The organism is Streptomyces sp. NPDC054887 (assembly GCF_053610585.1).
This window is the reverse complement of the sequence record NZ_JBSGYQ010000055.1, coordinates 1-49,617: the sequence shown is the minus strand read 5'-3', so window position 1 is coordinate 49,617 and position 49,617 is coordinate 1. Positions and strand designations below refer to the sequence as shown.

The 49,617-nt window shown below is 71.7% G+C and carries 23 protein-coding genes; 15 read left to right on the top strand and 8 right to left on the bottom strand.

Translation table 11 applies throughout. From position 1 onward, the window contains the following. Positions 1 to 73 precede the first annotated feature (73 nt). The 6 genes from ACWGH0_RS26385 to ACWGH0_RS26360 all read right to left on the bottom strand — a co-directional run bounded on the left by ACWGH0_RS26385 (position 74) and on the right by ACWGH0_RS26360 (position 5,946). Positions 74 to 1,444, bottom strand: coding sequence for an outer membrane protein assembly factor BamB family protein (locus tag ACWGH0_RS26385; protein ID WP_453406728.1), 1,371 nt, complete (start codon positions 1,442 to 1,444; stop codon positions 74 to 76). After that, positions 1,441 to 1,992 (bottom strand): SigE family RNA polymerase sigma factor, encoded by a 552-nt coding sequence (locus tag ACWGH0_RS26380; protein WP_453406727.1) that lies wholly within the window; start codon positions 1,990 to 1,992, stop codon positions 1,441 to 1,443. Before ACWGH0_RS26380 ends, ACWGH0_RS26385 begins: the two co-directional genes overlap by 4 nt. Positions 1,993 to 2,160: 168 nt before the next feature. Then, complete coding sequence (locus tag ACWGH0_RS26375) at positions 2,161 to 3,234, bottom strand: CU044_5270 family protein (protein WP_453406726.1); 1,074 nt, start codon at positions 3,232 to 3,234, stop codon at positions 2,161 to 2,163. A 35-nt stretch (positions 3,235 to 3,269) separates the two neighbouring features. Then, complete coding sequence (locus ACWGH0_RS26370; protein ID WP_453406725.1) at positions 3,270 to 3,908, bottom strand: RNA polymerase sigma factor; 639 nt, start codon at positions 3,906 to 3,908, stop codon at positions 3,270 to 3,272. Between the two features lie 291 nt (positions 3,909 to 4,199). Continuing rightward, a complete protein-coding gene (locus ACWGH0_RS26365; protein WP_453406724.1) occupies positions 4,200 to 4,832 on the bottom strand; it encodes a TMEM175 family protein in 633 nt (210 codons plus the stop codon). Positions 4,833 to 4,977: 145 nt separating this feature from the next. Then, on the bottom strand, positions 4,978 to 5,946 hold the full coding sequence (locus tag ACWGH0_RS26360) for an oxidoreductase (RefSeq protein WP_453406723.1): 969 nt from the start codon (positions 5,944 to 5,946) through the stop codon (positions 4,978 to 4,980). A gap of 127 nt (positions 5,947 to 6,073) precedes the next feature. Between ACWGH0_RS26360 and ACWGH0_RS26355 the strand changes: the two genes are divergently transcribed. Continuing rightward, positions 6,074 to 6,727, top strand: a complete 654-nt coding sequence (locus ACWGH0_RS26355; RefSeq protein ID WP_453406722.1) for a TetR/AcrR family transcriptional regulator — start codon at positions 6,074 to 6,076, stop codon at positions 6,725 to 6,727. A 46-nt stretch (positions 6,728 to 6,773) separates the two neighbouring features. On the opposite strand, the gene ACWGH0_RS26350 is transcribed toward ACWGH0_RS26355, so the two are convergent. Further along, positions 6,774 to 8,327, bottom strand: a complete 1,554-nt coding sequence (locus ACWGH0_RS26350) for a phosphatidylinositol-specific phospholipase C domain-containing protein (protein ID WP_453406721.1) — start codon at positions 8,325 to 8,327, stop codon at positions 6,774 to 6,776. A gap of 293 nt (positions 8,328 to 8,620) precedes the next feature. Here ACWGH0_RS26350 and ACWGH0_RS26345 point away from each other — a divergent pair, with 293 nt between their 5' ends. The 3 genes from ACWGH0_RS26345 (at position 8,621) to ACWGH0_RS26335 (ending at position 12,012) form a co-directional block, all read left to right on the top strand. Beyond that, on the top strand, positions 8,621 to 9,814 hold the full coding sequence (locus tag ACWGH0_RS26345) for a PP2C family protein-serine/threonine phosphatase (protein ID WP_453406720.1): 1,194 nt from the start codon (positions 8,621 to 8,623) through the stop codon (positions 9,812 to 9,814). A 360-nt stretch (positions 9,815 to 10,174) separates the two neighbouring features. Continuing rightward, positions 10,175 to 10,465, top strand: coding sequence for a hypothetical protein (locus tag ACWGH0_RS26340; RefSeq protein WP_453406719.1), 291 nt, complete (start codon positions 10,175 to 10,177; stop codon positions 10,463 to 10,465). Positions 10,466 to 10,626: 161 nt separating this feature from the next. Continuing rightward, entirely contained in the window at positions 10,627 to 12,012 is a 1,386-nt protein-coding gene (locus tag ACWGH0_RS26335) for a hypothetical protein (protein WP_453406718.1), read from the top strand. Between the two features lie 49 nt (positions 12,013 to 12,061). On the opposite strand, the gene ACWGH0_RS26330 is transcribed toward ACWGH0_RS26335, so the two are convergent. Further along, entirely contained in the window at positions 12,062 to 12,292 is a 231-nt protein-coding gene (locus ACWGH0_RS26330) for a hypothetical protein (protein WP_453406717.1), read from the bottom strand. Between the two features lie 598 nt (positions 12,293 to 12,890). Here ACWGH0_RS26330 and ACWGH0_RS26325 point away from each other — a divergent pair. The 11 genes from ACWGH0_RS26325 (at position 12,891) to ACWGH0_RS26275 (ending at position 49,585) form a co-directional block, all read left to right on the top strand. Then, on the top strand, positions 12,891 to 14,132 hold the full coding sequence (locus ACWGH0_RS26325; protein ID WP_453406716.1) for an NAD(P)/FAD-dependent oxidoreductase: 1,242 nt from the start codon (positions 12,891 to 12,893) through the stop codon (positions 14,130 to 14,132). A gap of 357 nt (positions 14,133 to 14,489) precedes the next feature. Further along, on the top strand, positions 14,490 to 15,719 hold the full coding sequence (locus ACWGH0_RS26320; protein ID WP_453406715.1) for an aromatic ring-hydroxylating oxygenase subunit alpha: 1,230 nt from the start codon (positions 14,490 to 14,492) through the stop codon (positions 15,717 to 15,719). A 2-nt stretch (positions 15,720 to 15,721) separates the two neighbouring features. Further along, positions 15,722 to 25,009 carry an amino acid adenylation domain-containing protein gene (locus ACWGH0_RS26315; protein WP_453406729.1) on the top strand — a complete coding sequence of 3,096 codons (9,288 nt, stop codon included), beginning with the start codon at positions 15,722 to 15,724 and terminating at the stop codon, positions 25,007 to 25,009. Then, a complete protein-coding gene (locus tag ACWGH0_RS26310; protein WP_453406714.1) occupies positions 25,006 to 34,179 on the top strand; it encodes an SDR family NAD(P)-dependent oxidoreductase in 9,174 nt (3,057 codons plus the stop codon). The genes ACWGH0_RS26315 and ACWGH0_RS26310 overlap by 4 nt, the downstream gene beginning before the upstream one ends. A 26-nt stretch (positions 34,180 to 34,205) precedes the next feature. Continuing rightward, positions 34,206 to 40,490: a beta-ketoacyl synthase N-terminal-like domain-containing protein gene (locus tag ACWGH0_RS26305; protein ID WP_453406713.1), complete on the top strand. Its 6,285-nt coding sequence runs from the start codon at positions 34,206 to 34,208 to the stop codon at positions 40,488 to 40,490. Beyond that, positions 40,483 to 41,604: a DNA alkylation repair protein gene (locus ACWGH0_RS26300; RefSeq protein ID WP_453406712.1), complete on the top strand. Its 1,122-nt coding sequence runs from the start codon at positions 40,483 to 40,485 to the stop codon at positions 41,602 to 41,604. Before ACWGH0_RS26305 ends, ACWGH0_RS26300 begins: the two co-directional genes overlap by 8 nt. Next, complete coding sequence (locus tag ACWGH0_RS26295) at positions 41,601 to 45,638, top strand: bifunctional SDR family oxidoreductase/pyridoxal phosphate-dependent aminotransferase family protein (RefSeq protein ID WP_453406711.1); 4,038 nt, start codon at positions 41,601 to 41,603, stop codon at positions 45,636 to 45,638. The genes ACWGH0_RS26300 and ACWGH0_RS26295 overlap by 4 nt, the downstream gene beginning before the upstream one ends. Positions 45,639 to 45,715: 77 nt before the next feature. Further along, complete coding sequence (locus tag ACWGH0_RS26290; RefSeq protein WP_453406710.1) at positions 45,716 to 46,024, top strand: hypothetical protein; 309 nt, start codon at positions 45,716 to 45,718, stop codon at positions 46,022 to 46,024. Further along, the gene (locus tag ACWGH0_RS26285; protein WP_453406709.1) at positions 46,021 to 47,160 is read left to right on the top strand and encodes a class II histone deacetylase; all 1,140 of its coding nucleotides are present in this window, start codon (positions 46,021 to 46,023) and stop codon (positions 47,158 to 47,160) included. Before ACWGH0_RS26290 ends, ACWGH0_RS26285 begins: the two co-directional genes overlap by 4 nt. Then, positions 47,157 to 47,966 (top strand): thioesterase II family protein, encoded by an 810-nt coding sequence (locus ACWGH0_RS26280; RefSeq protein ID WP_453406708.1) that lies wholly within the window; start codon positions 47,157 to 47,159, stop codon positions 47,964 to 47,966. Before ACWGH0_RS26285 ends, ACWGH0_RS26280 begins: the two co-directional genes overlap by 4 nt. Then, positions 47,963 to 49,585 carry an MFS transporter gene (locus tag ACWGH0_RS26275; protein ID WP_453406707.1) on the top strand — a complete coding sequence of 541 codons (1,623 nt, stop codon included), beginning with the start codon at positions 47,963 to 47,965 and terminating at the stop codon, positions 49,583 to 49,585. Before ACWGH0_RS26280 ends, ACWGH0_RS26275 begins: the two co-directional genes overlap by 4 nt. Positions 49,586 to 49,617: the final 32 nt, after the last annotated feature.

Here is a 49,617-nt window from a genome sequence, read left to right as displayed (position 1 = left end):
CGACCGCACTCCGCGGTCGGCGCGGGACCCGAGTTGCTCTGCCGGAGTCCCGCGCCGGCCCCTGTCGCCCGTGCTACGGACGTGTCTTGGGCAGCACGGGCTTGATCCGGAAGAGCTCGCTGCCGACCTGGCCGACGAGGCCGTGGTCGTGGACCATCAGCTCAGGGGCGACCCCCGCCTCCACCTGGCCCTTCGGCACCTGCACCTGGCCGCGCCAGCGCAGCGCACCGCTGTCCAGGTCGAGGCCCACCAGACGCCCCGACGGATCAACGTAGTACGCCACCCGGCTGTCGAGATCCACCGCGGCGGCCGACGGCAGTTCCCGCATCGTGGGATCGCGCGGGTCCTTGCGAAGTCTCAGCCCGAGGTCGCGCGACCACAGACGCTTGCCGTCCTCGGCCGAGAACGCGACGGCGTTCCCGTTCCCGCCGGACGCCAGGATGATGCCGTCGGCGACCACTCCCATCGGCAGGCCGTCGACACGGTGCTGCGCCACCTTGCCGGAGCTGACGTCGACGCGGGTCAGGGTGGCGGGTCCGGGGTCGCTGGAGAACCTTTGTCCACCGGCCAAACCGGCCAGCAGCACCGCGTCCCCGTCCGTTCCGATGTAGGCCGTCGGGCCCTTGACGGTCGCGACCGTCCGCGCCTCACCGGTCACCGGGTCCAACCGGACGACGGTGCTGCGCTGTGGCGCCTTCTCACTGTCCGGCGAGCACATCAGGTACGGGACGCCGCCGATCGCGGCCCGCTCGCAGTCGGCCTTCTTCCACGAGTACGTCCACAGTGTCCGGCCCGTCCTGTCGTCCAGCGCGGCCACGCTCTTGAAGGTCGGAGCGTTGGCGAGTATGCCGCCGTCGAACAGCACGGCAGAGGACCGGCGGCGGCTGTCGTCGGCCAGCTCGTGCTTCCACAGCACCTGTCGGCTCCCGAGGTCGAGGGCGACGAGGTCGGTGCCGGCGCGGGGCGCTCCCGGGGCGTGGTCGGCGTAGGAGTACAGCACTCCGTCGCGGACTCCGGGCAGCGATCCTGCCGGAGACCCGCCGCTGCCCGCGTCCTTGGCCTTGTGCTGCCACACCACCTTTCCGGTACGGGCGTCCACGCCGATGCCGTCGTACTCCGCCCCCTGGCAGTACACGGCGCGAGGACCGGTGGTACAGGCGTCCCAGGTCTTGCCGGGCAGCGTGGTCCGCCACAACAGGTTGCTCTGCTTGCTCACCCGCGAAGCGGGCTGCCGCGTCCCGTCTTCGCCGCCCGTACCGGTGCCGAGGAGCGCACCGAAGGCGATACCGGTGAGGCCGAGAGCCGCACCGGTGACGCGTATGAGGCTCCGCCGCCGGTGGCGGCGCACGATGCGGTCGGCCATGTCCGCAGGAGCGCCGGAGTTGTCTGGTACCCATCCCTGCATGACGTCCCGGATCGCGCGGTCCAGCTGGTCGGCGTTCATGTGTGGGCCCCCTTCGGCACGTTGCTGCTCGGGACGGTGGGTGCGGTTCGGGCCGGGGCACCCAGCTCCGGCGCGAGACCGCGCAACCGGGCCAGCGACCGATGGGTGGTGCTGCGCACCGTCCCCACGGAGCAGCCCAGCGCACTCGCCACCTCGGTCTCGGACAGGTCTTCGAAGTAACGCAGCACCAGCATCGTGCGCTGTCGCGGGGTCAGCCGGGCGAGCGCCTGGCCCACGGTGATGCGCAGGTCGGCGGCGGACGTGCCGTCGGCGATGCCGAGTTCCTTCGGCATCGTGGCGAACGTCGCCTCGCGGTGCGGGCGGCGCAGCCGCCAGCGGCTGATCTGGTGCCGGTACATCACCTTGCGCACGTAACCCTCCGGGTCCTCTATCTGCCGCCAGCGGCCCAGCACCTTCATCAGAGCGATCTGGACCAGATCCTCCGCCTCGTGCCGGTCGCCGCCGGTAAGCAGGTTCGCCAGGCGCAACAGGGCGCTCCACCGAACATCGACAAAGTCCCGGAATCTCTCGTGATCCTGCGGGTCCATAGGCCCTCCCGTTCCTCAACGCTCACAAGGACGCGCGGACCACACGCGATCTATGCCTGCCGGTCAGAACTTCTTCCGCAAGACATGCGCACAGAACACGCAGGTGGCGACGGCTCGGGCGTCGATCGAGCCGTCGCCACCTCACGGGCGCGGGATCAGGCACATCCCCTACACACCGGAAGAGGGTGTTTCCTTGAGCTTGTCCACTGCCTGGCGGAGTGTGACAGCCTCGGTGTAGAGGACCGTGCCGGGCTTGATGAGGCCGGAGTCCCCGCCGTTGGGGCGGACCTGGATGGTGCGCTCACCCAGGTAGGTGTAGTTCTTGGCGTCGAAGATCCATTCCGTGCGGGCGCCGGAGGTCGCGTCCAGGCGGGCGACGGCGATGCCGTGGCGGCCGATCGCGTCGACTGCGTCCTTGACCTGGACGACGCCGGGGATCTTGGCGGCAGCCTCGTACAGGGCGGTGTTCAGTTCGGCGGGCGGCAGGGACTCGTGCAGCAGGTCGCCGATCGTGGTGAAGGCTTGCTGGTCGGGGCTGTTGCCCATGCCCTTGGTCTCCTTGTAGATCTTCGCGAGGAGGGTGTCGGGGTCGGTCGGCAGGGTGGCGAGGTACTCGTAGGTGGGCGCGTTGAGCTTTGCCGGCTCGGACGTGCCCTTCTCGTTGGTCCGGTCGAGCTTCTCACCGCCGGGCGGGGAGACCGCCGGGTCGATCAGCCATCCCTCGGTGCCGTCGGTGGAGTTCCACACCTGGCGGCGGTGAATTCCTTCGCTGGCCAGCGTGGTCTTGTCGCCGACCGTCTTCTCGTAGGTACTGCCGACCTTGCTCTCGATGTACACGTACTGGCCGGCCCGGACCTTCACCTGCGGGTTCTTGGCCGAGGCGACGGAGACCTGCTCCAGGAGTTGCGGGACGCCGGCGCTGGTGCCGGCGCCCACGTCCGCGGTGAGTGCCGGCCCGGCGGCCACTTCCGTGCCGGTCCCGGACCCGATGACGGTGAGGACGCCTGCGGCCGCGACGGCCAGCGCACACGCGGCGACGGGCAGGATGATCAGCGGGCGGCGCAGGAGGGGGCGCCGCACCGGTGCCACCGCCGGGGGCGTGACGGAGGCGCGGGCCGAGGCTTGGGTGACCTGCTCGATGAAGGTCATGAGTTCTTCCCTGTGAAAGGCATGGCGGCCTGCGGGGAAGTCGGCTTCGCCGAGGGCGAGCAGTCGCTCACTCTCGTGCCATTCATCAGGCATGTGACGGGAGTTGCTCCGACGGGACTGACGCATGTTCACCGGATTCCTTTCTGTGCGGGCCGTGCCGCGATGGTGCGGTCCCCTCTTGTCTGGCGATTCACCGGCCGGGGTTCCCGCTTTGTGGTGAGAACTTGTACGTCGGCGAGTTTCCGCAGCTTCTTGCGGGCCCGGGAGAGCCGGGAGCGCACCGTGCCGACCGGAACGCCGAGGACCTGCGCGGCCGAGGCGTAGTCCAGGCCCTGCCACAGGCACAGGCTCAGCACCTCTCGTTCGGTGCGCCGCAGTCCGGCGAGTGCGCTCGCGGTGGCGGCCAGGCGGTGGCGGTCGTCCAGGCGGCCGGCGACTTCCTCGGCGTGATCGGCCACCGCCGCCTCTCCCCCGGCACCGGTGGCATGGGCGGCCGCGGCGGCGGCTGCCCTGTAACGCCGGTTGCCGCGCGACTGGGCGCGCACGAGGTTGGTGGCGATGCCCAGCAACCACGGGCGTACGCTGCCGCCTTCGGCCTCGACGCGCCCGCGGCCCCGCCAGGCTTCCATGAATGTCGCCGAGACGATGTCCTCGGCGGCCGACCAGTCGGCGGTCAGCCGGTAGGCGTGGTTGTAGATGGTTCTCGCGTACTGGTCGAAGAGTTCCGCGAAGGCTTGCGGATCCCCCGCTCGTATACGCGCGCGCATGGTTGTTGTCACGTCAGTCAGCTGTCGATCCTTGGGGCAGGGTTCCCGAGACGTACGTCACACACTTCGCGCAGGCTATGTGCTGCGGGGGTGCGGTGCGCTGGGCGGTGCCGCCGGCCGGCCGGTCCGGTGACGGCGGGACCGAGGCCGCCGCGTCCTGCCAAGCCGCGCAGCCGCTCGTTCAGGTCAGCGGCCCGGTGGTCGACGGCCGAGAGCGACACGCGCCCTCAGCTCGATCGCAGGGCCCTCTCCTCCGCCGCACCGCCCATGCGGGCCCCAGCCGCGACACCGCTAGGTTGCCTCGCGCAGGCGCTTGCCCCGTCGGCCCAGCACCACCTTCACCGGGATCAGCACCGCCCACCAGAGCTGCGCGCCCATCGGGGAGATGAAGGCGAGGGGCACGCCCACGGCGAAGATCATCACCATCGACGCCAGGTCGAGCACGTCGTTGCGCGCCACGGGGTCGGGCAACGACGTACTGCTCAGCCACGGGCGCTTCCACAACGCGACCGTCAGCACGAGTTGTGCGGCGCCGATGGCCGCGGCGGCGCCGGAGTAGACCGCCACCGACTGCCACTGGTCTCCGTACTCGGCCAGGAGGGTGGTGGGAAAGGGCATCAGGGCGATCAGCCCCAGGTTGAGCAGCGCGAGCTTGATGACTGTCCCGTCCACCTCGCGCACGTACCGGAAAAGCTGATGGTGGCCCTGCCAGAACGCCGCGACAACCACGAAGCTGAGGGCGTACGCCCACAGGTTGGGTACCACTTCGCCCAGCGCCTCTTCGTAACCGGCCGGGTCCAGCCCGGCGGGCAGGGTGATGTCCAGCGCCAGCAACGTCATCGCGATGGCGAAGACGCCGTCCGACAGCGCGAGGACCCGGGCCGCGCTCCCCTCGTCGTCCCGCGTTCGCTGGTGGCCGTTCACCACGCCACCATAGGGTTGGCCGTCCGGAAATCTGCCGATATCCACGTGCGTTACGCGAAGATCGACCTGGCCGGCCGTCCGGAGCCATGCCGGTCCCGTCGCGCTGCGGCCCGTGACGGGCGGGGAAGCGGGTCACGTACTCCGCCTAGGACTCTCGGACAGGTGGGGCGACGCCTTCCCCGGACAGCCGGAAGGGAACGCCGGTGAGCCGCTCGGACAGTTCCCACAGTCGGCGGGCCGTGGTGGTGTCACGCATCGCGCGCTCGCGGTTGCGCAGGACCGGCTCGCCGTGGAGTTGCAGCGGCCCGTCGGGTACGACGTACGCGCCGCCCGGCAGGTCGGCGACGGTCGCCGCGTACAGGGAGGTCTTGGCGCCTTCGGGGGTGGGGCGGAAGGCGACGCGGAGCAGCAGCCGCATCAAGGCTCCGTAGAACCGACCGCGGGCGCTGTTGGCGCCGCCGGTGAGAACGTTGGTGCGGGTGAGGCCGGGGGCGACGGCCGTGCTGCGGAGCCTCAGGCCGGCCGCGTCGGCGCGGCGTTGCAGTTCAGCGGCGAAGTAGAGGTTGGCGCGCTTGGACTGCAGGTAGGTGAACATCGCGCCATAGCGGCGCTCGGCGTTGAGGTTGCCCAGGTCGAAGCGGGCGAACCGCTGGCCTTCGCTGCTGACGGTGACCACCCGCGGATCGGGCGAGGCGAGCAGATGGGGCAGCAGCAGTCCGGTCAGGGCGAAGGTGCCCAGGTGGTTGATTCCGAACTGCGACTCGAAGCCGTCGGCGGTTCGGGCGAACGGCACCATCGCCACGCCGGCGTTGTTGACCAGCAGATCGAGCCGGTCGTGGTCCCAGCCGTCGGCGAAGGCGCGTACGGAGGCAAGATCGGCCAGGTCGAGTCGGCGCACTTCGGCGCGGGCGCCGGGTGCGTTGGCGAGCAGCCCGGCCAGGGCGTCCTGCCCCCGTTGGAGGCTGCGGCAGGCCATCACGACGTGCGCGCCCCGCTGAGCCAGCGCCTGTGCTGTGACCTGGCCGATGCCGCTGTTGGCTCCGGTCACCACCGCCAGGCGGCCGGATTGGTCGGGGATGGAGTCGAGGGTCCACGTACGGGAAGCACTGGGCATGGTCTTCCTTCTCCTGGGCGAGGGCGTCCGGCGCGCATCTGGGCAGGCAGCCCCGTCAATGCAACTTCTAGTTGCGTTACGCTGGAGCCTGGCACGCCGCCGCCATCTAACGCAACTAGGAGTTGCAATGGAGCTGGATTCCTCCGAACCCGCCCGCCCGGTCGGGCGCGGCCGCAAGGCACAGGCAGCGGTGCGCGCCGCGACCCTTGCCGAGTTGCTCGACCGGGGATACGCCGAGCTGACCATGGAGGGCGTGGCTCAGCGGGCCGGGGTGCACAAGACGACGCTCTACCGGCGCTGGACGGACCGCGCGAGCCTGGTCGTCGACGCGCTGGCCGAACACTTCGCCACCGACATCCCCACCCCGGACACCGGCGCCGTCGAGACGGACCTGCAAGCGCTCGCCCGGGCGCTCGTGCAGAGCATGACCGGCCCGGTGGGCAGGGCGGTGCAGACCGCGATGTACTCCGACGCCGGCCGGCTGCCGGAGATCGCCGAGGCGCGGCGGCGGGTCTTCGCCGACCGGTTCCGCCGGGCCGAACCCGTGGTCGCCCGAGCGATCGAGCGGGGTGAACTCCCGGCAGACACCGACCCGGTGGAGCTGATCAGAACGTTGGCCGCTCCGATCTACTACCGGTTGCTGGTCAGTGCCGATCCGGTCGAGGAGAGCACCGCCGACCAGGCCGTGCGGATCACGCTCGCCGCCGCTCGCGCCGGAGCCCTGTCACAGGGCTCCGGCGCAGCCCTCAAGGCCGCCGAAGCGGATGCCGGTCAGGCATGAAGGGACTTCGGCATCGAAGTGGGGCGAAGAGGTTCCCTGCCGGTGCCTACTTCGGGCACGTCTCCTGAGTCACTTTGCCGCCCGCTGTGGCGGCGGTGGCCGGGTCCATCGACAGGCACTGGCCCGTCCAGTTGTTGATGAACGTGTACGCCGGCCGGGACCCGGTCGCGGTGGCGAGCTTGGTCGGGATGATGTTCCACATCTGGCTGCCCGAGAACCAGCGCGTCTCGCAGTCCCACCAGAACAGCTGGGTGCCGGAGCCCGGCGGGGTGCCGTTGTTGTAGGGGACGGTCAGGCACTTGCCGTTGCCCGCCTTGATCCAGAAGTGGCCCTTGCCGTCGTACGACGGCTTCTCGGCTCCCCACTGGTGGCTGCTGGGCGGGGTCGACTGGCACTCGCGCTGGGTGACCAGGCCGCCGGTCCTGGAGCTGTCGAACTCGGGCCCCCGCACCATGCAGCGGTTGTGCAGACTGTTGACGTACGTCTTGTTGGCGTTGACCAGCCAGATCATCCGGTTGCCGCCCTTGACGGCGTTGTCGGCGTTGTGGTCGATGATCGCGTTCACCACGCCCCAGCCGGGGAAGTCCAGCATGACGATGCCGACGCGGCCGCTCCGGCCGTTGAGGTGCTTCATCAACTGGTAGTTGACGCCCTGGACCTCGGTGGTGACGCCGCCTTGGACCGACCGGTAGCCGCCGGCGTAGTGGGACGGCAAATATCCCAGGGGGGCAGTGGACGCGGACGAGTACGTCAGGTAGAGGTCACCCGCAGGGCCGGCAGCGGCCCGGGTGACGTTGTCCTTGACGTAGCCCCACTTCTCCGGGACCGTCGACGCCGCCCAGTGGTCCTCCTTGTGGTCGTTGAAGCCCTGAAGCCCGTAGCTGTCGCTCTCGACACTGTCGAAGCTGCCCAGGACCAGCTTGCCGCGCACCTGCCCGAGCGTGGGAACCTTCGCCCGGCTCTTGCCCGAGGCCGCATCGGCGTAGAACAGGCCGGGATACCTGTCCCGGTAGTCGGCGAAGATCTCCCGGACCCGCGCCGGGGTCACCGACTTCGGGTCGTTGGCGCAGTCGGCGACTCCCCCGCCGTCGTACGGGCACTCGGCCCGCAGGCGCATCACGATCGCCTCCTTCGGATGCTTCCGCAGGAAATCCTGCGCCTTGGTCAGCACGTCGTCGAAGTTGGCCTTCTGGTAGTAAGCGCTGTGGTGGACCGTGAAGTACTTGTTCTCCGTGACACGGACTCGGATGTCGATGGCGCGGATTCCCCGGTCGAGCTGCGCCGCCAGGGTGTTCGCGCTGTCGCCGTAGTCCTCCTGCGTCTGCACCATGGCACCACCGTGGATGGCGAGCGTGTCGTGCGTGCCGGGGAGCGACATCGCCGAGAGCGGGGTGTCGCTCGCGATGCCCCACATCCATTCGGCCCGGTCCGCCTGCCCGAGGTTCCGGTAGGCGTCCTCGTTGGTCGACCCGGCCGCCCCGGCGGCGGTGGGCGTGAGCAGTGCCGCGCCCAGTGCGACACAGACGGTCAATAAGCGTGCCAGCGGGCGTGACCGCCGGCGCGATCCGGCGCCCACGGCGTGAGCGGTAGTGCGTGGCATGGGACTCCTGTCCGAGTGGGGGCGGTACGCGCTCCAGCGTGAGCCCCGCCGCTGTCGTTTCGCTGACGTTCCGCTTACGCCCCGGCCGCCGTTGACCGGAGTCCGACCGGGAATGCACGACCGGTACCGCAGCGGGCTGCACGGGTGTCCGGCGCACGCGATGTGCGGAAAGCCGTCGGCAGCGAGCACGATTCCCGTCAGCCATCGACCAGATGGCCCGTGTTGAGCGATATGTCGCAACTGTGATGCCCCGGCTTGCGTGGGCAGGAGAGCCCTAACTCAGGGAGGCTGATGTGAAGCGTGATCGAATCGGACTGGCCGAGGTCCTGGCAGCGGCGGAGGATGCCGCGCCGGTGGGCTCCGTGGATGTCGTGGCCCGCAATCTGCGCGACCGGTTCGGCGCGCAGTACGTGTCGTTCCTGTTCGTCGACATCGTCGGCCGACGCATGCTGCGCGTCAGCGAGAAGACGGCTACGCAGGAGGAGCGGCGCGCCGAACAGGTTTCCCTCGCGGGCAGCAGCGTCTACGACGAGGTCCTGCGTACCCAGAAACTGGTGCAGGAGCGGAAGGATGGTGAGCAGGGGCTGCGGGTGCTCGCGCCCGTCACCAACCGCGGCGACACCATCGGGGTCCTGGAGCTGTTCCTGCACCAGGTCACCGAGGACGTGCTGGAGCAGGTCGAAGAGGCCGCACACGCGCTGGCGTACATCATCGTCACTGACCGCCGGTTTACCGACCTGTACCACTGGGGCAACCGCACCACTTCGGTGAGCCTGGCCGCGGAGATCCAGCGCCAGCTTCTGCCGTCCGCCCCCTCGTGCGAGGCGGCCGAGTTCACCCTCGCAGGCGCCCTCGTCCCGGCCTCCGACATCGCCGGTGACACCTACGACTACACCCTCGACCACGACACGCTGCACCTGTCCGTCACCGACGCGATGGGCCACGACGTCGACGCCTCGCTCATGGCCACACTCCTGGTCAACGCCTCCCGCGGCGCCCGCCGCGCGGGGACCGACCTCGCCGAACAGGCCCGCCAGATGCACCAGGCCCTTCTCGACCACGGCAGACGGACCTTCGCCACCGGCCAGCTGCTGCGTATCGCCCTGGACGGAACCAGCGCCCAGCTCGTCAACGCCGGCCACCCCGGACCGCTCCTGCTGCGCGACGGCTCGGTCGACGAACTGAACCCGGCGGTGAACCTGCCCTTCGGCGTCGTCGGGCAGGGCCCGTACCAGGTGCAGGACCTCGACCTGCGCCCCGGTGACCGCCTCGTGCTCTACACCGACGGCATGCAGGAACGCCAAGCGAGAACAGCCGACCTGCCGGGCCTCCTCCGTAAGACCGCCGACGAGCACCCGCGCGAGGTCGTGCGCACCCTGGTCTCCGCGGTCACCGACGCCTGTGACGGCCATGTGAGGGACGACGCCACCGTCCTGTGCCTCGACTGGCACGGCCCTCAGCCGGCGGACCGCCGCGCCGAAGCCTGAGGCGGCGGTTGACCCCAGGTCGGGCCATCGCGGCACAGGGAGTACCTGGCTGCCCGCCGCCCCGCACGGGTCGGCGGGGACCGTGCCGGAGACCGGACCGTCAACCCGAGCGGATCACCGGTGCATGCCTGAGAGCTTCCTCTGCGGGCGGCCGCCCCGAGGTGACTGACCGTCGAAATCCGGACCGCGACAGGCAGCACAGGAACTGGCGCGGCGGCGACCACACACCGACGGCTCACGTTCAGCGTCTGCCGCTCTTGGTTCGCGCGGACACTTGTCGGGGCCCCGCTACACTTACGCCACAGTCGAATTGAACCCGTTCAAATCCAATGGGGCTACGCAAGCCCTGATGAGGTGGTCATGGCCAGGCCGACCGCAGGGCGTTCAGTCGAGCCGTGCCCCCGCGTCAACGTACCCGTCGGGCTCAGTCTGTTCTCCATTGTCGGAGGGGGCTGTTTGCTGACCTGGATGTTCGCCCCCGTTGCCGCGGCGGCCGGCGTTCTGCTCGGCCTCGCGAACGTGCTGGCTGCTCGGAAGCGCCGAGTCAGCACTAGGAGGGCCTACTGGGGCCTCGGCTGCTCCGTCGCCGCCTGCCTGTTCTGGATCTGGCTGTTGGAGTTCACCGACTGGAACGAGTCCGGTTACAACTGAGGCGACCTGCCTGCGGCGCGCCTCTTCGACGGAGGGCGCCGTTGGCCGGAGGTGCGTCTCCGGCCCCTGATCGCTGCTGCGTTGCGGGACGCCTGCAGCTCAGGGCCCCTGCCGCATCTCGGCCGTCGTAGGATCGGCGGACCATCGAGCAGCAGGGACCTATGACCAGCGACAGCCCGGCCGTCGAACAGGCGGTGCACGCGCTCGCCCGAGGGCTGCCGGTTGCCTCCGTCATCGACCCGGGCGACCCTGCGGCCTGGCTCGCGCTGGATGCAGCGGTGCGCGCATACTCCCGGCACGCGCTCAGCCAGGAGCCGTCCCACGAGCCCCCGAGCCGACGGCGGCTGCGTCGGCTGCTGTCCCCCTTCGACGCCGAACCCAGCGTCGGCCGTCCGTCTGTGTCGTACGGCGCCGAGCGCATCGTCGGTCGCCCCTCGGTCTCGTACGACACCGAGCCCGGCCTCGCCCTGGCCCTGTGCGACGCCGACGGCCACGTGCGCGAGACCGCCCTCGCGCACGTCCCGGAGAGCTCCGCCCTGCTCCCGCTGGTCGTGATCCGGTGCGCGGACTGGGTCACACCCGTCCGCAACCGTGCCCGCGACCACCTGCAGAAGGCTCTTCCCGCCCTGGCACCCGAGGAACTGACCGCCCTCGCACCCGTCATGCTCCGCGTCGACCGCCGCGAGCGTGGCACCTTCGCCACCGGGCTCCTTGCAGCGGCCCTGCGTACGCCGCCGTACGACCACCTTGCAGCCCAGCTGGGCAACGCCGACCGCGACACCCGGCGCTTCGCCCACCGCATCGCCGCGGCCGGGCAGATCCTGACTCCGGCCGAGTTTGCCCGTACCGCTGCGCAGGACCCCGACGTGGTCGTGCAGAGCCGTTGCGCCGAGGCGGCGCTCGCCGGCGTACGACCGGACGCATACGACGAAGTGCTCGATCCGCTGCTGGCCGCGCGCAACCCGCAGGTGCGCGCCGCCGGAGTCACCGCGCTGCGCAAGGCAGGGCAGCCCGCGCGGGCGGAACCGTTCCTGGCCGACCGCTCCCCCGTGGTCCGGGCCTGCGCCCGCTATGTGATGCGGCAGCACGGCATCGATCCGCTGATCGTCTACCGGGTCTGGTGCGCGGAGCAGGGCGCGGCAGACCTGCCGGCCGGTGCACCCATCGGGCTGGCCGAGTGCGGGCACCGCCAGGACGCCGGGCTGTTGTGGCCACTGACCGGGCACCCGAACCCCGCCGTACGATCCCGAGCCGTGGCGGGCCTGCGCACCCTGGGCGTCTTCGACGCCGAGCGCCTGATTCCGCTCCTCGACGACCCGTCACCGGCCGTGACGCGTGAAACCGTAGCCATACTTGCGCCTTCTGCTCGACGGATTCCCGTCGACCACCTCGTCGACCGGCTCGCCCCGGACCGGCTCCGGCACCATCGGCTCGCCTCCGTCAAGCTGCTGGCCGCACAGGGCGGGTTGCAGCAGATCCGGATACTGCGGACCTTGTGCAGGGACGAGGACCCCAAAGTCCGCGAGACGGCCCGACGGATGCACTGAACAAGCGAAGAGTCCGCGGTCTGGTCGCGGCAGAGGCGGGAGACGCCGGTTACGGCAGCGCCGTAGCGGCCTTTGGCACGCGAGGACACAGGCGGGTGGCTGCCCGCGAAATCTGCAACCTGCCGGGATCGGCGAGCGCCTTGAGCCTGGCGGCCATGAACTCGGCCTCCTCGGGGTCGATCAGCCGGCCGGGGGCGCAGGGGCCGCAGCCCTCCTCGCCCGGAGGGTCGATCGGTACGTCCGTCGCGGAGACAGCCGGCCGCTCACCGTACGAGGACACAACGTCTGTCCGCGATCCGTGAGACGCTTCCGGTTGAGGCCTTCACCGTTCGTTCACATCGCTCAACCTCAGCCCTGCGCGCAGCAGTTGCCCGAGCCCGGACGGAGGCCCGGCGGTGGTCCGCGCACCGGACCCCCCGTCACCCACGGCAGTCGCGCCGTTCGTCGTCGGGTGTTCAACCGTCGACCCGCACGGCCTTTATGGCCGCAAAGAGGCAGGCCGCCGCGGTGCGGACCTCACCCTTCCGTCGCCGTCGCGGCTGCGCTGACCTGCATTGACGCGGCCGTTCCCGTGGCCGGCTCGCACAAACATCAATGTGGGCATTACAAGAAACGCGCCCCGCCCCATGGCCAATTCTCGCCCCCACCACGGAATGTGATGTACGTCACGCCTTCGCCTTTCGCTTCGGGGTGAACCGGGCATTCCTGGCGGCAATCGGGCGGAATGAATGATTCTGGTGGCGCGAACCGAACGTCCGGCAATTACCCGGCCATTACTGGTGCTTGACCTTGATTGGTGCGCGTTCATAGCCTTCACACCGTGCTCGCACCGCTGACCACGGTGTATCGGCACTCAAAAACCATGTGACGGGGGGCGTATGTACGACGTCATTGTTGTGGGTGGCCGCTGCGCGGGATCGCCGGTTGCCATGCTGCTGGCCAAACAGGGACACCGCGTTCTCGTGGTGGACCGGGCCTCGTTTCCCAGCGACGCGGTGTCGACCCACTACATCCACCAGGCGGGGCTGCTGCGACTCCAGGAATGGGGCCTGCTCGACGAGATCATCGCCGCCAAGACGCCGGCGCTCCGCAAGATGCACTACTCCTACCGGGGCATCGAGCTCAACGGGTTCGCCGACCCTGTCGACGGTATCGACGCCGTCTACTGCCCGCGCCGCACCGTGCTGGACGAGATACTCGTCAACGCCGCCCGCCGCGCCGGCGCGGAGGTCATCGAAGGGTTCACCGTATCCGACCTGGTCTTCACCGACGGTCGCGTGACGGGCATCCGGGGACGCGAAGGGGACGGCGCGGAGAAGGAGTTCCGCGCCACCGTGGTGATCGGCGCCGACGGCTTCCACTCCACGGTCGCCAAGCGGGTCGGGGCGGAGCTGTACAACGTGCGCCCCGCCGCGGGCTTCATCTACTACTCGTACTACACCGGTCTCGACTGGGGCCTGCACCACAAGACCGGTTTCAACGAGAAGTGGTTCGGCACCTGGCCGACGAACGACGGCGTGAACATGCTGGCCGTCATCTGCACCAGGCGCCAGCTCAAGGAGTTCCGTCAGGACGTAGAGGCCGGCTTCCAGTCCGTGTTCGACGACGTGTCCCCCGAGATGGGTGAGCAGCTGCGCGACCAGGGCAGGCGCGAAGAGGACTTCAAGCCCATGCGCTACCCGGACAACTACTACCGCCGCGCCCACGGGCCCGGCTGGGCGCTGGTCGGTGACGCCGGCTATCACAAGGACCCCTACACCGGGTGGGGCATCACCGATGCCTTCATGCACGGCGAACTCCTGGCCGAGCGCATCCACCAGGGCCTGGCGGGCGAGCGGCCGATGGACGAGGCGCTGGCCGAGTACAACAAGTTGCGCGACGAGGAGAGCGCGGGCGTCTACGACTTCACGACGACGCTCGGCGAACTCACGGAACTCCCCCCGTTCTTCCGGGCGACGATGAGCGCGATGAGCGCGACCCAGGAGTGGACCGACAAGATGCTCGGCCTGATCGGCGGCATCGTGCCCGACTACGAGGTCTACGCGCCGGACGCCCTCGAGCGCCTCTACGACGACGCCGGCGTGCCGCAGGAGCAGCGGATCTACGACCCGGCGGGCTGAGGACGGGCCCTGCTCCGGCCGCACCGACCCGGAGCAGGGCACCCCATTCCGAGCGGTGAGCGTGCCGTCGTCGGCCGCCCGCGCCGGCACGCCGCACCCACGCGTGCGTGCGGCGTGATCCTCCTGAACCGGCGGCCGGCCCGGCCGCCGGCATCTCCTCGGTGCCCGTCCACCCACCGGCCGGACCTGTGCCGCACACCCGGTCCGGTCCGGCACCTCTCACCACATCACCGTTCACTCCGCATGCCGTTTCGGCATTCTCGGGCTCGGTGCGGCCTTTTCGCAGGCCCCGTGCAACGGAATTCCGGTATCGCGGCGTCGCATTCCATGCGCTTCACCCCTGAGGGAGTCCAGCAGATGACGCGTGCGTCGAGCATGTTCGATCTCATCAGTGAGCAGGACGACGAAAGGCCCTATTTCGAGACGGGCGGAATCGGCAGGTCGCACGAGTTCTACACCGGTGAGGAACAGCATCGGCTGGAGATGTCCCGGATTTACGGCCGGCGCTGGCTCCCGGTCGACCATGTTTCCCGGTTGAAGGAAAAGGGCGCCTACAGCACCCTGAACATCGGAACCGGATCCGTTCTGATCATTCACGGGGACGACGGGATCCAGGCGTATCACAACTACTGCCGGCACCGCGGCTACAAGCTCGTGGAGGAGGCCACCGGCAAGCGACAGAGCCTGGTCTGCCTCTATCACTGCTGGGTGTACGACCGCAACGGCAAGCTCAAGAGCCTGAACGGCACTTACCTGGACCACTTCTTCGAGAAGGAGAAGAACGGTCTGCTGCCCGTGCGGACGGAGGTCCGCCACGGAGTCGTCTTCATCGCCTTCTCCGACGACGCCCCGGACCTCGACGAATCGCTGGGTGAGTTCGGCGAGTTCGCACGCGTCTACGAGCTGGCCGAACTGGAGTGCGTAGAGGCCAAGGACTATCCGGTCGCCTCGAACTGGAAGCTCGTCGCGCACAACGTCAATGAGAGCCTCCACTTCCCCACTGCCCACAAGGACCTGCACCGCATCACGGACTTCGACGACGCGGGCACCTACGACCTCAAGGGCGACATCGTCGGGGCGTGGCAGTCGATCCGCGGCGGCTACAACTCCGTGTCCATGACCGGCCGCAGCGCCCGAACGCCGATGGAGCTGGTCCCCGAGGCGGACCGGCAGAAGATCAACTGGATCACCATCCTGCCCAACCTGCTCTTCGGCTTCACCGCCGACTACGTGATGATGCAGTGGGTCTGGCCCGAGAGCCCCGGCACCTGCACCGTGCGGCACTTCTGGCTCTTCCACCCTTCCGAGACCGCCAAGAGCGACTTCTCCCACGAGGCCGTGTTCGCGCTGTGGGACAAGGCGAACTACGAGGACTGGGAGATGTGCGAGCGGACCCACCGCGGTCTGTCCAACCCGCTGTGGGCGCCGGGCCAGCTCTCGCTCGACGAAGAGGTCGTCTCCCAGATCGACGCATGGGTCGCCGCCGAGTGCGCCGACGTGACGGACGATCCGGCCACCTCCGAGGCCGGCGACGACAACGCGGCGGCCGGCGACGTCGCCGCCGAGGCCGGGAAGGCCACGGGGTGAGCATGCAGACCAACTGCTACATCATCGGCGGCACCCGGGTCCTCACACAGTGCGCCGACCAGCTTCTCGACGCGGGCGTACGGGTCGAGGGCGTCTTCAGCGACGACCCCGCCGTGTCGGCGTGGGCGGCCGAGCACGCGGTTCCCGTGCTCGACCCGAACGGCGACTTGGCGGCGGCGCTCTCGGCGAAGCCGTTCGACTACCTGTTCAGCATGGTGAACTTCCGGATCCTGCCCGCCACGGTCCTCGACCTGCCGAAGGTCGCCGCGATCAACTTCCACGACGGGCCGCTCCCCCGCTACTCGGGCAGCCACGTACCCGCTTGGGCGTTGTACGAGGGCGCGTCCCGGCACGCCGCGACCTGGCACCGGATGACGCAGGCCGTCGACGCCGGCAGCGTACTGCTGGAGCGCTGGTTCCCCGTCCGCGACCACTCCACCGCCCTGTCACTGACGTACGAGACGGCCGAGGTGGGCATCGAGCTCTTCGCCGCTCTCGTACCGCACGTGGTGGCGCGCACGCTGCCCGAGCCGGTCGACACGAGCGGCCGCGAGCGGCGGTTCTACCGGCGGTCCGACCGGATGGCGTCCGGCGGCCTCATTCACGCCGGCACCACGGCCGCCGAGGCGGTGCGGATCTCCAAGGCCCTGGACTACGGCTCCTTCCCGAACCCGCTCGGCGTACCGACCCTCGTCACCGAACAAGGGGCGGTCTTCACCCGCCAGATCAGACTGATCCCGCGCGACGAGCCCCGCGCCGAGACCACCGTCCTGTCCGTGACCACCTCGGCGATCACCCTGGCCGCCCCGGACGCCGACCTGGTGCTGAGCGACTGCGCCGCCGTCGACGGGAGCGCCCTGAGCGGTCAGGCCGCCGCGCAGCGGCTCGGCCTCGCGCCGGGAGCGCCGCTGCCGCCCGCCTCGGCGGAACGGCTGGCCGGCATCGCCGCAGCCCAGAAGGCGCTGCGGCCGCACGAACCGTGGTGGCGTAAGCGGCTGGAACAGCTGCGCCCCGCTCCGCTGCCCGCCGACGACTTCTCCGCCGCGGCGGCCCACTACGGCCGTTACGAGCTGGCCTACACACCCGCCTCGCGCGAGGAAGCGGTAGCGGTCGTCCGCGCCTTCCTCGCCGTCGTGGCCGAGCGTACGGGGGAGAACACCTTCGACTTCGCCTGGTCGCCCGCCGCCGCGCGGGTCCTCGCCGAGCAGACGCACGGCATCACCGCCGCGCGTTTCCCCGTGCGGTTCGACGGTGACTCCACCCGGTCCCTGCGGAACAAGCTGGACGAGGCGGCCGCCCACCGCGGCTACGCCGGCGACCTCGAACTCCGCCTCGGCCTGGCCGGGCGTCCGCTGGGCTCCGACGAGCCGAGCTTCACCCGGGTCATGGTGCTGGACCGCGGTGCGGGGGAGGAAGCGTCCGCCGAACCGCACACCGAGATCGCGCTGCTGTGCCTGCACGACGGTCCCCCCACGGTCTTCGTGCGGGAGACCGCCATGGACGAGGACGAGGCGCTGGAGTTCACCGAGCAGGTCGAGGACATGGTTCTCACCGCCCTGCTCCACGGCGAGGAGCCCCCTGGCGACGCGCGGCCCGAGGAGCGGTCCGCCGAGCCGGCGGAGGCGCAGCGGGAGAGCTCCGCCGCCACCCCCGTGGCCGAAACGTTTCTCGACCTGTTCGCCGCCACGGCGGCCGGCCGGCCCCGGGCCACCGCTGTCCGCACCGCCGCCGGCACGCTGGACTACGCCGCCCTGGACGCCTGGGCCGACGCCGTCTCCGCCCGCCTGCACGACCAGGGCGTCGAATCCGGCTCGGTGGTCGGCGTACTCATGGAGCGGGACCTCGCGCTGATCCCCGCCATGCTCGGCATCCTGCGGGCCGGTGCGGCCTTCCTGCCGCTCGACCCGGGATACCCCGTGGAGCGGCTTCAGCAGTACGTCACCGTCTCGCAGTGCGACCTGATCGTCACCGACGCACGCACCCACGCCCTGGGCGCCTCGCTCGGCCCCGCGCTGCGTGTGCCCGAGGCGGACGGCTCGGCGCAGGCGGTGCCGCCGCCGGTCGCCTCCGGGGACCTCGCCTACCTGCTGTTCACCAGCGGGTCGACCGGCGCCCCGAAGGGCGTGGAGGTCGAGCACGGGGCGCTGGCCAACTTCCTCACCGGCATCGGGGAGCGCCTAGCCGTGTCGCCCGACGACACCGTGCTCGCGCACACCACCGTGGCCTTCGACATCTCCCTGCTGGAGTTGTTCCTGCCGCTGACGGTCGGCGCGACGGTGGTCCTGGCCTCTCGCGAGACGGCCGGCGACCCGCTGCGACTGGCGGAGGCGGCCGGTGAGGTGACGGTCGCCCAGGCCACACCGAGCCTGTGGCGCCTGTTGCTGGGCACAGGCTGGACTCCCCACCCGGAGCTCACGGTCCTCTCGGGCGGCGAGGCCCTGCCGCCGGCCACCGCGGAGCGCCTGCACGCGCCGGCCCGCGCGCTCTGGAACCTGTACGGGCCGACCGAGGCGACCATCTGGGCCTCGTGCCACCACGTCACCTCGGTGGGCTCCTTCCTGCCGCTGGGCGAACCCCTGCCCAACATGGAACTGCACGTACTCGACGCGGAGTTGGAGCCGTGCGCGGCCGGAGACACCGGCGATCTGTTCCTCTCCGGCACCGGACTCGCCCGCGGCTACGCCGGCCGCCCCGACCTGACGCAGGACGTCTTCACCGTGCACCCGGCGACCGGCGTACGGCTCTACCGGACCGGTGACGAGGTACGGCTGCACACGGACGGGGCGATCGAGTGGCTGGGCCGCTCGGACGCCCAGGTGAAGGTGCGCGGCAACCGCATCGAGCCCGCGGAGATCGAGCGGGTGCTGGAGGGTTTCGCCGGCGTCACCGCCGCAGTGGTGGTCGCGGCGAAGTTCGAGGGGCGCGGCGAACCGAGGCTGACCGCATACCTGGTGGCCGACGGTGTGCCGGCCAAGTCCCGGCTCGACGCGTTCGTCGCCGGTTCTCTGCCCGGCTACATGGTGCCCGACGCCTATGTGCGTCTCGACGCCCTGCCGCTGACCGACAACGGCAAGGTGGCGCGCGCCCGGCTGCCGCTGCCGACGCGCGACACCATCATCGGCTCCACCGACGGGCCCGCCGCGACACCGGTGGACCAGGTGGCGCAGGTGGAGCAGGTGGCCCCGGCCGTGACCGGCTGGACGGCCGACGCGCTGGCGGAGTCGATCGCCCGGGTCTTCGCGGCCACGCTGGACCACCCGGACTTCGATGTCCGCGCCAACTTCTTCGATCTGGGCGGGGACTCGGTCAACGTCACGTTCGCCGCGGTGCGGCTCAGCCGTGAACTGGGCGCGGACATCACCGCCCCGTCGATCTTCGCTTCCGGCAGCCCGGTGAAACTGGCGCGGCTGCTGGGCGCCGAAGGTGTCGTACGACTGCTCGGCCCGGAGGCCGGGGAGGCCGTGACCGTACCGGCGCCGGCGGAGCCAGCGCCCGCGCCCGCGGAAAGCGCGACCGTGGAGAACGCGGCCTCGGTGCCGGCCCCCGCGGAGCCGGCCGACGACGGCGCCCTGGCCGTCATCGGCATGGCCTGCCGCTTCCCCGGCGCCGCCACACCGGACGAGTTCTGGCTCAACCTCGTGGGCGGCGTCTCCAGCGTCGGGCACGCCCCGGACGGCAGGCGCGGCTGGGCCCACCTGTGGTCCGACGCCGGGGCCGACGAGGCGCGGATGGGCTGGGTGGAGGGTGTCGAGTACTTCGACGCCGCCCGGTTCGGGCTCACCGACCGCGAGGCCCGCCGCATGGACCCCCTGCAACGGATCCTGCTGAGCGTGACCGCGGAGGCCCTGGAGAGCTGCGGCCACGACCACGCCTCTCTCGGAGCCGCCACCGGCGTCTTCGTCGGCACCATCGCGAGCGACTTCCCCGAACTCGTGGCACGGAGCATCGGCTACGGCGACCCGCACGTGGCGACGGGCACCGCCGCCTCCATGGTCGCCAACCGGCTGTCGCACGTGTTCGACTGGGCGGGGCCGAGCTTCGCCGTCGACACGGCGTGCTCGTCCTCCCTCGTGGCCCTGCACCAGGCCGCCATGCACCTGCGGGCGGGCGATGTGGACGCCGCCGTGGTCGGGGCCGCCAACCTGGTGCTCACCCCGGACAAGACGCGCTCCTTCGCCCGCAACGGGATGCTGTCCCCGCAGGGGGTCTGCCGCGCCTTCGACGAAGGGGCCGACGGCTATGTACGGGGTGAGGGCGCCGGCGCCGTCATCCTCAAGCGTCTCGCCGACGCCGAACGCGACGGCGACCCCGTCCTCGCAGTGATCCGCGGCACCGCCGTCAACCACACGGGAGGCAGCGCCGGCTTCCTCACGGCGCCCAGCAGGCCGGCCCAGGAAGCCGTGCTGCGCAAGGCGCTCGCCGGGTCCGGCCGTACCGCGGCCGACATCGGCTACATCGAGGCGCACGGCACGGGAACCCAGCTCGGCGACCTCATCGAACTCGAAGCCCTGCACGCGGTCCTGGGCGACCCGGCCGACCGGCGGCCGGTCGCGGTGGGCTCGGTGAAGACCAACATCGGCCACCTGGAGCCGGCCGCCGGCATCGCCGGGCTGATCAAGACGATCCTGGCGCTCCAGGCGGCACAGATTCCCCCGTCGCTGAACTTCGACACCCCGAACAAGTCCTTCGACTTCGAGGGCTCGCCCCTGTTCGTGGCCGACCGGCCACTGCCGTGGGGCGGCGGCCGGCGCGTCGCGGGCATCAGCAGCTTCGGCTTCGGCGGCGCGAACGCCCACGCGGTGGTGGAGGCCGGCCCCGCCACGGCGCCGGACGCCGACACGTCCGGTCCGCGGCTGCTGGTCCTGTCCGCGAGCTCCGAGGAGGCGCTGCGCACCCTGGCCCACCGGCTCGTACTGATGCTGCGTTCCTCGTACTGCCCGTCCCTCGACGCGCTGAGCGAGGCGAGCCGGCAGCGGCAGGCCGCGGCGCACCGGCTGGCGTGCGTGGCCGACAGTGTGGAGCAGCTCGAAGACAAGCTCCGGCTGTTCCTGGCCGGGGTCCAGGACACCCGCTCCCTCCACGTGGGGGTGGCGTCCGACGCGTCGCGCACCCACGCCGAGCCCGTCGGCGCCGGAGTGAGCCGCGAGACGCTCGACGCGGCGGCCCGCGCGTTCGTCGCCGGCGCGGACCTGCCCGCCGGGCCGCGCCGCCGGGCGGGCGTACGCTTCCCGACCGCGCCGCACGCGGAGACGTACCTGTGGCTGGAGCCCTCCGTGCAGCCGGACGCGGGTGTCCGGGACGACCGGTCCGGTCGTCCGAGGAGCTCGTGGACGGAGCACCCGGAGGCCGCGGAACACGTGGTCCTCGGGAAGCCGACACTGCCCGGAGCCGGGTACCCCGGCAAGATCGCCGAGTTCCTCGACCGGGCCCGGTTCGGCCTGCGGGACCTCACGTTCCGCGCGGCCGTCGAGGCGCCCGCCACGCTCACCGCCGCACGCGACAAGGACACGGTCGCCTTCCGTGACGGCGGCGGGGCCCTGGTCTGCAACGCGGAGGTGACCGGGGCCGAGCAGCCGACGCTCGCCCCTCCCGCCTCCACCGAGGGCTTCACCGCCGTCGGACTCGACACGATGTACGACGCGTTCGAACGCGCCGGGCTCAGCTACGGCGCGGGCTTCCGCACCGTGACCACACTGTCCGTGGCACCCGGGCAGGCATGGGGGGTGCTGCGGGGCGACGGGCGGACCACGGGTGCGCTGGACGCCCGGCTCATCGACGGCGCCTTCCAGATCGCGCTGGCCGCCTGCGGGGCGCAGGGGTTGTACGTGCCGTTCACCATCGAGCGGCTCACCGTCCTCGGCCGGCTCCCCGACACCGCACGGGTGTACGCCCGGCGGGACCGGGACACCGGGCCCGACTCCGGTCTGCTGACCGCGAGTCTGGTCGTCCTCGACGGCGAGGAAACCGTGCTGGAGGCCCGCGGGATCACTTGGAAGCGGCTTTCCCCGGCGCCGCCGTCCGACCCCGCGGGAGGTGACGCACACAGCGGTCACCGCTCCGCGCCCGCGCCGGCCCCCGCGCCGGCCCGGGGGCCGTCGTCCAACGGCCACCGTCCGGTGCCGGCCTTCGGCCGCAAGGCGGCCGGCGGTCTCGAAGCGGCGCTGGCCCGGTGGGTGGCCGCCGCCCTGGAGCTGGACGTCGACGAACTGGAGACGGACAGGCCGCTGCAGGAGCAGGGGCTCGACTCGATGCTCGCGGTCTCGCTGGCCCAGGACATCCGGGCCAGACTTGACGTCGACATCCCGGTGACGCTGGTCTTGGAGGTCGGAACCGTCGACCGGCTGGCCGCCGAACTGCGGGACGAGTACGGGGTCACCGCGGCGCCCGCCGAAGCGGGCACCCCGGCGGCGGACGCTGTTGCGCCGGCTGCCGAGCCCGCGGAGTTCCCGGAGCCGACTCCGGCGGCCCCGGAGGCAATAGCCGCCCCGGAGGCTGTTCCGGTTCAGGAAGCGGCTCCGATCAAGGAGCCGGTGCAGCCCGTTCCTTACAGGGCCCCCTCTCCCGCCCCGGTGCCGGCGGCCGAGCAGCCTGCCGGCCCGGCGTCCGGTGACGCGGACCTGCACGACATCGCCGTCGTCGGCTTCGACGGGGTGTTCCCCAAGGCCCGGAACGTCGAGGAGCTGTGGCGTGTCCTGCTGGCCGGTGAGGACTGCCTGAGCGAGGTACCCGCATCCCGCTGGGACATCGACGCGTACTACGGCACCGACGGCAAGCCCGGCACCGTCAACCTCAGGCGCGCCGGCTTCGTCGAAGGACTCACCGACTTCGACCCCGGGTTCTTCCGGCTCTCGCCCGCCGAGGCGGAATGGATCGACCCCCAGCAGCGCCATCTCGTCCAGTCCGCCTGGCGGGCCCTGGAGGACGCCGGCCTGGCGGGGAAGAGCCAGCCGTCCACCGGCGTGTTCGTGGGCGCCAGCTACCAGCACTACCGTGACATGGTCGTGGGGGACGTCGTGCAGACGGCGGCGGGGCTGGGGAACCACAACGCGATCCTGGCGAACCGGGTGAGCTGGTTCCTGGACCTGCGCGGGCCGAGCATGACGATCGACACGTTGTGCTCGTCGTCCCTGGTCGCCCTGCACACGGCGGTACGCAGCATCCGTGACGGCGAGTGCGAGCAGGCCATCGTCGCCGGCGTGCACATGGCCATGTCGCCGCAGTACTTCCAACTGGGCGCGCGCCTACGGTCGTTCTCACCGACCAACGCCTTGCGGCCCTTCGACGCGGGTGCGGACGGGTTCGTGCCCGGGGAGGGTGTGGTGACGGTGGTCGTCAAGCCGCTGCGTGCCGCGCTGCGCGACGGTGACCGCATCCGTGGCGTGATCAAGGGCAGTGCCGTCAACCACGGCGGCCGCACGAGCGGACTGACCGTTCCGAGCAGCACGGCGCAGCAAGAAGTGATCTCCGCAGCGCTGCGCGACGCCCGGGTGTCGGTCGAGTCGATCGGTCTGGTCGAAGCGCACGGAACGGGCACCAGCCTGGGCGACCCCATCGAGGTCGAAGGACTGACCCGCGCCTGGCGTGCAATGACCGACCGGTCGCAGTTCTGCGCACTGGGCTCCCTGAAGGGCAACGTGGGCCACCTCGAACCAGCGGCCGGACTCGCAGGTCTGGTCAAGGTCCTGCTCGCGATGGAACACCGGATGGTCCCCCCGTCCCTGCACGTCGTACGCCCCAACGACCACATCCGGTTCGAGGACTCACCGTTCTACCTGGCCGCCCGTGTGACGGCCTGGCCCCACGGTGAGGAACCGAGGCGGGCCGCGGTGAGCGCCTTCGGAATGGGCGGTGTCAACGCGCACGTGATTGTCGAGGAGCCACCCGCACCAGTCGTCAGGGATGCGCCGGCCCAGGACTCGCACGTGCTGCGGGTGAGCGCGGCGGACGAACCGACCCTGCGCTCCCTGGCCGCAACCTACGCCGACCGGATCGACGGAATCGGTACGCAAGAACTTGGTGATGTGGCGTTCACCGCCAACGCCGGCCGCGCGGCCCACCGCTACCGTGCAGTGGTCCAGGGCACCGACGGACGCGAAGTAGCCGCCGCTCTGCGGCAGGTGGCCGCAGGCGACCACCCTGTGTCACGCAAGGCTGGTACGACCGCTCCGGTGGTCTTCATGTTCACCGGCCAGGGCTCCCAGTACACGGGCATGGGCCGCGGCCTCTACGCGACCGAGCCCGCGTTTCGCGAAGCGCTCGACGAGAGTGCCCGGTTGCTGACTCCGCATGTCGACGTACCGCTCCTGGACTTGCTGTTCGGTGATGTGTCCGGTCGGCTGGACCGCACACGGTACGCACAAGTCGCCATCGTGAGCGTGCAAGTGGCCCTCGTCCGCTGGCTGGAGACGGTCGGAGTACGTCCGGACGCCGTGGCCGGCCACAGTCTCGGCGAACTCACAGCAGCCTGGGCCGCAGGAGTCCTCACCCTGCACGACCTCCTGCGACTGACCGCGACACGCGGCGCTCTCATGGAAACCCAACCCGGCAGCGGATCGATGGCAGTCGTCCACGCGGACGCCGAAACCGTCTCCTCAACACTCACCCGGTTCACCGGCGTGGAGATCGCCGCCTACAACGCACCCCGGGTAGTGACCGTGACCGGCCCCACCCAAGCAGTGGAACACTTCTGCCGGGACTCCGGACTGCGATGCCGGCCCCTCGTGGTCAGTCACGCGTTCCACTCCGCCGCCATGCAGGGCGCGGTGACACCCTTCACCGAAGCCGTGGCCACCACCCTGCTCTCACCACCCCAGGCAGCGTTCGCCTCCTCCGTCACCGGCACATGGCACACACCCGAAACAGCGACCGACCCCCACTACTGGGGACGGGCCATACGCGAACCCGTGCGCTTCTCCCACGCCGTGACCACACTCGAAGAGGCAGGCGCCGGATCGGTGTGGGAAATCGGACCACACCCTCAACTCACCTCCCTCGCCCGAGCCTCCTGGACAAGCACCCAGCCCGTATGGCTGAGCACCCTGCGACGCGAACGCACCGACCAGACCGAGATCCACGCAGCACTGACCACCTACATCAACCACACATCCGGCGACCTCGACTGGGCCGCCCTGCACCATGGCAAGGGCCAACAGACCACCACCATCCCCACCTACCCCTTCAACCGAAGGGAGCTGACGGCTCCGCACGCTCGTCGCAACAGCATCGCGACGAGTGCCGTCGGCCACCCGCTCTTCGACCGTCACTACGAGCACCAGGGCGAGGGACAGTGACGCACCCAGCCGAGACGTACGAGAAGACGTTCACGGGCCAGGAGCCCTTCATCGCCCAGCACCGCTCCGCGGGTACCGGGCTGCTGCCCGCAGCGGTGCAGCTGGAGATGGCGATGGTGGGGGTCGCCCAGCGGCGGCCCTTCACGCCACTGGAACTCACCGATGTGACGTTCCTGCGGCCACTCGCCATCGCCGACGACGAGGCGGCTCCCGTCCGGCTCGACGTGACCTTCGAGCCGCGGACCCGTTTCGAGCTGAGCACCGTGGTGGCCGGCGACCGCAAACCGCTGTCCACCGGAACCGGCCGGCTGCTCGGGGGCACAGTCCCGGCTCGGCCCGTCGGTGCCGACTGGCAGACGTCCGGCGCACGGGTGATCACCTCGGGGCGGCTGTACGAGAGCTGGGCGCGTGAGGGTCTGCAGTACGGGCCGGATTTCCGTACCGTCCGCGAACTCGCCGTCACGGACGACGGCGTGGCCCGGGCCACGCTGCGGTCCGACTCCGAACCCATTCCCTGGTACGCCCACCCGCTGCTGGTCGACGGAGTGTTCCAGGTCGTCAGCTGTGCCCTCCAGGACCTCACGGGGACGGCCGGCCCGTACCCCATGCTCCCGATCGGTGTCGCCCGGGTGGCGGTCCTCGCCGATCTGTCGGTGCTGTCGGCCGGTGCGACCGTCCTGGTGCGCCGCACCGGCGTCGATGGGGCGTACGCGACCGCCGACGCCCTGCTGCTGGGGCCCTCGGACGAGGTCGTCGCGGAGTTCGAGGCGATCCGGATGCGTCGTACGGCCGCCGTTTCGCGACCCGCCGTCGCACAGGCCGTACCGCGGACACCCATGCTCCCCATCACTCGGATCGACTGGCGGCCCGCACCGGCTGCCGACGAGCGGCGCGAGCCGGCGACGGGGACCTGGGTGGTGCTGCACAACGGCTCCGCCGGCAGTCTGGGCGACCGCGCCGCGCGCCAACTGCGGGCGGAGGGCGCCCGGGTAGTGGAGGTCGGCGTCGGCCCGTCCGGTGCCCAGGCGCACGACCGCGACCGGCGCATGGTGACTCAGCCGGACGACGAGGCGTTCCGCAGGCTCTGGGAGGAGATCGGCGACCCCGTCGCGGGAGTGGTGCACCTGTGGAACGCGGGCGACGCGTTCGGCGGCGTACAGGAGGAGTCGGCGGAGTTGCGCCTCGGTCTGTACGCCTGTCTGGCCGCCCTACGGACGCTCGGTGAGCGTCGGCGCAAGTCCCGCTTCTTCGTGGTGACCCAGGACGGGCAGCCGGTCGCGGACGGCGACCGGCCGGTGCCCGCGCGGGCCGCCCTGTGGGGCTTCGTCCGCACCGCCGCCATCGAGTACCCGGGCCTCCGCCCGCGCCTTGTCGACATCGACCGGGGCGACGACGCCCTTCGCGCCCTCCTGGCCGAGCTCGGCGACAGCGACGGGCCCACCGAGGTCGGCTACCGGCAGGGTGTCCGCTTTCGGCCGGTCCGGGTGCGCGACCGGTCGGCATACGCCTCGGTCCGACCGGGTCACGGGCCCGTCAGACAGGGTGGGCGTTACCTCGTCCTCGGTGGACACGGCGGGCTGGGCCTGGAGGTCGCCGACCGGTTCGCGCGGGAGGGCGCCGGCGTCGTCGCGCTGGTCAGCCGCTCCGGAGGGGCCGGCGCCGACCACGACCGGACGGCGGCGATCGGCGCGCGCGGCTGCGAGATCGTCTCCTACCGTGCGGACGTCACCACCCCGGGCGCGCTGGCCGCCGTGGTCGAGCGCTTCCGCGCGGAGTACGGCGAGCTGCACGGTGTGATTCACGCGGCGGGCACGCTCAAGGACGGGTTGATCCGCAGCGCCACCGCCGAGGACATCGCGGCGGTGATGCGCCCCAAGGTCGAGGGGGTCCGGGAGCTGGCCGCCGCGGTGTCCGGGCAGGACCTGGACTTCGCCGTACTGTTCGCGTCGGTCTCCGGTACGTTCGGCAACCTGGGGCAGGGCGGGTACGCCGCCGCCAACGCCTACCTGGACGCCTTCGCGCAGGCGCAGGGGTCGCCCTGGCTGAGCGTTGCGTGGGGTCTGTGGGGCGAGGTGGGCATGGGTACGGCCGTCGCGGAACAACTGCGGCGGCGCGGCGTCCGTCCGTTGGAGACGACGGAGGGTCTGGACTCACTGATCGCGGTGCTGGGGGCGGAGGACGGTCCCCGCCAGGTGGTCGTGGCCCACCCGGACGCCGGTGACGTGGTCGTCGAGCCCGATGCCGTGGAGGCCGGCGCACCCTCCGCCTCCGGTGCGGGGGACGGCGTGCGGGATGCCGGAGACGGAAGCGGCGAAGGGGTCGACGAGCGTGTCGCCGACGCGCTGGAACAGTTCCTGAGCGAGCGGCTGGGCCTCACCGCCTTCGACCGCGGCACTCCCCTCTCGGACTACGGCATGAGCTCGATCATGAGCGTGGAGCTTTCGGAGGAACTGTCCCGCAGGTGGGGCATCCACCTCCCGGCGACGCTCTTTCTGGAGTACGGCGAGTTCGACGAGGTGGTCCAGGCCCTGACGGACCGTTACGGCGCGGGGGTCGCGGTCCCGTCGCCGCAGACCCCGGTGCGCACGGAGTCCACTGAGCCCCTTGCGTCCACTGAGCCCCTTGCCTCCACTGCACCTTTGGCGTCCACTGAGCCCGTCGCGTCCGGTGCGTCCCCTGCGGATCCTGGGGCCGCCGAGGCCGCCGCGCCGCGCCCGGACGACCCCTCACGCATCCACGCACGACGGAAACCGGCCGCCGCCGGCCGCGACGCGGACATCGCGATCGTCGCCGTGTCCGGTGATCTCCCGGGCGCGGTGGGCGGAGCCGAAGAGCTGTGGTCCCTGCTCCGCTCCGGCGCCCACGCTTTCACCGAGGTGCCCGCCGAACGCTGGGACATCGACGCCCACTTCGAGCCGCGCGGCCCCCGGATGACGGGCACCTACTGCCGCCGCGGCGCCTTCGTCACCGGCACCGACCGCTTCGACCCCGGCTTCTTCGGCATCTCGGTACGCGAGGCGGAGGAGATGGACGTCCAGCAGAAGCTGCTGCTGGAACACGCCTGGGCCGTGCGGGACGACAGCGGTCTCGCCGGCCGCCGCGACATCGGCGTCTTCGTCGGCGCCACGTACACCCACCACCGCGACGCACAGGGCCTGGAAACCGTCGGGCCCCACACCGCCCTCGGCTCCATGAACGCCGTACTGGCCAACCGGATCTCGTACGCGCTCGACCTGACCGGTCCTTCGCAGACCGTGGACACCCTGTGCTCGTCGTCCCTCGTCGCCGTCCAGCAGGCGGTCACCGCCCTGCGCGCGGGCCACTGCGGCGCCGCCGTCGTGGCGGCGTGCCAGGTGGGCCTGACGCCCTGGTACTACCGCAGCCTCAGCCAGCTCGGCGCCCTGTCCGAGACCCTGCCCCGGCCCTTCGACGAGCGGGCGGACGGCTTCCTTCCCGGCGAGGGTGCGCTGGCCCTGATGCTGAGACCGCTCGCGGACGCCGAGCAGGACGGCGACCGGATCTGGGGTGTCGTCCGGGGTACGGCCGTCAACCACGGAGGGCGCGGTAGCGCACTGCCCGTGCCCCGCAGCGAGGCCCAGGCCGCAGTCGTACGGGCGGCTCTGGACGACGCCGGACTCGTACCGGCGGACATCTCCCTGATCGAGACGCACGGTACGGCCACCCGGCTCGGCGACCCGATCGAGATCGCCGCGCTGACCGAGGTGTTCGGCGATGACCGGGACCGGATCGAGCCCTGCCGCATCGGAACCGTGAAGAGCAACATCGGGCACCTGGAGCCGGCGGCCGGACTCGCCGGACTGCTGAAGGTCCTGCTGTGCCTGCGGCACGGGGAGATACCTCCCGTCGCCGGTTTCGAGAGCGCCAGCAGTCACCTGGACCTGTCCGCCGGGCTGTTCGAGATTCCGGTCGAGCCGCAGCCGTGGAAGTCGGACGGGCCGCGGCGGGCCGGAGTCAGCTCCTTCGGCATGGGCGGGACCAACGCGCACATCGTCGTGGAGGAGTACGTCGGCGAGCCGCGCCACGAGGCGGTGGGCGACCGCGCCAGGTGGGCCGTCGAACCGGACGAGCACCTGCTGGTCCTGTCCGCCCACACCCCCGACGCACTGGTCCGGCGCATGGCGGACGTCCGGCCGATGCTGCGGCGGGAAGCCGCGGCGGGGCTGAGCGCCTTGTGCCGTTCCAGCGCCGTCGGACGCGACCACCAGGCGTACAGGGTCGCCGTGGTCGGGCGCACGGCCGACGAGCTGAGCGCCGGCCTGGCCCATGCGCTGCGCCTGGCGGACCGGGCGGCGGGCGCCGTCGTACGCGGCGGGACCGTGCTGGAGGGCCCGTCGACCGGGCTCAGCGCCCCCGCCTTCCGCTTCGTCGGCGGCGGGAACGTCGACTGGACCACGGTGTACCCGGACCCTGCGGTACGTCGCGTCGTCCTGCCGCCCTACCCGTTCGGGGCCCGCCCCGCGGCACCCCTCGCGGCGGCCACGGAGGATGTGGACGAGGTCGTACGCCGACTCTCGCGCGCCCACCGTGTGCTCGGCGAGGAGACCGTGCCCGGTGCCCTGCCCGTGGCCCTCGCGCTGCGGTCGAGCGGCGTACTGCGGCAGGTGACCTTCACCGGACGGGGGACGGGGAGCCACTCCCTGACCAGCGATCTGGACGACCCCGCCCGCGGCGGGCCGGCCGGCTTCCGCCACGGCGGACGGATCATCGCGCGGATCACCACCGCCGATGCCCCGGCCGGCTCACCGGCGCCTGCCGCGCAGGACGTCGGCACGCTGCGGGCCGGCCTCGGCCGGATCCTGGAACCGGCGGGCCTCTACGCCTGGTTCGCGGCGAAGGGCATGGAGCTGTCCGGGCCGCTGCGGTCCATCGCGGAGATCCACTACGGGCCCCGCCGCGTGGTCGCGCGGATCGGCCTGGCGGCGGACGGCCCACTGGACGCCGAGGCGGCGGCTCTCGACGCCGCCCTGCAGACCATGGCCGTACTCACGCTGGCAGACCCCGCCGCCCCGTCGGCCACGTACCTGCCGGTCTCCATCGGCCGGGCCGTGCGCTGGGGCGACCCCGCCCAGACGGCGTTCGTGCTGCTCGACGGCGCCGAGCCGGGGAGCGACGGCACACGACGCGGCCACGCGCTCCTCCTCGCCGCCGACGGCCGGGTACTGGTCCGGCTCGACGACATCGAGTACCGGACGGTGGCCGGGAACGACAGGACCCCGCTCGCGTCCGCCCGTCGGGCGCCGCAGGTCGCGGCGGCGGAGGCGGCGATCGTCGACGTGATGCGCGCCGTCCTCCACGACCCGGGCGTCACCGCGACCACGTCGCTGTCCGCCGTGGGGCTCGACTCCATGCTGGCGACCGCCGTCGCGGCCGACGTGCGGGAGACGTACGGGGTGGAGCTGACACCGACGGACGTCCTGGACGCCGCGGACTGCCGCACTCTGGCCGCGCATGTCGCCGGGCTGGCCGCCGACGGTGTGTTCGCTCCGGCCACAGCCGACGGGACGCCCGCCGACAACCGGAAGCCCGCTCCCGTCCCGATGCCCGGTCACGACGCGCAGCCCGTCGACGACCCGACGCCCGCCGACGACCGGATGCCCGTCGACCACCGGATGCCGGTCGACCACCGGGCCGCAGGCCACGGCGGGTGGGCGGCCGGCCCGGTCAGCGACCCCGGAGCGGCCCGCGACGACACAGCGGCGTCTCAGGACATCGCGGTCATCGGCCTGGCTCTGGCGCTCCCGGGGGCGCCCGACGAGGAGGGACTGTGGTCGCTGCTCACCGGCCCGGGTGCGGCCATCCGCCCGGCTCCGGCGCACCGCTGGGGCCGGTACGCCGACGGGCAGGAGCCCGACGTCGGCGGATTCCTGGACAACGTGGACGAGTTCGACGCCCGGTTCTTCGACTTCTTCCCCAAGCAGGCCGAGGTGCTCGACCCGCAGGCCCGCTGGCTGCTGCGTACGACGTGGGAGGCGCTGGAGTCGGCCGGCCTGCCGCCGCGTGGGCTGTCCGCCTCCACCGGCGTGTTCGTGGGCGCCAGTTACCAGCACTACAAGGACTACAACATCGCACCGGAGCTGGACGCCCCCAGCGGCCTGGGAAACCACAACGCGTTCCTGGCGAACCGGGTGAGCTGGTTCCTGGATCTGCGGGGGCCGAGCATGACGATCGACACGTTGTGTTCGTCGTCCCTGGTCGCCCTGCACACGGCGGTGCGCAGCATCCGTGACGGCGAGTGCGAGCAGGCCGTCGTCGCCGGCGTCCGGGTCGCCGTCTCCCCGCTGCACTACGTCGCGATGAAGAACCTGCGCGCCCTCTCCCCTTCGGGCACCTCTCGCCCGTTCGACGCGGGTGCGGACGGGTTCGTGCCCGGGGAGGGTGTGGTGACGGTGGTCGTCAAACCGCTGCGTGCCGCGCTGCGCGACGGTGACCGCATCCGTGGCGTGATCAAGGGCAGTGCCGTCAACCACGGCGGCCGCACGAGCGGACTGACCGTTCCGAGCAGCACGGCGCAGCAAGAAGTGATCTCCGCAGCGCTGCGCGACGCCCGGGTGTCGGTCGAGTCGATCGGTCTGGTCGAAGCGCACGGAACGGGCACCAGCCTGGGCGACCCCATCGAGGTCGAAGGACTGACCCGCGCCTGGCGTGCAATGACCGACCGGTCGCAGTTCTGCGCACTGGGCTCCCTGAAGGGCAACGTGGGCCACCTCGAACCAGCAGCCGGACTCGCAGGACTGGTCAAGGTCCTGCTCGCGATGGAACACCGGATGGTCCCCCCGTCCCTGCACGTCGTACGCCCCAACGACCACATCCGGTTCGAGGACTCACCGTTCTATCTCGCCGACCGCGCGACGGCGTGGCCCCGGGGTGAGGAGCCCAGGCGGGCCGCGGTCAGCGCCTTCGGGATGGGCGGTGTCAACGCGCACGTGATCGTCGAAGAACCACCCGCACCACCGGTCAGGGATGTGGATGTGCCGGTCCAGGACTCGCACGTGCTGCGGGTGAGCGCGGCGGACGAACCGACCCTGCGCTCCCTGGCCGCAACCTACGCCGACCGGGTCGACAGGGCACGGGACGACTGGGAGACCGCGGACCTCTGCCACACCGCCAACACCGGGCGCTCCGCCTCGGAGTTCCAGACCGCCGTACACGGACGGACAGCAGCGGACCTCGCCGCCGCGCTGCGTTCGGTCGCCGCCGGCAGCATCCCGGTCGCGCGCGTCGACATCGACCTGACCGCCGAAGAGGCGGCGCGCCGCACCGGCTCGACGGCGGCACCGCACCGGATCGCCGCTGTCGCGGAACTGGTCAGGGCCGGTTACGCGCACACCGATTGGGCCTCGCTCTCTCAGGCGGGCGCCCGGGTCACGGACCTGCCCACCTACCCGTTCGCACGGGGGTCGTACTGGCACACCACCGACCCGGCCGTCGCCCCGGCCCCGGAACCGGCACCGGCACCGGCCGGCGGCGAGGCCGTGCGCGTCGCGTGGCGGGTGAGGGACCTCGTGCCCGGCCCCGCGACCGCACCGGGCACGGTGCGCCTGGTCGCCGACGAACCCGCTCTCGTGCCTGCTCTGACGACGGCTCTGCGGGAGCGGGGCGTGACCGTCGTGGAGCCCGGCCGACCGGCGGACGCGGTCGTCGTGGTCGATGCCCCGGGCAGTCAGGGCGGCCAGCCCCTCGACCTCAGCGGCTTCTGGGCCCGGCTGAGCGAGCTGATGAAGACGCTGCCCGAACACGGAACACTTCTCTGGGCGGGGGTGCACGACGCGGCCGTGCACCCCGGGGAGCGCGGCAGTCTGCACCCCGAGCGGGCCGCCATGGCCATGGCCGTACGGGCCGCCGGGGCCGAGAGCCGCAAGCCCACCGCGATCGTCCACCTGGACCCGGCCGAGCCGGCCGAGGTGCTGGCCGCCCGGGTGGCGGCCGAATACGCAGCCCTGCGCCCCGGGAGCGACGCCGGCACAGCGGTCGCCGCGTACCGGCAAGGCGTCAGGTACGAGCCGGAACCGGAGCCGGCCCCGCCCGGCCCGCCGTACTCCCTGCCCACCGACGGGTACTGCCTGGTCACCGGTGGACTGGGCGCGGTGGGGCGGCGCCTGGTCGAGCGGCTGATCGACCGGGGCGCCCGGCGCATCGGCGTCATCGGCCGGTCCGTGGTGGACGCGGAGAACTCCGCCACACTGCGGGGACTGGCGGAGCGTGCCGAAGTCGCCTACCTGACCTGCGACGTGTCGAACCCCGCGGCCCTCGCCGCGGTGGCCGAACAGCTCGGCGCGCGCTGGGGCCGGCTGGTCGGCATCGTGCACGCGTCCGGCGGGGTCAACCCGTTCGGAGCGATGCACCGGCGGCCGTGGCACCAGGCCGAGAAAGTGCTCTCCCCCAAGGTTTCCGGCTCGCTGCACGTCGTACGGCTGGCCAAGGAACAGGGCGCCGACTTCGCGGTCCTGGTGTCCTCGATCGCCGGTACGCAGGCAATGGCCGGCCGGGGCCTGGTCGACTACAGCCTCGCCAACGCCTACCAACTGGCCCTCGCCGAGCGGGAGAACGGCGCCGCGACCACGGTCACGGCACACGCGTGGCCCAACTGGACGGGTACCGGCATGAAGGCGGACGAGTCCTTCTCCGCCGCACACTCCATCAGCGCCGAGGACGCACTGGACGCCTTCTTCGACCACCTGCGGTCGGGCGGCGCGGTGATCTTCCCCGGAAGCGCTCCCGCCACCCCGGCGAAGGCCGCCGCGTCCGAAGGGCCGGCGCTGACGACGGCGCGGGCCGAGGCCTCGGTGGCACCCGCGCCGGTGCCCACCGGGCAGGACGTCGCGATCATGCGCGCGCGGGTACGGGACGCCTTCCTCCAAGTACTGGGAGAGGACCCGGCGGACCGCCCGCTCCAAGGGCTGGGGCTCGACTCGCTGGTGATCGCGGAACTGACCACGGCCCTTGAGCAGAGCAGTGGCCTGACCGTCGATCCGTCACTGCTGATGCTGGCCCGCACGGCCGACGACGTCGCGGCCGGGCTCGCCGCCCATCAGGCACCGGCGTCCGCAGGGCCTCCCGCCCCGGACGACGAGGGGCCCACCGCGGGGCTGAGCGCCTTGCTGCGCCCCCTGCTCGACCGTGACGGACAGCGGAGACGGGTGCAGGCATGACCGGAGAGTCGAACGAAAGGACTGCTGTGAGCGAGCACGACACCCGCATCGCCGTGATCGGCCTCGCGGTACGGCTCCCGGGTGCCGAGGACGTCGTCGACCTGACGGCCCTGCTGGGCCGCGACGGGGTCGAGGTCGGCGAGGTCCCGCCGAGCCGGTGGGCCCGCGGGCTCTACCTGGGCGAGGGTCCCCACCGGGGAACGCATCACCGCGGCGCGTTCCTGGTGGACCCGTTCTCCTTCGACCACGAGGCGTTCGGTATGACCGCCGAGGACGCCGTACTGCTCGACCCCCAGCAGCGGGTGATGCTGGAAGTCGGCGCGCGGGCCCTGGAGGACTCGGGGTACCTGGGCGCGCGTCGCCGGCTCGACGCCGGCGTGTTCGTGGCCGCGCGCATGAACGCGTACGGGTTCGACCGGGCCCGCGGCACCGTCCCCCCGGGCGCCGCCAACGTGCCCGGTGCGGACGGCGCGGTGGGCGGGCCGGGGCCCGCCGCCCTGTGGGGGCGGTCGCAGAACTTCATGGCCGCCTGGCTGTCCGACCGCTTCGATCTGGCGGGTCCGAGCCTGGTGACCGACACCGCCTGCTCGTCCTCGCTGTCGGCGGTCTGGCTCGCCTGCCAGAGTCTGGCGAGCGGGGCCTGCGAACTCGCCCTGGTCGGCGCGGTCGACCTTCTGATCGACCCGCTGACGTTCGTGCTTCTCTCCCGCACCGGGGCCCTCTCCCCGGACGGGCTGTGCCACACCTTCGACAGCAGGGCCAACGGCTATGTGCCCGGGGAGGGGGCCGCCGCGCTGGTGCTGAAGCCCATGCGGGCGGCGATCGCCGACGGCGACCTGGTCCTCGGAGCCATCAGCGGGGTCGCGGTCAACAACGACGGCCGCACCATGGGCGTCACCACACCGAACCTGGAAGCCCAGATCGACCTGCTGGACAGGGCGTACAGGACGGTCGACCCGGCGACCGTCCAGTACGTCGAGGCGCACGGCACGGGCACCGCCATCGGCGACCCGATCGAAGTACGGGCGCTCACCGAGGTGTTCGCCCGTCGTGGCGTCCCGCGCAATTCCGTCGCGCTCGGCTCGATCAAGCGGCGGATCGGTCATCTGCACTCGGCGTCGGGCCTCGCCGGACTTGCGAAGATCATCGTCGCACTGCGCGAGGGCACCGTCCCGGCGGTGGCGGTGGAATCGCCCAACCCGCGCCTGAACCTCGCCGACAGCCCCTTCCACCTGCCGGACACCAGCCTTCCCTGGCCAGAAACGCCGGTACGCCGGGCCGCCGTGAGCAGCTTCGGCTTCGGCGGCACAAACGCCCATGTCGTGGCCGAAGCCGTCACCCCTCCCGCGGTCACCCCGGCCGGGCCGGCGGGGTCCGACGAGCGGACCGGACACGTCCACGTACTCACCCTGTCCGCCGACAGCGCGTACGCCCTGCGGGAACTGGTCGCCCAGTGGATCGAGTTCCTGCCCACGCTGGCGGACGGACCCGTCACCCTCGACGACGCGTGTGCCACCGCCCGGCTCGCACGGCCGCACCGTACCGAGCGGATGGCAGTCGCCGGGGCGGACGCGGGCCAACTGGTCGCCGCCCTGCGGTCGTGGCTTCTGCGGGCCGGTGCGCGGGGCGCGGACGGCGGCCCCGCCGGTGTGCCGGTACGGCCCGGTGCCGGCCCGGTTCCGACGTGGCTGCCCGCCCTCGGCCGCTCCACACCGGCCGTCCAGGAGATCTTCGGTTTGTTCGAAGCGGCGACCGGCGCCCGACTGGCCGAGTTCTCCGGTGAGTTGCTGCGGATCTGCTCCGGGGTCGCCCTCGCGGTGGCGTTGCGCGAAGTCGGTTTGCCCGAGGGCGCGGTGAACCTGCCGACGGGCTGGGAGGCGGTCGGCGACTTCGTGTGGGGACGCCTCTCGCTGGAGCACGCGCTGGCCGACGTTCTCCGACGTGACATCGACCCGCCTCACCCCGCACCGGGGCACGGCAGTGCCGACGGTCACCTCCCTGGTGAGGTCGGCGCGCGGCTGGCCGGCGCCCGCGACGAGCGGGAGGTGGCCGCGGTGCTCGCGGCGCTCGCCGCCGAGCTCTACGAGGCCGGCCAAGACATCGACTGGACGGCATTCCAGCAGGCCACGGGCACCAAGTGGAACAAGTGCCTGCTGCCCTCCGCCCAGCCGCGCGGCCGGGTGCTCAACCTGGCCGAGCCCCTGCGCTCGGCAGAACCCGGGGCGCCCGCGGAGCTGGTGTCGGACCAGGGGGCGGACGGATACACGTTCTCCCGCGTGTTCGGACCGGCCGAGGCACCCATCGCCCAGCACGCCGTCTACCGCACGCTCATGCTGCCCGGCGTCGCCTGGTTCGACTTCCTGCGCGAGGGCGCCACCCTGCGCGGTGAACCCTTCCACGGGGCGCGGGACATCCTGTTCCACCGCCCGCTCATCCCGTCCGGCGCCCGCCGAGTGGTCGGTCGGGTCCAGGCGGACGGGCGCTTCACCGTGGAGGACGCCGAGAGCGGGGAGCTCTTCGTCACCGGACGGCTCACCGCCGAACCCCGGACGGCGCCGCCGGCCCCGGTCCCGCTCGCCGCCCTGCTGGGCGACTGCGCCGGCTCCGCCGTGCACGCCGGGTCGAGCCTCTACCGGTGGCTGCGGCGGATCGGCTACCACCACGGCCGGTACTACCGGAACATCTCCTGGGTGGCGAGCCTGCCGGACGGAGGCACGCTCGCCCGCATCGAGGGCACCCGGCAGCGGGAGATGAACCCGTCCGGCGTCCAGTTGTTCCCCGGGCTCCTGGACAGCGTGACCGTCGCGGCCATCGACCCGGCCAACCCGGTGTTCGGTGCGGCGGACGCGTCCGCGTTCATCCCCCTCTCCGTGGGACGGCTCGACGTCCTCGGGCAGCTGGACGACGCCGCCTACGTGCGAACGGAGATCACCTTCTGGAACGACGAAGCCTGCCGGGTCACACAGACGGTGACCGACACGGCGGGCCAGCCGCTGCTCGTCTTCGCGGACATGTCGTCCAAGCGGGTCCCCGTACAGGCGTTCAGCACGGGAGACACACGTGCCCCGGTCGCGGCAGCCTCGCCGCCGCCGCAGCAGCCGAGTGCTCCCGTTCCTGCGCCGCCTCGCCCCGCGGCGCCCGAGAGCCAGCCGGTGCACGAGGTTCCGGAGCACGAGAGGTACGAGACACCCACGGCGGCGGTCCCAGTGGCCGCGGCGACGTCCCCCGGCTCGCAGGCCGCACGGGTGCTCGCCTGGTTCCTCGCGCTGACGGACACCGCCGACGAGCACGCCGACACGGAGTTCCTGTCCGCCGGATTCGACTCCGTCGGCCTGGTGACGCTGAGCGAGCGCATCTCTCAGGAGCACGGCCTGTCCCTCTACCCGACCGTCTTCTTCGAGTACCCGACACCCCAGCAGTTCGCCGAGTTCCTCGTCGACGAGGCGCCGGAGCTCGTCCAGACCCTGGCCGCCCAGCCCGAGCAGCCGGCCGAGGACGACCGGGCCGGGGACGACAGGGCCGAAAACAACCAGGCAGGCAAGGACCAGGCCGGGGACGACCAGGCTCCCGAGGCCGCCCCGGCCGCGGCCGACGCCCCCACCCCCGGCCCACGGATCACCGCCACCGCGCGCCGGCCCGATGCCGGACCTCCGGCCCAGGCGGCGGCCGCCGACTCCGCGCCCCGCTCGCGCGACATCGCCGTTGTGGGCGCCGCCATCAGGCTTCCCACGGCGAGCGGTCTGACCGCGTTCGCCGAACTCCTCGCGGAGGGCCGGGACACCGTCCGCCCCCTGCCCGAAGGTCGCTGGGCCACAGCTGACGGACCGGTCCCCCACGCCTCTTTCCTGGACCGCGTGGACGAGTTCGATCCGACTCCGTTCCGGATCTCCGCCCGTGAGGCTCCTCTCATCGATCCGCAGGCACGGATCGTGTACGAGACGATCTGGGAGGCACTGGAGGACGGCGGCCGGATCGGCGCACGGGCCGACGGCGGCGGCACCGGTCTGTGGATCGCGTACAGCCACGACCACTACCACGAGGAGCGCGTACGCCTCGGCATACCCGACGGGCGGGGCCTGGGGCTGGAGGCGATGATCGCGAACCGGCTGTCCTACCTGATGGACTGGCACGGCCCGAGTGGACTGGTCAACACCCTCTGCTCGTCGTCGCTGGTCGCCCTGCACTCCGCGGTCCAGCACCTGCGCACCGGTGACATCGACACCGCGGTGATCGGGGCCGTGCACGCCGGCATCAGCCCTGAGTACTTCCGCTCGATGGGCGACCTGATGGCGCTGTCACCCCGGCACCGCAGCCGTGCGTTCGACAGCACCGCTGACGGTTTCGTCCCTGGGGAGGGGGCCGTCGCCGTGGTACTGCGGCGCTACGACGACGCCCAGCGGGACGGTGACCGGATCCGGGGCCTGATCAAGGGAGTGGCCGTCAATCACGGTGGCCGTACCACCCGTTACTCGGCACCCAGCCCACGCGCTCAGCGCGATGTCATCTCCGCGGCGTTGCGCGATGCCGGGGTGCCGGTCGAGTCGATCGGTCTGGTGGAAGCGCACGGGACGGGCACCAGCCTGGGCGACCCCATCGAGGTCGAAGGGCTGACCCGTGCCTGGCGTGCGATGACCGACCGGTCGCAGTTCTGCGCACTGGGCTCCCTGAAGGGCAACGTGGGCCACCTCGAACCAGCAGCCGGACTCGCCGGGCTCGTCAAGGTCCTGCTCGCGATGGAACACCACATGGTCCCCCCGTCCCTGCACGTCGTACGCCCCAACGACCACATCCGGTTCGAGGAATCACCGTTCTATCTGGCCGACCGTGTGACGGCGTGGCCCCGGGGCGAGGAACCGAGGCGGGCCGCGGTGAGCGCCTTCGGAATGGGCGGTGTCAACGCGCACGTAATCGTCGAGGAGCCACCGGCAGCAACTGTCAGGGATGTGCCGGCTCAGGAGTCGCACGTGCTGCGGGTGAGCGCGGCGGACGAACCGACCCTGCGCTCCCTGGCCGCCGCCTACGCCGACCGGGTCGACGCAGTCCCTGGCATAGAGTTGGGTGATGTGGCGTTCACCGCCAACGCCGGCCGCGCAGCTCACCGTTTCCGTGCGGTGGTCCAGGGCACCGACGGACGCGAAGTAGCCGCCGCCTTGCGGCAGGTGGCCGCAGGCGACCACCCGGTGTCACGCAAGGCTGGTACGACCGCTCCGGTGGTATTCATGTTCACCGGCCAGGGCTCCCAATACACGGGCATGGGCCAAGGCCTCTACGCGACCGAGCCCGCGTTCCGGGCCGCACTGGACGAGTGCGCCGCGCTGCTGGTGTCGCATTTGGACGTACCGTTGCACGAGCTGTTGTTCAGTGATGTGGCCGGTCGGCTGGACCGCACACGGTACGCACAAGTCGCCATCGTAAGCGTGCAAGTGGCCCTCGTGCGCTGGCTGGAGACAGTCGGAGTACGTCCGGACGCCGTGGCCGGCCACAGTCTCGGCGAACTCACAGCAGCCTGGACCGCAGGAGTCCTCACCCTGCACGACCTCCTGCGACTGACCGCGACACGCGGCGCTCTCATGGAAACCCAACCCGGCAGCGGATCGATGGCAGTCGTCCACGCGGACGCCGAAACCGTCTCCTCAACACTCACCCGGTTCACCGGCGTGGAGATCGCCGCCTACAACGCACCCCGGGTAGTGACCGTGACCGGCCCCACCCAAGCAGTGGAACACTTCTGCCGGGACTCCGGACTGCGATGCCGACCCCTGGTCGTCAGCCACGCGTTCCACTCCGCCGCCATGCAGGGCGCGGTGACACCCTTCACCGAAGCCGTGGCCACCACCCCGCTCTCACCACCCCAGGCAGCGTTCGCCTCCTCCGTCACCGGCGCATGGCACACACCCGAAACAGCGACCGACCCCCACTACTGGGGACGGGCCATACGTGAACCCGTGCGCTTCTCCCAAGCCGTGACCACACTCGAAGAGGCAGCAGCCGGATCGGTGTGGGAAATCGGACCACACCCCCAACTCACCTCCCTCGCCCGAGCCTCCTGGACAGGCACCCAGCCCGTGTGGCTGAGCACCCTGCGACGCGAACGCACCGACCAGAGCGAGGTCCACACAGCACTGACCACCTACATCAACCACACCCCGGGCGACCTCGACTGGGCCGCCCTGCACCATGGCAAGGGCCAACAGACCACCACCATCCCCACCTACCCCTTCAACCGACAGCGGTACTGGGTCTCCGCGGACCCGCACGGCACGACGATGAACCACCCGGACGAGATGAAAAGGCCCCAGCGTCATGGCTAGCGAATACGGACTGAAGCGGTACTTCAACGGTGAAGCGGCACGCCTGATCGGCGACAAGATCCGCGCCGTCCACCCCGGCTTCGATGTGGAGGGCTACGCGACAGAGGTCGAGGAGCGTATCCCCGGCAAGGAGCTGAAGGACCGTGTCCTCGTCCTGGCCCAGGGGCTGCGCACCCGTCTGCCCGCGGACTACGCCGACGCCGTGCCGATCCTCCTCTCCGTCCTCGGTGACGAACTCGCCGAGGGAGAGGGCATGTTCAACACGAGTTGGTACCTCATGCCGGTCGCCCGGTTCGTGGAGGAGTACGGCCTCGACCACCCCGACCTGTCACTGGACGCCATCGAGGAGATCACCAAGCGGCACACGGGTGAGTACGCGATCCGGCCCTACGTCGAACAGCACTACACGCTGACGATGGAACGGGTCGCCCGCTGGTCCCACAGCCCCAGCCACAACGTGCGGCGCCTGGCGAGTGAGGGGATCCGCTCCCGCCTGCCCTGGGCCCGTACCCTGACCGTCTTCGTCAAGGACCCCCAGCCGGTCCTGGAGATCCTCGAACCCCTGCGCAGCGACTCCTCGGAGTACGTGCGCAAGTCCGTGGCGAACAACCTCAACGACATCGCCAAGGACTCCCCCGAGGTCGCGCTCGCGACGGTGCTGCGGTGGATGGAGGAGAGCCCCACTCCCGAGACCCAGTGGATCGTCAAGCACGGGTTGCGCACCCTCGTGAAGCAGGGTGATCAGCAGGCGCTGGCCATCCTCGGCGCCACGGGTGGCGAGCACGTGCGGGTACCCCGGCTGCGGATCACCCCCGAGTCGGTGAACGTCGGGGACACCCTCGTCATCAGCTTCGACATCGAGAACACGGACGCCCGGACGCACAGCTTCGCGGTCGACTACGTGGTGCACCACGTACGCAAGAACGGGCGCAGCATCCCCAAGGTCTTCAAGCTGACCACCCTCGAACTCGGCGCCGGCGAGCGGCGGTCCCTGGAGAAGACGCACGCGATCAAGGAGGTGCAGACCCGCAAGTACTACTCGGGCGAGCACACCGTCGACATCCAGGTGAACGGTCTCGTCCAGGCCACCGCACGATTCGACCTCCACACATGAGCGATTTCCGGTCGTTTCTCAGCGCCGCCGATCCGCTGGTCTCCGACCACCGGATCGGCGGCATCCCGGTCGTGCCCGCCGCCGCGCAGATCGACGCCGTGCTGTCCGCCTGCGACAGCGGGCGCCCGGACTGCCGGTGGACGCTGGAGCAGGTCGCGTTCCGTGTGCCGCTGCTGGTCGAGGGGCCCGAGGCGGAGCTGGAGGTCGCTACGGCGGAGGACGGCCGGTGCGCGGTCCGGTCCCTGCGGCCCGGGGACGACTTACCCGTCGAGCACAGCACCGCCCGGGTGTCCGGCAGCCCGCTGCCGCCGCCCCGTTACGTCGATGTGGCCGCGCTGCGGGCCGGATGCACAGAGCAGGTTCCCCTGTCGGAAGTGGCCGCGTGGCGCGAGGGAAGCGGCATCGCGTACGGGCCGGCGTACCGGGCGATACGGTCGGCGCACCGGGGCCCCGGCCGGATGCTGCTGATGCTCCGGGCCGCGGACGACGCGAACCCGGCGTCGGTTCCTCCGTTCGTGCCGCCGGGACTCCTCGACAGCGTCTTCCAGGCGCTCGGCATGCTGGACGGCGGTGCGGCCGGGGCGTGTCTGCCCTGGTACGTCGGACGGGTGGTGGCCCGCCGCAGGATCTCGGGCACGGTGATGGCCCTGGTCGAACGGGACGAACCGGCCGACGCCGGGGGCCGGAACGGCGCCGTACGGGGACGGGCCACGGTCTGCAGTCAGCAGGGCGAGGTGCTGCTGGAACTGGACCGCATCACCCTCAAGGCCGCCGGGCCGGTGGCGTACACCGGCCCGGCGGCGCCCACCGCGTCGACGGCCGCACCGGCCGCGGCGCCCGCCGAACCGACCGTCACACCTGTCGCCACGGCGCCTGCCGCGCCGACCACCACGACTGCCGCCGCCGAAGCCGCCGGAACCGCCGAACCCGCCGGGCGGAACGGTCCCGGTCCGCTGCCGCCGGCGGTCCCGTTGATCGAGACCGTCACCTGGCGGGAGGCGGAACCGACGGGCGTACACCCGGCCGTGGCCGAGGGGCCCGTGCTGGTCGTCTCCGAGCACGAGATCCGTCCCCCGGCAGGACCGCACGACGTGCACCTGACGCCGGCGCAACTCTCCGACGGGAGCCTCGACACACGGTGGGCCGACACCCGTTTCCGGGAAGTGGTGTACGTGGCGCCGCGCGGAACGACCGGCGAAACGCAGGTGACGCGGGCTCTGCAGGACGTGTTCCGGCTGGTGCGCAGGATCGCGGCCCGCCCGCCGATGCCCGACCTGCTGATCGTCACGACCGCCGCGCACCAGGTGGTCGCGGCGGACACCGTCGACCCGTTCATGTCCGCCCTGTGGGGCCTCGGGCGCACGCTGCGCGTCGAACATCCCCGTACCAGGGTCCGCCTGGTCGACCTCGGCGCCGAGGATCCGGCCCGCCCCGGCAGCGGCGACGCCGCCGCCCTGCGGGAGGCGCTGAGCCGGGACCGCCCGGAACTGGCCGGGCGCGACGGGGCCTGGTACGAGCCTTCGGTCGAGCCACTGCCCGTGCCCCCCTCCGACCGGATGCGGTACAGCGGCGGCCGGTTCCTGATCACCGGCGGCATGGGCGGCATCGGCCTCCAGGTCGCGGAGTTCCTCGCGGACGCCGGCTGCGCCCATCTGACCCTCGTCGGCCGGTCCGTGCCGGACCGGGGGGAAGCGCGGGCCCGCCTCGACCGCATCGGCGCGCGCTGCGACCTCGCGACCGTCGCTGCGGACGTCCGCTCGCTGCGCGAAGAACTGGCCGGCGCGGCACGCTACGACGGGGTGTTCCACGCCGCCGGGGTGCTGCGCGACGGGCTGGCGCGCAGCCTGACGCCGGAGCAGGTGGACGCCGTGCTGGGGCCCAAGATCGGTGGTGCGCACGCGCTGGCCGACCTGGTGGCCGGCCATGAGCCGCCCGGCTTCGTGGCCCTGTTCTCCTCGGTCGCGGCCGTACGGGCGAACCTCGGCCAGAGCGCCTACGCGGCGGCCAACGCCTACCTGGACGGTTTCGCCGCCCGTCAACGTGCCGAGGGCCGCCCTTGGTACAGCCTCGGCTGGGGCCTGTGGACGGTCGGCATGGGCGAGTCCATCGCCCCGAAGGCCGCCGCGCACGGCATCCACGCGCTCACCGCCAGGGACGGCATCGGCCTGCTCCGCACCGTTCTGGGCCGTCCCCCCGCGCACTACGTTCTGTCCGCCGCCGCTAAAGCGAAGGAAGCACCTATGACTGCTGTCACGCAGGAAACCGGGCTGTGGCTGTCGCTCACCCACTCGCTCAAGAAGGTCCTGCTCGTCGACGACGTGTCCGCCGAGGACGATCTGCTGGAGCTGGGGCTGGACTCGATGATGGCGGTCGAGCTGGCCGCCTCGCTGTCCACCGACGGGCTCGACGTGGACCCGATGGTGTTCTTCGAACACAGCAACGTCGGGGCGCTCCTCGCCCAACTCGAAACCCTGCCGCGCAGCGCTCCGGAGCCCGCGCCCGCCCCGGCGCCGGTCCGTGCGGAGCCCGCGGCGCGTCCGGCGAGCACGGCGCCGGCCCCCGCACCGCAGCAGCGGCCGGCCGCCGTCGCGGCCCGGCCCGCGGCGGCCACGGCTCCGGCGACGGCCGGGTCCTTCGTCCCCGACTGGGACCGCTTCCGCGACGTGACCCCCGTCCAGGAGCCCCCGGCGGCCCCCGCCGTCGTGTCACCGCCGCCGGCCCCCTCCCCCGCGCCCGCGCCGGCGGCCCCGGTGTCCGCCGCGCACCCGTCCGGGCCCTCCGCCCCGTCCAGCGGCCGGATACCCCGGCGCACGCTGCCGGGCCGGCTGGCCGACGCCCCGCACGGCACGTTCCTCGACCGGCGCATCGACGCCCTGTCCACGGACGACCGCCTGATCGTCGCCAAGGACGAGTACTTCTACGAGCCCGTCATCGAGGAGGCCACGGGCTCCCGCATCAAGTTCGACGGCCGCTGGTTCCTCAACTTCGCTTCGTACAGCTACCTCGGACTGATCGGGCACGGATACATCGACGACCAGGTCCTGCGCGCGGTGGAGCGGCACGGGACCGGCGCGCACGGCGTACGGCTGCTGGCGGGCACCCTGCACCTGCACCGGGAGCTGGAACTGGCGCTGGCCCGCTTCCTGGGAACGCAGGACGCCATCGTCTTCTCCAGCGGTTACATGGCGAACGTGGCGACGGTCGGCGCCCTCGTCGGGCCCGGTGACTTCGTCATCGGCGACGTCTACAACCACGCGAGCATCCTGGACGGTTACCGGCTGTCGGGGGCCACCGTCATCACCTACGCCCACAACGACCTGGCCGACCTGGAACGCGCCCTGCGCAAGGTGGGCGACGCGGGACGCCTGGTGGTGACGGACGCCGTGTTCAGCATGGACGGCGATGTGGCCGATCTGCCCGGCATCGTGGACCTGTGCCGGCGGTACGACGCCCCGCTGATGGTCGACGAGGCGCACAGCCTCGGCGTGCTCGGCGACACCGGCCGCGGCATCACCGAGCACTTCGGCATCGATCCGGCGCAAGTCGACGTCAAGATGGGCACGCTCTCGAAGACCGTCCCGAGCGCGGGCGGTTACGTCGCCGGGTCCAGCGACCTGATCTTCGCGCTCAAGAACAACGCGCGGGGCTGGATGTTCTCGGCGGCCGCGACACCCGCGCAGGTGGCGGCGGCCAAGGCCGCGATCGAGGTGATGGCGGCCGCCCCGTCCCTCACCCGCGAGCTCCGGGTCAAGACGGCCCGGTACCGGGAGCAGCTGCGCGCCCTGGGCTTCGACACGCTGGCCAGTGAGACACCGGTGGTGCCGATCATCTGCACCAGCGCCGAACAGGCGGGCGCCATGGCCCGGTTGTGTCAGCTCGACGGACTCTTCGTCCAGCCGATCGTCTACCCGGCGGTGCCGCGGACGCTGCCCCGGCTGCGGACCATCGTCAATCTCAGCCACTCCGACGCGGACCTGGACGCCGCGGTCGTGACGCTGGAGAAGGCCGGCCGCGCCTGCGGCCTCGTTCGCTGAGAACCGTCGGACGGCGCGCTCGACCTGACCACACCACCGCACGCCGTCCGCACACGTCAATCGAGGGGGAACCGAACATGACCGGTATCGACACCGCGGCGTTCTTCGGAGCGGTCCTGAAGACCATCGCCTCCACCCGCAACCACAGCACCGACCGGAGCGAGTACGACTCCGGTGTGGTGGCGCCGGTGCGGCGGATCCGGGAGTCGGAGAAGGAGGTCGGCGACCGCCCGCTGACCTCCTCCGAGGCCGAGGAGGTGCTCGGTCTGCTGGAGACGACGCTGCGCACCAAGCGCACGCCGGACGAGGAGCGCGAGTACTACCTCCAGTACATCGAGAAGGTCGCCGGCATCAGCCGGGCCTCGCTGAGTGTGTCCGGCTGGTGAGCACCTCCCGTCTCGCGTGGTACAGCCACGAGCTCTGCTTCTGGCACGACCCCGGCGCCGGGTCGGGGTACGTTCCCGTCGGGCCGGGCGTCGAGCCGCTGCGCCAGTTCGCGGTCGACCCGGACCTCCGGCGCGCCGAAGGTCTGGTCAAGGCGTCCGGTGTGATGGACCGGTTCACCGGCGTCACCCCGGCACCGGCCTCCGACGACGACCTTCTCCTCGTGCACACGCCCGAGCACATCGAGCGGGTCGAGGCGACGTCGGCGGCCGGCGCGGGCGACGCCGGGGTGTACGCGCACGTCAACTACCACAGTGCGCGGGCCGCGAGGCTCGCCGCCGGGGCCTGCGCGCAGGCCGCGACGGCTGTCCTGGACGGCCGCTTCGACCGGGCGTACTGCCTGGTGCGGCCGCCCGGCCACCATGCGGAGCCGGACCGGGCGATGGCGCTGTGCCTGTACAACAACCTGGCCGTGGCCGCCCGGGCGGCGCAGCGCCACGGCGCGCGCCGGGTGCTGATCCTGGACTGGGACGTGCACCACGGCAACGGCATCCAGAAGACCTTCTACGAGGACCCTGACGTGCTGTACGTCTCGGTGCACCAGGACGGGTTGTTTCCGGCGGCGTCCGGTCTGGTGCTGGAAACCGGTGCGGGGGCGGGCGCGGGCAGCACGCTCAACGTGCCGCTGCCCGCCGGTTCGGGCCACGGCGCCTATCTCGCGGTGACGGAACGGATCGTGGCCCCGGCGGCCCGTGCCTTCCGCCCCGATCTGATCCTGGTGGCGGCGGGCGTCGACGCGAGCGGCCACGATCCGATGGGCCGGATGCTCTGCACCAGCCGTACGTTCCACGCCATGACGTCGGCGCTGTGCGGGCTCGCGGACGAACTGACCGGCGGCAGGATCGTGTTCGCCCACGAGGGGGGCTACTCGGCGTGGTACCAGCCGACACTGGTGCTGGGCACCGCGAGTGCGATCGCCGGCCTGCCCGCCCCCCAGGACCCGTTCCTGCACGCGCTCGACCACCTTCCGGGCCAGCGCCTCCAGCCCCACCAGGAGCGGGTCGTCAAGCACCTGCGGGCGCACCACCCGCTGCTCGCCGGCCCGGCGCCCGCACCCGAGGACGGAGGGCCGCGATGAGCGGCTGGTGGATGGCGGTGGGGGCCGGTGCGCGCAGGCGGGCCGGCGCGGGCCGCGGGGCCGCCACCCGCCCCCGGTTCCGGATCGTGGCGCTCCCGCACGCCGGCGGGTGGCCTTCCGCGTTCCGCTCCTGGTGGCAGGTGCTGCCCGAGGACGTCGAGTGTGTCGTCGCCCAGCTGCCCGGGCGCGGGGTGCGCATCAACGAGCCGCTGGTGACCCGCGTCGAGCCGCTGGTCGACGCCCTGAGCCGGGGCCTGGCGGAGCTGGAGCCGCTCCCGTACGCGGTGATCGGGCACAGCTTCGGCAGTGTGCTCGGATACGAACTCACCCGCGCGATGGAGCGGCAGGGGCTGCCTCCCACCCTGCTGGCCGTGTCGGCGCGCCAGCCACCGTGCTTCCCCAGCGAGCCGCCGTTCGCCCACCTCCGGAGTGACGCGGAGCTGCTGGAGCACCTGACGGACATCGGCGGCATGTCTCCCGGGCTGATGGACCGGGCCGACCTGGTCCAGCCGTCGCTCCGCGCGATCCGGGCCGACCTGGAGGCGATGGAGAACTACCGGCGGCCGCCGTCCGGCACCGGTGTCCCCATCCTCGCGCTCGGCGCGGTGGACGATCCGGTCGTCATCGACGACCGGATGCACCTGTGGTCGCTGGAGACCTCCGGCGGCTTCAGCCGGCAGGCGTTCACCGGCGGCCACTTCTACCTCTACACACCTGCCAACGCCGCGGCGGTCGCCGCCCGCCTGGTGCCCGGCCTCGACATCCCCCGGCCGGCCGCACCGCTCCTGTCCCCCCCAGCCCGATGACCGTGTCGGGCGCCGACGAGCACCACCCCCCGAAAGGAACCACCGTGAGTACCACTGCCGAGACCTCGCCGCAGGCCGGACCCCGTGAGTGGTTGGGCCTTGCCGTACTGGCCCTGCCCACACTGCTGTTGTCCATCGACGTGAGCGTGCTGCACCTGGCCGTTCCGCACATCAGCGAGGGCCTGGACCCCTCCGCGGCCCAGATGCTGTGGATCATCGACATCTACGGCTTCCTGATCGCGGGCTTCCTGGTGGCCATGGGCACCCTGGGCGACCGCATCGGGCGCCGGAAGCTGCTGCTGATCGGCGCCGCCGCGTTCGGTGTCGCCTCGCTGGCCGCCGTGTACGCCGACAGTCCGGCCATGCTCATCGCGGCGCGGGCGGCCATGGGCATCGCCGGAGCCACGCTGATGCCCTCGACCCTCGCCCTGATCATCAACATGTTCCGCGACGCGCGGCAGCGCGGTGTGGCGATCGCCGTCTGGGTCACCATGTTCTCGGTCGGCATCGCGCTCGGCCCGGTGGTCGGCGGCGCCATGCTGGAGTACTTCTGGTGGGGTTCGGTCTTCCTGCTCGGTGTGCCCATCATGGGCGTGCTGCTGGTGGCCGGTCCGATCCTGCTGCCCGAGTACCGTGACGAGGAGGCCGGCCGGCTCGACCTGGCCAGTGCGGTGCTGTCGCTCGCCGCGATCCTGCCGGTGATCTACGGCCTGAAGGAGATCGCGAACGACGGCTTCGGCACGGTCCCGCTCCTGTCGCTCGTGGTGGGCCTGGCCGTCGGTGTGCTGTTCGTCCGCCGTCAGCGCACGCTGCAGAGCCCGCTGCTGGACCTCGGTCTCTTCGCCAGTCCCACGTTCCGCGCCGCGCTGCTGACGCTGCTGCTCAGCATGCTGGTGGCCGGTGGCACGTACCTGACGGTCACCCAGTTCCTCCAGCTCGTGGGCGGCCTGTCGCCCATGAAGGCCGGTCTGTACCTGCTGCCGGCGGCGTTCGCGCTGATCGTGACGGCGGTCGTGTCCCCGATGGCCGCCGCCAAGATCCGTCCGGCGTACGTCGTCGCCGCGGGACTGGCGGTGTCGGGCGTCGGCCACGTGATGCTGAGCCTGGCCGACAGTTCCTCGGGCATCGCGCAGGTGGTGACGGGCTTCGCGTTCGTCTACGCCGGCGGCGGTCCGCTCATCGCTCTGGGGACGGACATCGTCGTCGGATCGGCCCAGCCCGAGCAGGCCGGTTCCGCCGCGGCCATCTCGGAGACCAGCACCGAGCTGGGCATGGCGCTGGGCGTGGCCGTGCTCGGCAGCCTCGGTGCGGCCGTGTACCGCAGCGGCGTGGAGGTCCCCGCAGGGGCCCCGGAGGGCGCCGGTGAGACGCTCGCGGGCGCGGCCGAGGCGGCGCAGGGCATGTCGTCGGAGGTGGCGGCGGCCCTGCTCGAATCCGCCCGGGAGGCGTTCACGAACGGCATGAACGTCATCGGCGGCATCGGCGCGTTCGTGGCGCTCGCCTCCGCCGTGCTGGTGGCGGTGGTCATCAAGCTGCCGCCCACGGGGTCCGGCGGGGACGCGGAGGCCTCCGACGGTGCGGCCGACGGCGCCGTGCCCGCCGTCAACGCGGAGGCGTAGCGGTACCGGCCGTCCTGCCGCAGGACAGGACG

Bases quoted from the DNA above. Each gene is read 5' to 3' on its own strand.
- ACWGH0_RS26370 (WP_453406725.1), bottom strand. From the start codon at position 3,908: ATGCGCGCGCGTATACGAGCGGGGGATCCGCAAGCCTTCGCGGAACTC.
- ACWGH0_RS26375 (WP_453406726.1), bottom strand. From the start codon at position 3,234: ATGCCTGATGAATGGCACGAGAGTGAGCGACTGCTCGCCCTCGGCGAA.
- ACWGH0_RS26360 (WP_453406723.1), bottom strand. From the start codon at position 5,946: ATGCCCAGTGCTTCCCGTACGTGGACCCTCGACTCCATCCCCGACCAA.
- ACWGH0_RS26335 (WP_453406718.1), top strand. From the start codon at position 10,627: ATGACCAGCGACAGCCCGGCCGTCGAACAGGCGGTGCACGCGCTCGCC.
- ACWGH0_RS26275 (WP_453406707.1), top strand. From the start codon at position 47,963: ATGACCGTGTCGGGCGCCGACGAGCACCACCCCCCGAAAGGAACCACC.
- ACWGH0_RS26355 (WP_453406722.1), top strand. From the start codon at position 6,074: ATGGAGCTGGATTCCTCCGAACCCGCCCGCCCGGTCGGGCGCGGCCGC.
- ACWGH0_RS26380 (WP_453406727.1), bottom strand. From the start codon at position 1,992: ATGGACCCGCAGGATCACGAGAGATTCCGGGACTTTGTCGATGTTCGG.
- ACWGH0_RS26340 (WP_453406719.1), top strand. From the start codon at position 10,175: ATGGCCAGGCCGACCGCAGGGCGTTCAGTCGAGCCGTGCCCCCGCGTC.
- ACWGH0_RS26295 (WP_453406711.1), top strand. From the start codon at position 41,601: ATGAGCGATTTCCGGTCGTTTCTCAGCGCCGCCGATCCGCTGGTCTCC.
- ACWGH0_RS26290 (WP_453406710.1), top strand. From the start codon at position 45,716: ATGACCGGTATCGACACCGCGGCGTTCTTCGGAGCGGTCCTGAAGACC.
- ACWGH0_RS26325 (WP_453406716.1), top strand. From the start codon at position 12,891: ATGTACGACGTCATTGTTGTGGGTGGCCGCTGCGCGGGATCGCCGGTT.
- ACWGH0_RS26350 (WP_453406721.1), bottom strand. From the start codon at position 8,327: ATGCCACGCACTACCGCTCACGCCGTGGGCGCCGGATCGCGCCGGCGG.
- ACWGH0_RS26280 (WP_453406708.1), top strand. From the start codon at position 47,157: ATGAGCGGCTGGTGGATGGCGGTGGGGGCCGGTGCGCGCAGGCGGGCC.
- ACWGH0_RS26385 (WP_453406728.1), bottom strand. From the start codon at position 1,444: ATGAACGCCGACCAGCTGGACCGCGCGATCCGGGACGTCATGCAGGGA.
- ACWGH0_RS26315 (WP_453406729.1), top strand. From the start codon at position 15,722: ATGCAGACCAACTGCTACATCATCGGCGGCACCCGGGTCCTCACACAG.
- ACWGH0_RS26320 (WP_453406715.1), top strand. From the start codon at position 14,490: ATGACGCGTGCGTCGAGCATGTTCGATCTCATCAGTGAGCAGGACGAC.
- ACWGH0_RS26300 (WP_453406712.1), top strand. From the start codon at position 40,483: ATGGCTAGCGAATACGGACTGAAGCGGTACTTCAACGGTGAAGCGGCA.